44 protein-coding genes and 1 tRNA gene (2 of these 45 only partly in view) are annotated in these 57,671 nt (G+C 31.5%); 21 read left to right on the forward strand and 24 right to left on the reverse strand.

Annotated elements, in window-relative coordinates:
* The 3 genes from K8354_RS04705 to K8354_RS04715 all read right to left on the reverse strand — a co-directional run.
* Positions 1–71, reverse strand: partial view of an IS5 family transposase gene (locus K8354_RS04705; protein ID WP_223445793.1) — the beginning only. 1,435 nt of this gene lie to the left of the window's left edge; 71 of the gene's 1,506 nt are visible here — the first part of the coding sequence; it begins with the start codon at positions 69–71; its stop codon lies off the left edge, out of view.
* A gap of 117 nt (positions 72–188) precedes the next feature.
* Positions 189–1,472, reverse strand: a complete 1,284-nt coding sequence (locus K8354_RS04710; protein WP_223445795.1) for a tyrosine-type recombinase/integrase — start codon at positions 1,470–1,472, stop codon at positions 189–191.
* Between the two features lie 231 nt (positions 1,473–1,703).
* Positions 1,704–1,777, reverse strand: a tRNA-Met gene (locus tag K8354_RS04715).
* A gap of 110 nt (positions 1,778–1,887) precedes the next feature.
* Between K8354_RS04715 and K8354_RS04720 the strand changes: the two genes are divergently transcribed.
* Entirely contained in the window at positions 1,888–2,271 is a 384-nt protein-coding gene (locus tag K8354_RS04720) for an START-like domain-containing protein (RefSeq protein ID WP_223445797.1), read from the forward strand.
* Positions 2,272–2,374: 103 nt separating this feature from the next.
* Complete coding sequence (locus tag K8354_RS04725; RefSeq protein WP_223445799.1) at positions 2,375–3,208, forward strand: aminotransferase class IV; 834 nt, start codon at positions 2,375–2,377, stop codon at positions 3,206–3,208.
* Here K8354_RS04725 and K8354_RS04730 read toward each other — a convergent pair.
* The 5 genes from K8354_RS04730 to K8354_RS04750 all read right to left on the reverse strand — a co-directional run bounded on the left by K8354_RS04730 (position 3,205) and on the right by K8354_RS04750 (position 7,677).
* The gene (locus tag K8354_RS04730; RefSeq protein ID WP_223445801.1) at positions 3,205–3,762 is read right to left on the reverse strand and encodes a YqgE/AlgH family protein; all 558 of its coding nucleotides are present in this window, start codon (positions 3,760–3,762) and stop codon (positions 3,205–3,207) included. The two genes, K8354_RS04725 and K8354_RS04730, sit on opposite strands and share 4 nt — an antisense overlap.
* A 79-nt stretch (positions 3,763–3,841) precedes the next feature.
* A complete protein-coding gene (locus tag K8354_RS04735; protein WP_223445803.1) occupies positions 3,842–4,114 on the reverse strand; it encodes an HU family DNA-binding protein in 273 nt (90 codons plus the stop codon).
* A gap of 175 nt (positions 4,115–4,289) precedes the next feature.
* Entirely contained in the window at positions 4,290–5,234 is a 945-nt protein-coding gene (gene fmt, locus K8354_RS04740) for a methionyl-tRNA formyltransferase (protein WP_223445805.1), read from the reverse strand.
* On the reverse strand, positions 5,231–7,129 hold the full coding sequence (locus K8354_RS04745; protein WP_223445808.1) for a RecQ family ATP-dependent DNA helicase: 1,899 nt from the start codon (positions 7,127–7,129) through the stop codon (positions 5,231–5,233). Before K8354_RS04745 ends, fmt begins: the two co-directional genes overlap by 4 nt.
* Complete coding sequence (locus K8354_RS04750; RefSeq protein ID WP_223445810.1) at positions 7,126–7,677, reverse strand: AAA family ATPase; 552 nt, start codon at positions 7,675–7,677, stop codon at positions 7,126–7,128. The genes K8354_RS04745 and K8354_RS04750 overlap by 4 nt, the downstream gene beginning before the upstream one ends.
* A 139-nt stretch (positions 7,678–7,816) precedes the next feature.
* On the opposite strand from K8354_RS04750, the gene K8354_RS04755 reads away from it, so the two are divergent.
* The 5 genes from K8354_RS04755 to K8354_RS04775 are packed head-to-tail and all read left to right on the forward strand — an operon-like array spanning position 7,817 to position 12,883.
* Positions 7,817–8,098: a DUF493 family protein gene (locus K8354_RS04755; protein ID WP_223445812.1), complete on the forward strand. Its 282-nt coding sequence runs from the start codon at positions 7,817–7,819 to the stop codon at positions 8,096–8,098.
* Between the two features lie 4 nt (positions 8,099–8,102).
* Positions 8,103–9,734 (forward strand): peptidylprolyl isomerase, encoded by a 1,632-nt coding sequence (locus tag K8354_RS04760; RefSeq protein WP_223445814.1) that lies wholly within the window; start codon positions 8,103–8,105, stop codon positions 9,732–9,734.
* On the forward strand, positions 9,734–10,582 hold the full coding sequence (locus K8354_RS04765; protein WP_223445816.1) for a hypothetical protein: 849 nt from the start codon (positions 9,734–9,736) through the stop codon (positions 10,580–10,582). The genes K8354_RS04760 and K8354_RS04765 overlap by 1 nt, the downstream gene beginning before the upstream one ends.
* Positions 10,548–11,930 carry a peptidylprolyl isomerase gene (locus K8354_RS04770; RefSeq protein ID WP_223445818.1) on the forward strand — a complete coding sequence of 461 codons (1,383 nt, stop codon included), beginning with the start codon at positions 10,548–10,550 and terminating at the stop codon, positions 11,928–11,930. The genes K8354_RS04765 and K8354_RS04770 overlap by 35 nt, the downstream gene beginning before the upstream one ends.
* Positions 11,930–12,883, forward strand: coding sequence for an AAA family ATPase (locus tag K8354_RS04775; protein WP_223445820.1), 954 nt, complete (start codon positions 11,930–11,932; stop codon positions 12,881–12,883). Before K8354_RS04770 ends, K8354_RS04775 begins: the two co-directional genes overlap by 1 nt.
* Here the strand turns inward: K8354_RS04775 and K8354_RS04780 are convergent.
* The 3 genes from K8354_RS04780 to K8354_RS04790 are packed head-to-tail and all read right to left on the reverse strand — an operon-like array spanning position 12,880 to position 14,970.
* Complete coding sequence (locus tag K8354_RS04780) at positions 12,880–13,434, reverse strand: RsmD family RNA methyltransferase (RefSeq protein WP_223445822.1); 555 nt, start codon at positions 13,432–13,434, stop codon at positions 12,880–12,882. The genes K8354_RS04775 and K8354_RS04780 overlap by 4 nt on opposite strands.
* Positions 13,431–14,267 carry a DUF3822 family protein gene (locus K8354_RS04785; protein WP_223445824.1) on the reverse strand — a complete coding sequence of 279 codons (837 nt, stop codon included), beginning with the start codon at positions 14,265–14,267 and terminating at the stop codon, positions 13,431–13,433. Before K8354_RS04785 ends, K8354_RS04780 begins: the two co-directional genes overlap by 4 nt.
* Positions 14,236–14,970 (reverse strand): DUF1275 domain-containing protein, encoded by a 735-nt coding sequence (locus K8354_RS04790; protein WP_223445826.1) that lies wholly within the window; start codon positions 14,968–14,970, stop codon positions 14,236–14,238. Before K8354_RS04790 ends, K8354_RS04785 begins: the two co-directional genes overlap by 32 nt.
* Positions 14,971–15,075: 105 nt before the next feature.
* On the opposite strand from K8354_RS04790, the gene K8354_RS04795 reads away from it, so the two are divergent.
* On the forward strand, positions 15,076–16,500 hold the full coding sequence (locus K8354_RS04795; protein ID WP_223445828.1) for an ATP-dependent DNA helicase: 1,425 nt from the start codon (positions 15,076–15,078) through the stop codon (positions 16,498–16,500).
* 2 nt (positions 16,501–16,502) lie between these two features.
* On the opposite strand, the gene K8354_RS04800 is transcribed toward K8354_RS04795, so the two are convergent.
* From K8354_RS04800 to K8354_RS04830, 7 genes are all read right to left on the reverse strand, one after another.
* On the reverse strand, positions 16,503–17,990 hold the full coding sequence (locus K8354_RS04800) for a carboxypeptidase regulatory-like domain-containing protein (RefSeq protein WP_223445829.1): 1,488 nt from the start codon (positions 17,988–17,990) through the stop codon (positions 16,503–16,505).
* 41 nt (positions 17,991–18,031) lie between these two features.
* Positions 18,032–19,399 carry a CsgG/HfaB family protein gene (locus K8354_RS04805; RefSeq protein ID WP_223445832.1) on the reverse strand — a complete coding sequence of 456 codons (1,368 nt, stop codon included), beginning with the start codon at positions 19,397–19,399 and terminating at the stop codon, positions 18,032–18,034.
* 12 nt (positions 19,400–19,411) lie between these two features.
* Positions 19,412–19,813: a curli production assembly/transport component CsgF gene (locus K8354_RS04810; RefSeq protein ID WP_223445834.1), complete on the reverse strand. Its 402-nt coding sequence runs from the start codon at positions 19,811–19,813 to the stop codon at positions 19,412–19,414.
* A gap of 21 nt (positions 19,814–19,834) precedes the next feature.
* Entirely contained in the window at positions 19,835–20,593 is a 759-nt protein-coding gene (locus K8354_RS04815; RefSeq protein ID WP_223445836.1) for a CsgE family curli-type amyloid fiber assembly protein, read from the reverse strand.
* A gap of 6 nt (positions 20,594–20,599) precedes the next feature.
* Positions 20,600–21,091 carry a hypothetical protein gene (locus K8354_RS04820; RefSeq protein ID WP_223445838.1) on the reverse strand — a complete coding sequence of 164 codons (492 nt, stop codon included), beginning with the start codon at positions 21,089–21,091 and terminating at the stop codon, positions 20,600–20,602.
* Positions 21,092–21,197: 106 nt separating this feature from the next.
* Complete coding sequence (locus K8354_RS04825) at positions 21,198–22,283, reverse strand: hypothetical protein (protein WP_223445840.1); 1,086 nt, start codon at positions 22,281–22,283, stop codon at positions 21,198–21,200.
* 313 nt (positions 22,284–22,596) lie between these two features.
* Positions 22,597–23,547 carry a lipid A deacylase LpxR family protein gene (locus K8354_RS04830; RefSeq protein WP_223445842.1) on the reverse strand — a complete coding sequence of 317 codons (951 nt, stop codon included), beginning with the start codon at positions 23,545–23,547 and terminating at the stop codon, positions 22,597–22,599.
* Positions 23,548–23,640: 93 nt separating this feature from the next.
* Between K8354_RS04830 and ppk2 (K8354_RS04835) the strand changes: the two genes are divergently transcribed.
* From ppk2 (K8354_RS04835) to K8354_RS04860, 6 genes are all read left to right on the forward strand, one after another.
* Positions 23,641–24,501: a polyphosphate kinase 2 gene (ppk2, locus tag K8354_RS04835; RefSeq protein ID WP_223445844.1), complete on the forward strand. Its 861-nt coding sequence runs from the start codon at positions 23,641–23,643 to the stop codon at positions 24,499–24,501.
* Between the two features lie 4 nt (positions 24,502–24,505).
* The gene (gene ppk2 / locus K8354_RS04840; RefSeq protein ID WP_223445846.1) at positions 24,506–25,291 is read left to right on the forward strand and encodes a polyphosphate kinase 2; all 786 of its coding nucleotides are present in this window, start codon (positions 24,506–24,508) and stop codon (positions 25,289–25,291) included.
* A 24-nt stretch (positions 25,292–25,315) separates the two neighbouring features.
* Positions 25,316–29,722, forward strand: a complete 4,407-nt coding sequence (locus K8354_RS04845) for a cadherin-like domain-containing protein (protein WP_223445848.1) — start codon at positions 25,316–25,318, stop codon at positions 29,720–29,722.
* Positions 29,723–29,727: 5 nt separating this feature from the next.
* On the forward strand, positions 29,728–30,681 hold the full coding sequence (locus K8354_RS04850) for a PorP/SprF family type IX secretion system membrane protein (RefSeq protein ID WP_223445850.1): 954 nt from the start codon (positions 29,728–29,730) through the stop codon (positions 30,679–30,681).
* A 416-nt stretch (positions 30,682–31,097) separates the two neighbouring features.
* The gene (locus K8354_RS04855; RefSeq protein WP_223445852.1) at positions 31,098–36,122 is read left to right on the forward strand and encodes a cadherin-like domain-containing protein; all 5,025 of its coding nucleotides are present in this window, start codon (positions 31,098–31,100) and stop codon (positions 36,120–36,122) included.
* A gap of 5 nt (positions 36,123–36,127) precedes the next feature.
* Entirely contained in the window at positions 36,128–37,081 is a 954-nt protein-coding gene (locus tag K8354_RS04860) for a PorP/SprF family type IX secretion system membrane protein (RefSeq protein WP_223445854.1), read from the forward strand.
* A gap of 52 nt (positions 37,082–37,133) precedes the next feature.
* On the opposite strand, the gene K8354_RS04865 is transcribed toward K8354_RS04860, so the two are convergent.
* Positions 37,134–37,769 carry a low molecular weight phosphatase family protein gene (locus K8354_RS04865; protein WP_223445856.1) on the reverse strand — a complete coding sequence of 212 codons (636 nt, stop codon included), beginning with the start codon at positions 37,767–37,769 and terminating at the stop codon, positions 37,134–37,136.
* 63 nt (positions 37,770–37,832) lie between these two features.
* Here K8354_RS04865 and K8354_RS04870 point away from each other — a divergent pair, with 63 nt between their 5' ends.
* Positions 37,833–38,384: a DUF8465 domain-containing protein gene (locus K8354_RS04870; RefSeq protein ID WP_223445858.1), complete on the forward strand. Its 552-nt coding sequence runs from the start codon at positions 37,833–37,835 to the stop codon at positions 38,382–38,384.
* 206 nt (positions 38,385–38,590) lie between these two features.
* Entirely contained in the window at positions 38,591–39,724 is a 1,134-nt protein-coding gene (locus tag K8354_RS04875; RefSeq protein ID WP_223445860.1) for a cysteine desulfurase family protein, read from the forward strand.
* Between the two features lie 210 nt (positions 39,725–39,934).
* On the opposite strand, the gene K8354_RS04880 is transcribed toward K8354_RS04875, so the two are convergent.
* The 5 genes from K8354_RS04880 to K8354_RS04900 form a co-directional block, all read right to left on the reverse strand.
* Entirely contained in the window at positions 39,935–42,838 is a 2,904-nt protein-coding gene (locus K8354_RS04880) for an alpha-amylase family glycosyl hydrolase (RefSeq protein ID WP_223445862.1), read from the reverse strand.
* Positions 42,839–42,902: 64 nt separating this feature from the next.
* A complete protein-coding gene (locus K8354_RS04885; protein WP_223445864.1) occupies positions 42,903–44,735 on the reverse strand; it encodes a SusE domain-containing protein in 1,833 nt (610 codons plus the stop codon).
* Positions 44,736–44,763: 28 nt separating this feature from the next.
* On the reverse strand, positions 44,764–45,861 hold the full coding sequence (locus K8354_RS04890; protein ID WP_223445866.1) for a SusE domain-containing protein: 1,098 nt from the start codon (positions 45,859–45,861) through the stop codon (positions 44,764–44,766).
* Between the two features lie 19 nt (positions 45,862–45,880).
* Positions 45,881–47,491 carry a RagB/SusD family nutrient uptake outer membrane protein gene (locus K8354_RS04895; protein WP_223445868.1) on the reverse strand — a complete coding sequence of 537 codons (1,611 nt, stop codon included), beginning with the start codon at positions 47,489–47,491 and terminating at the stop codon, positions 45,881–45,883.
* 17 nt (positions 47,492–47,508) lie between these two features.
* Positions 47,509–50,430: a SusC/RagA family TonB-linked outer membrane protein gene (locus tag K8354_RS04900; protein WP_223445870.1), complete on the reverse strand. Its 2,922-nt coding sequence runs from the start codon at positions 50,428–50,430 to the stop codon at positions 47,509–47,511.
* 198 nt (positions 50,431–50,628) lie between these two features.
* Here K8354_RS04900 and K8354_RS04905 point away from each other — a divergent pair, with 198 nt between their 5' ends.
* The 5 genes from K8354_RS04905 to K8354_RS04925 form a co-directional block, all read left to right on the forward strand.
* A complete protein-coding gene (locus K8354_RS04905) occupies positions 50,629–51,651 on the forward strand; it encodes a LacI family DNA-binding transcriptional regulator (RefSeq protein WP_223445872.1) in 1,023 nt (340 codons plus the stop codon).
* 186 nt (positions 51,652–51,837) lie between these two features.
* Complete coding sequence (locus K8354_RS04910) at positions 51,838–53,187, forward strand: MFS transporter (RefSeq protein WP_223445874.1); 1,350 nt, start codon at positions 51,838–51,840, stop codon at positions 53,185–53,187.
* 47 nt (positions 53,188–53,234) lie between these two features.
* A complete protein-coding gene (pgmB, locus tag K8354_RS04915; protein WP_223445876.1) occupies positions 53,235–53,900 on the forward strand; it encodes a beta-phosphoglucomutase in 666 nt (221 codons plus the stop codon).
* Positions 53,901–53,907: 7 nt separating this feature from the next.
* Positions 53,908–56,214 (forward strand): glycoside hydrolase family 65 protein, encoded by a 2,307-nt coding sequence (locus K8354_RS04920; RefSeq protein ID WP_223445878.1) that lies wholly within the window; start codon positions 53,908–53,910, stop codon positions 56,212–56,214.
* A 4-nt stretch (positions 56,215–56,218) separates the two neighbouring features.
* Positions 56,219–57,671: the 5' portion of a glycoside hydrolase family 13 protein gene (locus tag K8354_RS04925; RefSeq protein WP_223445881.1), read on the forward strand. Its footprint extends 419 nt past the window's final position; 1,453 of the gene's 1,872 nt are visible here — the first part of the coding sequence; the start codon lies at positions 56,219–56,221; its stop codon lies beyond the right edge, outside the window.

The following is a 57,671-nucleotide window of genomic DNA, read 5'->3' on the forward strand; positions in this document are numbered from 1 at the left end:
AGAAGCGACGTCTCAAATGGTGTTGCAAAACCTTCAATGCTTAACTGGTGTTCTGAAATATAATTTATCATAATGCAGAGATATTTAACGTAAGTTAATAAAATCTTTGTATTTTAACAAGGATTTTAATGAAAAATAAGAACCTACTTAACTGATTGTAAGAATATTAAATAGATGTAAGGTGTTTTTCAGCAAGCCCTAAATAATTTTGAATAATCTTGTGGTAACTCAGCATCAATTTCTCTTAAATACTTTTCTAAAGCACTCATGGATTTATGACCTGTAATCAGCATTAAATTGCTTTTCGCTTCGTAAGGAGAAGCTTTTTCTCTCAGTTTTCTGTATAGCTTCGAGATAAAAGTATGTCTAAAGCTATAAATTCCATAATCCTCATTTAATTTAAAATGGTCTTTTACAACGCTTCTAAACCTTTTAGAAAAATGATCTCTTCTATTCGTCTCGTTTGCATGCCAGAAAGCTCCAATTTTGTCTGGAGTAAATAAAAAGGATTCTTTATCTAACATCGATAAGTCAGGTAACTCATCAAATAAAATACTAGGAATAATCTTTGTTTTTAAAGCGCTATTCTTTGCTTTAAACTGAACAGTTTTGGTTTCTAAATTAATGTCTTTAACTCTTAATCTACAAACCTCAATAGGCCTAATAAAACTATAGGAAACGAACTTTATGAATAGTAATAAAAGTTGATCTTGTTTTTCTAAATATTCAAATATATTTTGTTGTTCTTTTAATGTGTACACCTTATTTCTTTCTGTTTTGGATTTTAAAACAGGAATCGATTGAATATAGTTTTCAGCAACCAATTCATTATTTTTTAATACTTGGAAGATACTTCCTAACTCTGTTCTGTAATTGTTACGATTTCTTGCACTTGTTTTCAGAACAATTCCGTTAAAATAATCTAATAAGTCTTTTCTAGAAATTTCTCCTATGTTTTTCTTTGTTGGATGTGTTTCTTCCATCCATGAAATGAATAGTTTTACCTTTCTTCTATAATCTTTTATGGTTGCAGTGCTTACTGCCTTTTCTTTTAAGCGTAATGCAAAGTCAAAAGCTTTTACAAAAGACATTTCTTCTTGATTTTTATTCCCAGTATTTTGTTCTTTTATAGGTCTCGTTTTTTTGGTGCTTTCTCTAGCTTTCATAGTTGATTCACCCTTTATGAGCTCATTTTTCAATAGAGAAGTCATTGTCTTTTCATTGATGGCCTCCTTAATAGCAATCTTTATGGCATCGTTTATTGTTGATACCATTTCTTCTTTTTTCGACGTTTCTTTAATCTTTTTTTCAGGAATAGGAGTTTCAAATTCCTTATTCAATTCTGTGTTCTCTATAAAAGGATTAAAGCCTTGTTTTAATAAAAGTAACAGTTTCTTTCTGTAAGATGACAAGAGACTCAACCTAGCTTCCTTGGTTTTGTAATGGTTTACTTTTCCATATACATTTGCCATTCGTTCGAGTTTTCCTGTTTTTGGATTTCTGAAGGAATAATAGACATACCAACGCTTGGATAAGTCCTATTTTGCGGTGTAAATTTTGGGGGTTGAAAATAGGGGTAAAACATTCAAATCGTTTTCAGAATCGTGTTCAATTTCCGTTGTAAGGGTAAGGTGTTCGTGAATTGATAGCATAAAAAAACAGTTTAGAGACCTAAACTGTTGTTTTATAATGATTTAAAATAGTAGCGAGAACGGGATTTGAACCCGTGACCTCAGGGTTATGAATCCTGCGCTCTAACCAACTGAGCTACCTCGCCATGGTTTTTGCGAGTGCAAATATAATTACTTTTTATAGATTAGCAACAAGCCTTTTTAATTTTTTTTAAATAGAATTATTACCTATATTGCTCATCTAACAAATCAAACAATGGAAAAAGTACAATTTGAATTAGAAATCCCTATTCATGCATCACCAAATATGCTGTATTCGTATATTTCTTCGCCATCTAATTTGCAAGAATGGTTTGCAGACAAAGTAAACGCAAGGGGTAAAATTTTTAGTTTTGTTTGGGAGGGAACCGAAGAGTTAGCTGAATTAATTACAAAAAAAACAGGAGAAAGAATTCGATGGAAATGGCTCGAAAGCGAAGGCGATGATAGTTTTTTTGAAATTAAAATTCAAGTAGATGCACTTACAAAAGATGTTTCTTTAATTGTTACGGATTTTGCAGATGATGAGGATGAAGTAGAGGAATCTAAGCAACTTTGGGAGAACCAAATAGACGAATTAAGGCATACTATTGGAGCTTAAAACCAAGATTGTAAACAATATAAAGGACCAGTATAATTGCTGGTTTTTTTGTGCTTAAAATCTATGGATTTATAGTAATTTTGCAATTCTTAAAAACAAAGAAATGGTTAATTTTAATGGTGATTTAATTTCAGAAAAAAAAGTACAACTTTCTTCAGAAAATAGGGGTTTTAAATATGGAGATGCAATTTTTGAAACCATCAAAGTACACCATCATAAAATTATTTTCTGGGAAGATCACTATTTTAGATTAATGGCTTCTATGAGAATGTTGCGTATGAAAATACCCATGCAATTTACATTAGAGTTTTTAGAGCAAGAAATTTTAAAAACAGTAGCGGTGCAAAACGCATCTCCTTCTTTTAGAGTGCGACTCAATGTTTTTAGAAAAGATGGAGGTTTATACACACCAAAAACGAATAAAATAGACTATTTAATTGATGTAAAAGCCAATACATACCAAACCAAAGAAAGTTATTCGGTAGATGTTTATAAAGATTTTTACAGTTATTCAGGTTTACTATCAACCATTAAAACCAATAATAGAATGATTAATACATTGGCAAGTATTTATGCTCAAGAGAATGATTTGGATAATTGTGTTTTAATCAATGAGAAAAAAGGGGTTGTAGAGGTAACCAATGCGAATATATTTATTTTAAAAGGATCTGTTGTAAAAACACCAGCGTTAACAGAGGGGTGTATAAAGGGAGTGGTCAGAAAAAAAGTTATTGAAATGATTGCTAAAAACCCGGCATATACCTTAGAGGAAACTACAATTTCTCCGTTTGAAATTCAAAAAGCAGATGAAGTCTTTGTAACCAATGCCATTATGGGCGTGCAACCTATTACCAATTATAAAAAGAAAACATTTAAGTCAGATTTTTCAAAAAAAATAAGTAAAAGCCTACAGGTTTTAGAAGTTACTTCTGTTTAATTTAAATTGACGTCATTGGGTGCATTTGCCCAAATTTTATAATCACCACCTTTTTGTAGTATTTTATTTCTCCAAAGAGAAGTATCATCTTCGGCAAATATGTTTTTGAGGTCGTTTTCTGAGATAAACCAAGAATTAAGATTAAGTTCATCGTTAAGTTGGTTTTGACCCCACCCAGAATATCCTAGAAAAAAGCGAATATCATGTTTAGTTAATTTATTCGTATTTAATAATTTTTTTAAAGCTTCAAAATTACCTCCCCAGAAAACTCCTTTGTCAACTTCAATACTTTCCGGAATTAATTCGGGTACTTTATGCACAAAATAGAGATTGTCTTGCTCTACGGGGCCTCCTTGGTAAATGGTAAACGCTGAATGAATATCGGGTAATAAATCTTGTAATGTATACTCTAAAGGTCTATTTAAGATAAAGCCAACGGAGTTCTGTTCGGTATGTTCTGTAATTAAAATAATAGATCTGTTAAAAGAACTATCGTTTAAAATAGAAGGTTCAGCAATTAATAATCTACCTTTTAATGGTTTTAAATAGGACATAGGTAAATATATAGAAAATATAGGAATAAAAAAAACTCTCTTAAAAAAGAGAGTTTAATTATAAAATGTTAAATAAAGACTAGTTTACAGCTTCGCTTAAACCAGCTCCAGCTTTAAATTTAGCTACATTTTTAGCAGCAATTTGAATTGTTTTTCCTGTTTGTGGGTTTCTACCACTTCTTGCAGCTCTGTTAGAAACTGAGAAAGTTCCAAAACCAACTAATGCAACTTTACCACCACCTTTTAATGCAGAAGTTACGTTATCTGTAAAAGATTCTAAAGCTGCTTTTGCTGCTACTTTAGATATTCCTGCATCAGCAGCCATTGCATCTATTAAATCAGACTTGTTCATAATAAATAAATTTTTAAATTAAATGTAAATTTTTGCGCTCTATAGCTTAACAAATATAGACGTATTAAGGGTTTGCGCAAATTTGGAGCTCTAAAAAGCCGTGTTTTGTTAATAAGTAAACGTAAATTGTTAATAAATGTAATTATAAAACTCAAAACCTTATAAATAAAAGGAATTAAAGCATTTTTGCATTTTCTGAAAATGCATAACCATTTAATAAACTTTGTATATTCATTTTCTTTTTTCCTGCCAATTTTATTTCAAGTACACGAATAAATCCATCATTTACAGCAATTTTCATTTCTTTTTTTGAGGTAATAATTTTTCCTGGTGTATATTGATGAGTTTCTTTTTCTTTTAAAACCTCGTAGATTTTTGCAGAAACTTCTTTACCATCATTTAAAATGGTTGTCCAAGCTAAAGGGAAAGGATTTAGGCCTCTAATTTTATTATAGATGCTATCTACAGAATTACACCAATTTATTTTTGTGTTTTCGGAATGTAATTTTGGAGCAGATTTTTCTTCTAGTTCGGGTTGTTTGTGGGTAGTTAAATTTCCTTGAGCAATTAAATTTACTGTTTCTGCTACCAAATTAGCACCTAAAACCATTAATTTATCATGCAAAGAACCAAAAGTTTCATCATCAGCAATGGCAATTTCTTTTTGCAAAATAATTTCACCGGTATCAATTTTATCATCAATAAAAAAAGTAGTAACCCCTGTTTTAGACTCTCCATTTATAATGGCCCAATGAATAGGAGCAGCGCCTCTATAAGCAGGTAATAAAGAAGCATGCAAATTAAAAGTACCAAACTTTGGCATTTGCCAAACTATTTTAGGTAACATTCTAAAAGCAACTACAATTTGTAAATCTGCTTTTAAGGATTTTAATTCTTGATTAAATTCTTCATTTTTTAAATTTGCAGGTTGTAAGACTTTTAAGTCTTGAGAAATTGCATATTTTTTTACGGCAGATTCATTAAGTTTTCTGCCTCGCCCTGCAGGTTTGTCAGGGGCAGTAATAACACCAACAATTGTATAGGTTTGTTCTACTAAATGTTTTAAAATTGTTACAGCAAAATCTGGGGTTCCCATAAAAACGATACGCATATTTTTCATAATTCTTGTTTTATTTGGTATTTATTTTGATGATTTAGTTGTATTTTATTTTCAGATAATAGGGCACGCAAATGTATTAAAATGTCTTGTTCGTTCGCGTTTAAAATTTGATAAATTTCTTGTGACGATTGCGTTCCTTTTGCCTGTAAAACTTCTAGAATTTTCGAAGAAATATTTACAGATTTTTTTCTTTTTTCTGACAAACAAACATCACAAATACCACATTTTTTTGTAGATGTTTCATCGAAATATGCTAAAATTTGAATGTTTCTACAGGTAATGTTATTTTGAATGTACATTAAAAAATCTGCTGATTTTTTCTCTTTTTGCTTTAGAAATTGTACAATCTCTTTAGAACATCTATTGATCGTACGATCATCTTCTCGAGGCACTAAAAACCGAATTTCTGTAGCTGTTTTTACACGATGATATAGTAGTATTTTGTCTTCATGTAAACGCTCTAAATGGGCAATTATTCGTCTAGAAGTGCTGTTGTTTTTTTTTGCTAATAGAAATTCATCTATTTTAACTTCTTGTTGAAATAGACCAGTGTAAGTTCTTAATAATGAGTTTATAAAATTAGTAGTATCAATATTATTGATAGCATAAGAAATTACGTTTTTACTACTTTGGTTAAAAATTATGGATGATTTTTGATTGAAGGTATCTGCTGTTTCTAAGATACCATTATTTACTAAAATAGTGCATACAGTTGTTACTTTTTTTTGTGAGAATTGATATGTTTTACAGAATTCAGAAATCTGAAATTGATACATTTCTTCTGAAATCTCACCATTCGGAATTCTAAAATATTGATATAGTTTTCGGTGAATTTCTTTTACTTCAGAAATTGATGGCAAACTTTTTTTTACTTGTTCTTTGTAAATTGCAATATCATTTTCATTTTTTAATAAGACAGCAAAAGATTTTTTTTCATTTCTACCGGCTCTTCCAGATTCTTGAATGTAATTTTCTAAAGAAAAAGGCAAATCAAAATGAATTACAACACCCACATTTGGTTTATCAATTCCCATTCCGAATGCATTTGTTGCCACCATAATTGGGGTGCTTTCTGTCATCCAATTTTTAAAAGCATTTTGTTTTTCTGATTGCTTTAATCCGCCGTGATAAAAACTACTTTTAAAATTGTTGGCATTTAAAAATCGAGCAATCTCTGCTGTTTTTTTTCTTGAACTTACATAGACAATGGCAGGCGATTTTGTCTTAATGAAAATTTGTTTTAAACGCAATAATTTATCTTCGATTGTGAAAATTTGGTACGCTAAATTTTGTCTGTAAAAAGATTTTCTAAAAATTTTAGGGTTTTCCAATGCAAGATTCACCCTAATATCATCTAACACTCTTTTATTGGCAGTTGCAGTAAGTGCAATAAAATGTACTTCAGGAATTAGCTCTTTTAGAATTTTAATCGTTCTGTAGGAAGGTCTAAAATCATGGCCCCATTCAGAAATACAATGTGCCTCATCAATAGCCACAAAACTAATAGTTAATTCTTTTAATTTTTGCTGAATAAATACAGATTGTAGTCTTTCTGGCGAAATGTATAAAAACTTATAATTTCCGAATTTAATGGTATCAAAAAGTGCAATCATTTCATCTTGAGAAGAACCTGATACAATTGTTGTCGCTTTTATATTTTTACTTTTTAAATTTTCGACTTGATCTTGCATCAAGGCAATCAATGGAGAAATTACCAAGCAAACTCCTTCTTTTATCAGGGCAGGTACTTGAAAACAAATCGACTTTCCGCCTCCTGTTGGCAACAAGGCAATTACATCTTTTTGCTCTAAAACCGCATTTATAATGTCTTCTTGAGGCGTTCTAAATGCAGTGTGATTCCAGTATTTTTTTAATATGTCTTTTGATGAAATCATAAATCGCAAGAAAGCGAGTGGATAATAAAATTAGTTCTAGCAGCAACACTTCCAAAAGGAACATTAATAATTTTATAACCTAAATCAATATATGCTTTGGTGAGATGAATATCAATTTCAGTAGCTTCTTTAAAAGATTCATAGCGCTCATTATCAGTTATATGTATCTCTTTCCAAGGCGAAAAATGAAAAATATGGTCGTAGGTGTGTTCTTTGCTTTTTTCTAAAAATAGTGTAGGGAAATCAGTTTTAAAGTAGTTCATATAAGTATGTACATCTGGTATTCCTCTATCAAAAAAAACAATTTCTTCCGCACTTTTATGAGCTTTTAGATATTGTTCCTCTCTTCCTTGCAGTAACATTTCGCTAAATAAAAGTGGTTCTGTTAAAAACAATTGTTCGATGCCTTGTTTTTGTGCTTTTAAGATTACAGCTCTAGATACTTCATCATAACAGCAATAATCCTTTGCTTTTAACGCATTTAAAACAGTTGTTTTTCCTGTTCCTGGTCCACCAATTAAAACTATTTTTTGTTGAATTTTTTGCAAGTATTTTGTGTTAGCTTGATTAATTTTAATTATCTCTTTTTAGGGAGTATCACAAAAATAAATCATTCGTTTTATAAAACTAATTTTTAATGTAATTTTGTGACTTCTTATTTGTAAATAGTTTAACAAATTTTCAATTATGAGTGATAAAAATGCTTTTTATTCCAAGTTAAAAGGTCAGTTAGAGGATACCACTAAGTTTCCTGCAGATTATATGTATAAATTTATTGTACCTACTGATGAAAATCAGTTAGAAGAAGTACAAAATGTTTTTGATAATACAGGAGCAGTTATTACAACGAAAAATTCTAAAACGGGCAAATATATTAGCATTACTAGCGTTTTAAAGCTACAGAGTGCAGATGGTGTTATTATGTATTATAAAAAGGTCGAAAAAATTAAAGGAATTATATCACTATAAGTTTATGAAAAAAATTGTTTTAGCAGTAATTTTAGGTTTTTCGAGTATTGTTTTTGCTCAACAGAAAGATAGAGTTTTAGTAACCATAGATGGTGAGAAAACAATGGTTTCAGATTTTAAAAGAGTTTATGAAAAAAATCTAGACGCCATAGATAATGAAGAAGCAAAAGATGTTAAGAAAAATTTAAAGTTATTTATCGACTATACCCTAAAAGTTAAGGAAGCATATGCCATTAAGTTAGATACATTATCTTCTTATGTAAAAGAAATGGAAGGCTATAAAAATCAACTTTCTGCACCTTACATGCAAGATACTGCCTACATTAACAAATTGGTGAAAGATGCTTATTTTCGCACTAAATATGAAGTGAAAGCAAAACATATTTTAATAAGAACACCAAAAATTCCTACGCCCAAAGACACGCTTTTGTCTTATCAAAAAATTACAAAAATAAGAGATAGAATTATAAACGGAGATGATTTTGAAAAAGTAGCCGAAGAAACTTCTGAGGACGATTCAGCAAGAGATGATGTTAGGAGTGGAAGAAAAGGCAATAAAGGTAATTTAGGATATTTTTCTGCTTTTAAAATGGTGTACCCGTTTGAAGAAGCTGCTTATACTACAAAAGTAGGTGAGGTTTCCATGCCTTTTAAAACACGATTTGGTTACCATATTTTAAAGGTAGATAGCACAAGGGTTTCTAAAGGAGAGTTGGAAGTTGCCCACATTTTATTAAATGATCCGAGTGAAAAAAACGAAGAATTGATAAACTCAATTTATGATAAATTAGAGAATGATGAGCAATTTAAAGCCTTAGCCAGAAAGTATTCTAACGATTCAGGCTCCAAATCTAAAGGAGGCAAATTAAGGAAATTCGGAACAGGAATGATGGTAAAACCTTTTGAAGATGTTGCTTATAGTTTGCAAAAAGAAGGCGAGTATTCAAAGCCTTTTAAGACGCGTTTTGGATGGCATATTGTTCAGTTAATTAAGAAATATCCGGTGGGATCTTTCGATGAAATGAAAGACGATTTAAAAAGTAAAATAAAATCTAGCTCCAGAGCCCAGCTATCGGCAAAAGCAGTGGTCGATAAATTAAAGAAAAAATATACGATTTCGGAAAATGAAAAAGCCAAAGAAATTTTTGATAACAAGAATATAAGATCCATTTCGAAAGATTCTTTACAACAGGTAATTTTATCAGTTAACGAAAAAGAATTTAAACAAGAAGCATTTATTGAGTTCATTCAGAATAGAAAAAATATGCCAATATTTCAATTGTTTGAAGAGTTTAAAGACAAAGAAATTTTAGCATACTACAAAGATAATTTAGAAAAAACGGAACCTGAATTTGCTTATGTTTTAAAGGAATACAAAGATGGTTTGTTGTTGTTTGAGTTAATGCAAGAAAAAATTTGGAACAAATCTTCTAAAGATACGTTAGGTCTTAAAAATTATTATACTGCAAATAAGACTAAGTATAAGATGGACTTTGAAAAAATTAAAGGCGAGGTAATGAATGATTATCAAACCTATTTAGATGAAAAATGGGTTGCAGATTTAAGAAATAAGAGCGCGATAGAAGTAAATAAAAAACAACTTAAAAAATTAATTAAATTCTATAGAAAGCAGTAATGAGAAAATTTACAATGTTTTTTTTATTATTTGCAACACTTACTTCTTGTAACTATTTTCAGTTGGAAGAGAAAGAGAGCGTGGCATCAGAAATTATAGCGATTGTAAATACAGAAAAACTTTTTAGAACCGATTTAAAAGACGTTTTACCCAATAATATTAGCAAAGAAGATAGCATTGTTTTGGTAAAAGGATATATAAATGATTGGGCAATTAAACAGTTATTATTAAAAAAAGCTGAAGCAAATAGTTCTTTAGAAGATGTAGATGAAATTAATACACTGGTAAAAGATTATAAAGAGAGTTTATTAATTAATAGTTATAAAGAAAGACTTATAAAACAACAGTTAGATACCGTTATAAACGAAGATGAAATTGAAACTTTCTATACTGAAAATAGAGAAAATTTTAAGTTGAATACAGAGTTGTTAAAAATAAAATACTTGCATTTTGATAATAATATTATCAATAAAAAAGAATTTATAAGTTTATTTAAATCGGATGACATTGAAGATATAGAAGCTTTAGAAAAACAACAACTAAGTTTTAAATATTACCAGTTTAACGATTCAATTTGGACACAGGTAGATAAGGTTTTGTTAAAACTACCCTTTTCGAAAGAAAATTTGTTAAAAAAAACAAAATTCATTCAAAAACAAGATTCATTAGGTTTATATTTGGTGGCTATTAAAGACGTTTTAGTTCGGAATGATATAGCCCCATTAAGCTATATAAAACCTACTATTAAACAAATGATTTTGCACAAACGTAAAATTGAATTCATAAGAGAAATTGAAAAAATATTAGTAAAGGATGCAACAAAAAATAACAATTTTAAAGAATATTAAAATTACACTGTTAACAGCTTTTTTAGGCTTGATAAGTATGGCTAGTTTTAGTCAAAAAATTAAAATAGATGGTGTTGCCGTGGTTATTGGTAAAAATATTGTTTTAGATTCTGATATTGAAAAGTTTAAGCAAGAAGTTGAGGTAAGGTCTGAAGGTAAAATTAAGATTTCTGATTGCGAAATGTTAGAGGAATTAATGCAACAAAAATTATTAGCGCACCATGCTATTATTGACAGTGTGCTTGTTGTAGACGCAGAAATAGAATCTAGAGTAGAGCAAAGTGTGCAGTATTTTACGCAACAATATGGTTCTGTAGATAAGGTGATTAAAGCGTATGGTTTTAATGATTTAGATGATCTAAAAAAGGAACTCTTCACAGTACAAACAGAAAATGCTTTAATTGAAAAAGAGCAACAAAAAATTACAGAAAAAGTAGACGTTACTCCAGAAGAAGTTCGGCTGTATTTTAATAGTTTAAAAGAGAAAGAAGAATTACCAGAATTTTCTGCGGAGATAGAATTGGCTCAAATCGTTATCAACGCAAAACCAACAAAAGAGGAAACAGAAAGAATTATTAATAAACTGAATGAAATTAAGAAAGAAGTAGAAGACGGTGCCAGCTTTAAAATGAAAGCTATTATCAATTCTAATGATCCTGGCGTAACTCAAAATGGAGGTAGATATGAAGTTACCAAAGAATCTCAGTTTATAAAGGAATTCAAGGAAACTGCTTTTAGTTTGGATGTAGGGCAAATATCAAAACCTTTTAAATCAGATTTTGGGTATCATTTAATGCAACTTCATGAAGTAAAAGGAAATATGCGAATTGCTTCCCATATTTTAATGCAACCAGAAATACCTGGAGCTAAATTAATCGAAACAAGAGAAAAAGCAGAAAAGATAGTAAAAGATATCAATTCAGGGATCATTACTTTCGAAGAGGCGGTAGAAAAATATTCTGATGATAAAGAAACCAAAAATAATGGCGGTTTAATTTTGAACCCTTATACAGGTGAGTCTACATTCGATTTAATTGGCATGGATCCTGCTTTGTATGCTAGAGTTGCAGAGTTAAAAAAAGGCGAACTTACGGAAGTATTTTACGATCAAAATAGGAGTGGAGAGAAAATGTATAAGTTTATGATCATGAGAGATAGAACCGATACACATACTGCAGATTTAATAGATGATTATGTAAAGATTCAAGGATTGGCTTTGGCAAAAAAGAAAGAAGAAACGATAACCAAATGGTCTAAAGAAAAAATTAAGGATACCTATATTAAAATGTCTGATGCGTTCAGCAAGTGTACTTTTGAAAAAAATTGGAAAAAAGAAACTGGTAAATAATGTCAGATGTAAAAGCAGTAGATGAGTTAGTAATAAAATACAATTCATTAAAAACTGAAATTGGTAAAATAATAATTGGTCAAGAAGAAGCTGTAAATTTTACACTTTTATCGATTTTTTGTGGTGGTCATTCTTTATTAATAGGGGTGCCAGGTTTGGCAAAAACATTATTGGTAAATACAGTTTCTAGTGTTTTAGGTTTAAAATTTAATCGTATTCAATTTACGCCAGATTTAATGCCTTCGGATATTTTAGGAAGTGAAATTTTAGACGAAAACAGACATTTTAAATTTATAAAAGGTCCTATTTTTTCAAATATTATTTTAGCAGATGAAATTAATAGAACTCCACCAAAAACACAAGCAGCTTTATTAGAAGCAATGCAAGAGCGTTCTGTAACGGTTTCTGGAAATCATTATAAGTTAGCATTGCCATTTTTTGTATTGGCAACACAAAATCCTATTGAGCAAGAAGGAACCTACCCTTTGCCCGAAGCGCAGTTAGATCGATTTATGTTTTCTATTAATTTACAATATCCTACTTTTAAAGAAGAAGTAGAAGTTGTAAAAAGCACTACAAGTTCTTTGCAACAAAAGATAAATGCTATCTTTTCTGGTGATGATATTATTACAATTCAAAAATTAATTCGTAAAATTCCTGTTACAGATAACGTAATCGAATATGCAGTTGGTTTGGTGGGTAAAACAAGGCCAAAATCTGATGCTGCAACACCTATGGTAAAAAGTTATTTAGATTGGGGAGCAGGGCCTAGAGCTTCACAAAACTTAATTTTAGCGGCAAAAGCGCATGCAGCTGTAAATGGAAAATATTCTCCTGATATAGAAGATGTAAAAGCGGTTGCCCTTCCTATTTTATCGCATAGAATTGTAAAGAATTATAAAGCAGAAGCAGAAGGTATTTCAATTTCTGATATTATAAACTCGTTGCTTTAGGCATCTTCTTGAGAGATTTCTTCAAAAAAACTAAATACATTTCCACCATAACGTTTGTCATAACGATGATTTTTATGCCCAGATAAATCTGTATATTTAGCGTGTTCTACAATGAGGACCCCTTCTTCTTTTAAAAGATTTTTATCAAAAACAGTATCTACAATTTCTAAAAATTTTTCAACCTCAAAATCATAAGGTGGATCCGCAAAAATAATATCAGCCTGCAAAGAAGTAGTTTCTAGAAACTTGTAAACATCTGTTTTGTAGGTGTTAATGTTTAATTCTAATTCTTTTGCAGTATTGGTAATGTATTTAATACAATTATAGTTCGCATCAATGGCATAAATACTTTTACAGCCTCTAGAAGCAAATTCGTAACTAATGTTTCCTGTGCCCGAAAATAAATCGATTACAGAAATGCTGTCAAAATAATAAAGGTTATTTAGAATGTTAAATAATCCTTCTTTCGCCATGTCTGTTGTAGGGCGAACAGGTAGGTTTTTAGGGGCTCTTAAACGTCTTCCTTTTAATTTTCCTGATATTATTCTCATGCGCCTAATAGTATGTAGTTTGAGTGTTTAGAAATGTCTAATTCTTTAAATATCGCATTTTTGCTTTCTAAGAATAAAACATTTTTTATGTAGTTGTAAGTAATTGTATATAGTTCATCATCCAAATGAATTTTCCCCATAAAATAAAGGTTAAATTCTTCTGTGTTGAGTTGTAATTGTTCTGCAGTAAAAAGGATATAGTACATAAAATCTTCTTTTGAATCATAAGAAAAAGAGTTACAGAAAATTATAGTACTGTTTTTTAAAACAATGATATCAATACTATTTTTAGCTACGTTTACATACATATTACTTTCGTTAGAATTGGCTGTTTTTAAGAGCTTTTCTATTAAAATAGTATGGTGATGTTTGTAATCGAATTCTCCAAAATTTTGAAATAAATAGTTGTTGATGTTTACATAAGGTACATATACATTTTTTGCGTCTATACCCGTAAGTTCATCAAAAGCTACAAAATCTGTCTTTAAAGTTTTAATATTAAAATTAAGATACTCTGTTAAAACATCTTCATCAAAATATTTTGAAGGAACAAGTGTCGATAATTTATTTTGATGAATTACATTGACATGATTGAATTCAAGTTGTAAATTAAGATCAGCCTTAAAAATAGTTTCAATTTGTTGGCATAATTCTTCAGGAGAATTCTGTGTAGTATCGAATATATATTCTGTAAAAAAAATATCTTTTTTAGTTAAAATGTCTGAAACACAAAAAGAAAATCCATCCAAACTAAATTGGATGGATAAGGCTATATCTTTTGTTTTCTTTAATAAATTTTTGCTACTCTTCTTCTGCACCGCTTTTTCTATCATATTGTGGTGGCCAGTTTCCACCCGTACTAATTTCTTCTAAAGAACCTACAGAAACATAATCACCCTTAATTTGGTTAGATTCTTTCACTTCTAATTCTTGCTTTATCAAAGATGGATTCATCCCTTTTAAGATGCCTGCTTTTTCAGTTCTTACTCTAAAAGTTGATACGACTAAGCCAGGTATTTTCTCTAAAGAACCTACTTCTATTTCAAATTCTTTACCTTCAACTCCAGGAACTTTAAACATTGTTTTATAGGGTCTGTTTTTAAAGTATTTGATAACAGGTTCATAACCAGTAGTGTCTGTAACTCTTTTTTCTTCATCAACAATAATACCACCACCTTTATTAATTTGTTCTACAATAGTTCTAGTTTCTGTTAATGCAATAGAATCATTACTTACAAAGTTAATCAAACTATCTTTGTTAGCTGTATAAACACCATTTACCTCGTAGTATTTTACCTCTGCATCTCTAATAATTTTTAAACTTTTTATAACAGGAGCATATTTTTCTACTTTTTCTTTCGCAAATTGAATTGGCTCCATAATACCATCATAAATTTTAATACTTAAATATACGGCCAAAACCAATAATAAAATTGACGGAATCCATCGTAGTTTTAACGGTAAAAATTTAACTATAACAAAAGCTACTAGAACGGCACCTATCGCAGCTCCTAAAATCATTAATATTAACTCCATTTTTAATTTTGTTTTTTAATAGTGTTCCGACAAATCTACAATTTTTTTTTAATGATAAAAATTTTTCTTTACAAAGAAATGTATCTTTGACGTTTTATATCCTTTATGATAAAAATACCTACTGATTTTTATAGAGAACTCTTAAAAAAGTTTCCTCATTTACCAACAAAAAAACAAAGTCAATTATTAAATTTATTAAGTATTTATATTTTTAATGAGGATAAAGACGCTTTATTTTTGTTAAAAGGATATGCAGGTACAGGTAAAACTACGATAATTAGTTCGTTTGTAAATACACTTTCGTTAGCAGGAAAAAAAGCAGTTTTACTAGCACCAACAGGAAGAGCAGCCAAAGTAATTGCAATTTATTCTAAAAGACCTTCGTTTACAATCCATAAAAAAATATATTTTCCTAAAAAACAATCTAATGGTTCTGTAGATTTTGTTTTACAAACAAATAAGCATAGAAATACAATATTTATTGTTGATGAAGCTTCTATGATATCAGATAGTAGCCAAAATCAAAAATTGTTTGAATCGGGTTCTTTGTTAGATGATTTAATTTCTTATGTGTACTCCGGGCATCAATGTAAATTAATTTTTATTGGTGATACGGCGCAACTTCCGCCAGTTAAATTAGAGATTAGTCCTGCTTTAGAGGAAGATACGTTACGATATGACTATCATAAAAATGTAACAGAAATTGAATTGGATGAAGTGATGCGGCAACATGAAAATTCTGGAATTTTAGCAAATGCAACAGAATTAAGGTTATTGCTGCAGAACGAAGGAGAAAATTTTCAGTTTAATATTGATTTTCCTGATATTATTAGATTGGTGGATGGTTATGATATTGAAGACGCTTTGGTAACTGCTTATGAAAAAGATGGTGTAGAAGATACTGCTTTTATTGTTAGATCTAATAAAAGAGCCAATCAATACAATGAACAAATACGAATTAAAATTCGCGGACAAGAAAATGAAATTTCTGCGGGAGATTATGTGATGATTGTTAAAAATAATTATTTTTGGTTAAAAGAATCTTCGGATGCAGGTTTTATTGCTAATGGCGATATATGTCAGGTTTTAAATATATTTTCGATTAAAGAATTATACGGATTTAAATTTGCTGAGGTTACGCTAAAAATGATCGATTATCCAGAGATGCAACCGTTTGAAACTGTTTTGTTATTAGATACTTTAACCAGCGAAAGTCCGTCTTTAACCTACCAAGAATCTAATAAATTATACCAGGCTGTAAAAGAAGATTATGCCGATGAGAAATCGAAATACAAACAATTTATGGCCATTAAAAAGAACAAGTATTTTAATTCTTTACAAGTAAAATTTTCTTATGCCATGACGTGCCACAAATCTCAAGGGGGGCAATGGAAAACCGTTTTTATAGAACAACCTTATTTACCAGATGGTGTTTCTAAAGCATATTTTAGATGGTTATATACTGCCATTACCAGAGCACAAGAAAAGTTATATTTAATTGGTTTTAAAGATGATTTTTTTATAGAGTAAATTTAATTCCAGTCTATCATTTTTGCATGGGTTGTATAGATTTTTCTCCCATTATTTAGACCTATGTCTAGAATTTGTAAATCTTTTTGAGAAACATTATCATTGGATGTGTTTACAAATATAATTTGGGCTTCATTTGGCGAAAAACGAGGATCTAAGTCGTTCGTTCCAGCTTTTTTATCTGTGGATACATTTGTAGCGGTACTACTTGTAAAGTTATAAATGAATATGTTGGTATCTAATTGTCTGTAGGTAGCGTTTTCATTACTCGATACATCGTGAGTATAGAGAAGAGAATCTCCGGAGAATGAGAAATTGAGCCCGCCAAAAGCACCAGACTTGCCTTGGGTTACCAAATGTTGAATAGCACCAGATGTATTAATCGTAAAAATTTCTACATTATATCCATTGGCGTCATTTGTTTTTAGCGCAATTTGCTGCGTACTTTGATTCCAGTCTATTTCTGAAATAAAATTACCATTCGTTGTTTGATACAATTGAGCCAATGAAGAACCATTAGATCCTATTTCATATAATTTATCAAAGTTAGGAAATAGTATTTTTGAGTCATTGTCTTTCCAAGCAAAATCTAGCTCTTCTAAATTAAACCCATTAACGGTAATATTATTTGTTACTTGTTGTTCATTAGATCCGTCTGTATCCATTATAAAAACATGGGTTTGATTGCCAACGGTTCTATAAAATGCTATTTTATTAATAGACTTGCCTTTTCGAGGTCTCCAGCTATTAACATCTGTGCTGGTTAATTGTATTTCATTCCCGTTTTCATCCGCAGAAAAAATAACATTATTACCATTTATAACCCTCGTATATAAAAATCGATTATTAGGAAAAGGTTTGGTTGTAAAATTAAATACTTCGCTTAAAACCGGCTCGTTAATTTGATCTGTTGCCTTTATTTGCCAAAAATATTTGGTATTAAATTTTAGGTTAGGAATTGTATATAAGGTATCTAAAACATTTTCGATCATTAAAACATCTGAATTTTGGTTGTTAAATACTTCGATGCTATAGGTTATAATATCTTCATCTACATCTGCAGCACTCCATGATAATTCTACTTCTAATTCAGTATTTAAAGAATTATTTGCAGGCTCAATTAACTGCACATCATTCGGGGGTTTATTATTACTTGTATCTGCATCTAACTCAAAAATTACGTTAATAACTTCTGAATTTATTAATGAAATTCCTTCAAACTTAGTTAAAAAAAGATCTTTTTCGGCTTTTACAGAGTAGCTTGCTGAAATGATATCAGAAATTAGAAATTCACCATTTTCATCGGTAAAGACAGTACTAGTTTCTGGACTTGTACTTATTTTTACATTTTCAATAGGCACGTTATCGCCTTTGGTAACTACTTTGCCTGTAATGTTTCCTGTATTAAATATTTCAATTTTATCATCACCACAACTGGTGCATAGCAATAACGTTAAAGCAATTAAGATATTTGTTAATTTTGATTTCATAATAGCTAAATTTTTAAACTTTTTAATTAATTAGATACCGCTTATAATTTATTTTTACTTTTACCTAAATAAATATTTAAACCGATTCCTGCTCGGTAAAATAAATCTGAATGTGAACCTGCTTCCACAAGATCTAAGTTGTCTGTAAAAGTAGCGTTGTGCTCTATATATAAATGAATACCAACCTTTTTATAAATTAAATACTCGATACCGAGTCCGAATTGTAATTTAACATAGTCTTGTTCTGAAAAATTTACGGTAGTTATTCCAATACCACCAAATACATAGGGCGATAATTTATCAAGAGGTAGAAAACTATACTCAAGATTTAAATCTGAAGAGACAAAATTTTCTTTAAATAAGTTGTTGTTTGATAAGTTAAATACATTATAACTAAGGTTTAAGTTAAGGTGATTGCTTAGATAGAATTTATAGCCTAATTTACTATTTAAACTAACTTCTGCGTTCGGTAAATCTCCATCAATATAAGAAGCACCAAGAGCGGTCGTAAAGGCGTGTTTAGTTCTTCTATTGGTTAATAATCTGCCATAGATTTCTGTAGAGAGTGCTTCATCTTTTTCTTGGGCATAGTTGTTAACTAATATAGCGACGTCTTTTTTAGCTGCTTTAGAAGCCCATAACCCATCATTAATTCCCTCTATAATTAAGCTTTCTACAGCCTTTTCTATAGCCTCTGTTACGGCTATTTGGCTGGGTTCGTTTTTAGTAAACCCTGTTTCTACTTCGAGTAATCTTTTAAAACTTACGTACCTAAAAAGACTTGCATCTACGGCTTGAGACAATAAGGTTTTAGAAACATAAATGGTTTTTAGAATTTTACCATTAGAGGTAGACACCGCTCTTAAGTACACGGTTATTCTATCTTGCCTGTATTGCGTTGACCCACCAGCACCAAAATAACGAGCACCGGCACCACCAGTGATAATATTAGAGTCGTAAGAAACCACACCGCCTTCTAGTAAAATACCAGCATACAATAAAGGAGGCAAGCTAGGTTGATTGGTGCCAGATGCTGTGCTATATTGTTTGCGAGTAGATCTAATAATGTTACGCTCATTCGTTAGGTTTGAGAAATTTTCTCTTTCTATAGGTGTAAACCATCTAGAATCTTCTAGTGCTTTAATTAAAATGGTAGTTGCGCCTTGTGTTACGGCTGTGCTAAATGTACTACCATTATCGCTTGGCTTATATTGCCCAGTTTGATCTCTAAATTTATAGACACCTACTACTATGGGTTTTTCTGGCAATGGTAGAGATTTTAATTTTTTGATAGTGTTTGTAGCTTCTCCAAGTCTTGCTTTTTCAGTTTTGTAAGGTTGATTAAAGTACGCTCCGCAGCTTTGTAGGATAAAAATTAGAATTAGTAACCAGAAATATTTTTTATTCATAGTTTGCCGCCTTTAGTTCGGAATTAATATTTGAGTTTGATCTCCAGTGGTGGTATCTAAAATTTCAATAACCAAACCGTTCTCTGAATTAAAAATCTCTATAGACAGCGTTCCAAAAGAAAATGTTCCTTCTCTTAAACCACTTTCGCCAAATTGATTGTTAAATAAAGTTCTAGATAATTGATTAAATAATTGACTGTTTAAGTTTTCTGTAAACCTTTCTAAATCAGATCTTTCATTTCCTAAGTCTATATTAGTCTCTTTAAACTTATTTTGAGATTCTGCAGAACTTAATAGCCAACTATAGTTAAAAGTATCGCCACCAAAGGCTGGGTTTTTAGGTTTGTAAACTAATGATTGCCCAAAAGAGCAAAAACTTAAGAAACCTATACATAAAATACATAGTTTTTTCATGGTGTTTGTGTTATAGCTTAATTAATATTGTTGCATATTATTTTTATTTTTTTTCTTTCTTTCAAAATGATTTTGAACAAGAATTAAAACATGGTCAGACATATTTGTGAGGTACTCTAAATCTGGTTGCACAAAAAATCGATAGATGGTTACATTTTCTATTTTTACATCAATAAGAGTTCTTAAGCCAATGCCTATAAACTTCTCTTCAATAGAGATTACCCCGTTGCCCATAAGATTACTTTGCCTATAAGTATTAGAAAAAGCTTCATAAAATTCATGACCAAATTTTGTTTTTGTCAAGTCTGTAACAATCCCCTTAAATTCTACATCATGCTTAGACTCATTATTAGAATTTTCCTTCTTTTTTCCTTTTGCTATTTTAGAGGTATCGACTCCAATAACGACTCTGCTTTTACCTAACAATTCGTCTTTATCATAGATAAGTAGTAATATAATTATAGAGTCATCTTTGTTTATTTTTATAGCAGTTTGAGACAGCATTTTAATTTCACCTGGTTCTAAAGTAAAATTACCAGATTGATTATTATGGAGTATGTTTTTAGTCTTTATGTTTTTTCTTATAATTGTGAACTTGTATTTCAATAATTTACTTTCGTTTAACTTGTTATTTGCTAAACTTTTTATGATATAAGTTTCATTTGTAGGAATGGTGTCTATAATGGCTTCAATCTTAGTGTTTGTTTTTCTTTGAGAAAATGCAACAGCACTAAAAAATAGAGCAAAAATGGATAACAATATTATTTTAAGATGAAACATTAATTTTTATTTATAACTTCTTATCAAAACAGTACGGTTGTTTCCTTTAAGATTAATGGTTATTGCATCGGTTAAAGAATTAGAACCAAATTTTTCTATCGTAAGGTTATTCCCCATTTGCGAATATTTAGAATCTATAAATTCTGATCTCACATAGTTGTAATCTGTAATTTTATTATAATTACCTTTTTGTAAGATGTTTCCAGAAATTTTATTTGCCTTTAAGTTTATATCAATATTATTTTTGTTTCCCTCTTGCAAAATATTTAACGTTGATTCTGAAGAATTAATAGTGGTATAAGCTTCATTCATATTGCCAATTTGTGTTAGAAATATATTATTGGCGCTTTTTTGATTTAAAAATAAATCATCATTTTTATGCTCTTCAATGATAAGTCTTCTTATTTCACTATTTTTAATAGGTGACTTAAGGATGTCGTTTTGAGAATAAAAGTTAAACGAAATCATAAAAATTAGAAATACAGTGGTTTTTTTCATGACGTTTTTATTTATTTTTTAAAAAGAGTAGACGTTATTAAACAATATGTGTTGTATCAATAACATCTACTCCAAATTAAAGTTTGGTTGTAACTAAAAGATTGTATTAGTTTCCTTGCGTAACATTAGAAATATTACCGTTACCCATCTGAGTGGTTACATCAATATGACCTAAACCTGTTTGACTAGTAAAAGCATTATTATTATTTCCATTTTGTGAAACACTAGAAAAATTATTGAATCCTGTTTGCATTTGATTAGATAAATTGTTGTTTCCTAATTGAAAACCAGTTGCATTGTTATCGCCTCCCATTTGAGTTTGATACGATGTATTGCTATCTCCTTCTTGAAAAATAAAAGCATCATTATCATTACCAACTTGATTCTGCATTGCGCTTGAATTACTAGAATTAAAACTTTGATCTACAAAAGCACTGTTGATGTTACCTGTTTGTGTTTGAAGAGAGTAATTACCGCCTCCAGTACCTAAAACATTTTGAAATGATGTTGCGCTATTCTTATTACCAATTTGAGTTTGAGTGGCTTCATTTCTGTTGTCACCTTGTCTAGTATAAGCACTGTTATCATTACCAGTTTGATCCATATCTGATCCATTGTGGTTTCCAACTTGGTACGCATAAGCACCGTTTCTGTTACCTACTTGCATCTGGTCAATTAAGTTATGCTTACCTGTTTGCTTTGCATAAGCTTCATTTCCTGCTGATTGATTTGGTCCAGAAGACTGGCTTTGGTATGCTTCGTTTCTATTACCTCGTTGGTCAACATCCGCCAAGTTAAAGTCATAACGTTGCTTTTGAGAAGCCGTGTTATGCATACCATCTTGATAAGTAATGGCTTCGTTTTCTTGAGCATTACCTACACCTTGGTCTATATGCGCATCATTATGGTTCCCAGTTTGATCTACAGTACCCAAATTAAAATCACCCGCTTGTTTTACTAAAGAGGTGTTTTTATGACCAATTTGTTCAACAATGGCCTCATTTCCTTGACCAGTTAAAGGATTCCCAACAACCTTACCAGATTGAATAACTTTAGAACCGTTTTCTACTCCAACTTGTAAAACTTGAGCATCATTTGCTGTTCCTGTTTGGTCTACAGCACTATTGTTGTTTTGTGCAAAGACACATACCGCACTAAAAACAAGTGCAATACTTAAAATTACTTTTTTCATAATATTAAAAATTTAAGTTAATAATACTGTAAAATTACAAAGTATGTAAGGCTGTGCACATGACCTGAATCAGGTTGAATTTATTTTTTTAAAAAAACATAGCGAGAACCATGTTGTAAAGAAGAATTTAAAAGAATATTTTATTCAAAAAGAAAAGCTGCTATTTAATCAATAAAAATTCAAGAATAATTTGCTTAGGTGATTAAGAGGAAAGTTAGAGAATCTAGATTTTTATCAAACTAAACATAAGGTTTTTTTTATGTTTGATACCTCGCTGTTTCTGGCTAGAGGTAGTTAAATTGTAAAAAATATTTTATTTTAACAAGTAGTTTATGGCAATAGTTCCGTATTTGTTACCATACGTATACTTTAAGTTTTTAGATTTACTGGTATTGTAATTAAAAATATAGCCAAAATTAAATCTGTTTACTGTAAATTTAAATCCTATTGCTACATGAAAAACAAATGGAATGATTTCTTTGGTTACTTCGCTATTAGTATTTAAAAAACTTCCTTGAATTGTAGCGTCATATAAAGCATATCTTAAAGTTGGCTTTATAAAAAAGAACGATTCTTTTTCTCTTTTATAGTTTGTACTATTATTATTTAAATGAGTATTAAAAGCAATGGAGTTTATCATTTTTTGAAGCTTTATGAATCCAAACCTCATATGTAAGCCAGAACTAAAATTGGTATAAACCGTTCCTAATCTTGCGGAATTTACCCAAAATACATCTAAATTTTGCGCCTTATTTTGAGTTAAGAAGCTTATGTGTTCTGCATCGAAATTTAGAGCAAAAGCATTTTGTATTTGATATTGCCAACCTATAGCTTCGTCAAAATTGTATATATCATGAATAAAACTTTGCAACTCTTCGCCAAAAGCACTGGGGCCAACAACACCAACTTGCACGGTTGTATTTAAAATTCTATTTTTTTTGTATACCCTTTTTATATTAAAACTACCATATAAATAACCCGCAAAAGGTCTGTCGTGTAAAGTTATATCTTGCACAATAGCTTTGTTTGGCGTATACATTTCCTGACCAATTTGCAATTCTATAATTTTCTTTTCTAGATTTTCGTTTTTATTTTTAGCCAAGTATCTATAGTTCATAAAGGTTCCGTTTGTATAATAACGATCTCTATCCACAGAAACATATAAGTCGTTGTCAGTTACAAGACTAATTTCTTTAGAGAATTTTTGTTGGGAGTTTAAACAAAAGGGAATAAAAATTAAAATAAAGTAAAGATAGTTTTTCATCGAAGGCAAATATAAAAGAACCAATTTAAAATGATAAATTTTTAACAGAATAATAAAAAAAAGGTTTTATTTTAGGCGGATTAAACAAAATATATGAATTCGAAGGGAACTTTAAGTGCAAAAGATTTTAAACATTTAACCAATAATGACGAATTATTATCGCTTATAAAAGAGAAACATGGTTCGTATGCTAATGTAAAAAATACGCTTTCTTATAATAATGAATTGCGAATGCTACAAATAGAGTTGGTAAAATTACAACGCTATATTTCTGCTGAAAACAAAAGAGTTGCCATTGTTTTTGAAGGGAGAGATGCTGCCGGAAAGGGCGGTAATATTCGTAGGTTTATGGAGCACTTAAATCCGCGTTCTAGCAGGTTAGTTGCTTTAAACAAACCTACCGAAGTAGAAAAAGGACAGTGGTATTTTCAGCGATACATTAAAGAATTACCAAACCCTGGAGAAATCGTTTTTTTTGATAGAAGTTGGTATAATCGGGCAGTTGTAGAACCTGTTATGGGCTTTTGTTCTGACAAACAATACAAAGAATTTTTGTTACAAGTACCAGAATTCGAGCATATGATGTATGAAGATGGTGTAATTATTATTAAATTCTGGTTATCGATTACCAAAGAAGAGCAAGCAAAACGTTTTGAAGGGAGAAAAGAAAACCCATTAAAAAGATGGAAATTTAGTCCAGTAGATAAACAAGGACAAATTTTATGGGATAAATACACCTATTACAAGTCTGAGATGTTTTCAAAAACACATACAACCTACAGTCCTTGGATGATTATTAAAACCAATGAAAAAGAAATAGCAAGATTAGAAGCCATAAGGCATGTTTTATCGCAGTTTGATTACGAAGGAAAATTGGAAGCAGGCACGGTTTTAAATCCAGATCCAAATGTTGTAATGCGTTATTATCGCTCAAATATTCATCAAATAGATTAAGTTTATGAGTCAAGAATTAACAGATTTAGATTTAAAAAAATTAAATTCAAAAAAAGGTTTAATAGCATTATTATCTAAAGAACCTTTAAGTATAGAAAAAGCACTACGGTATGTAGATTATCAAAAGAAATTAAAGAAATTACAAATTGAATTGATAAGAATGCAAACTTGGGCCATAAAAAATAATGAACGAATTATTGTTGTTTTTCAAGGGAGAGATGCCGCAGGAAAAGGAGGCGCTATTCGGCGAGTTACAGAACGCATTAATCCACGACATATGCGCATAGTTGCTTTACCAAAACCCACAGAAGACGAAAACTCTCAATGGTATTTTCAACGTTATATAGAACAATTACCCAAAGCCGGAGAAATGGTTTTTTTTGATAGAAGTTGGTATAATAGAGCTGTTGTAGAGCCTGTTAACAATTTTTGTACGCAAGAAGAATATAAGGTTTTTATGAACCAAGTAAATGATTTTGAAAGAATGATTTTAGAATCTGGAATTCATTTGGTTAAAATATACATGTCTATCTCTAAAAAGGAACAAGCCAAACGTTTTGCAGATATTAAAAGTGATCCTCTAAAACAATGGAAAATGACCAAGTTAGATGAAAGGGCGCAAGATTTATGGGATCAATACACGGAATATAAAAATGCGATGTTCGAAAAAACGAATACTAAAAATTCTCCTTGGAAAATTATTCGTGCAAACAGAAAAACAGAAGCACGTGCCGAGGTTATTACTCATATTTTAAAAAGTATTCCTTATGATAAAAATTTAGAGATTTAATCTTACTTAATCTATTTTCAATTTATGATAAAAAAATTCCCCAAACTAATAATATTCATATTTTTATTTTTTACGCAGTTTTTAGTTGCTCTCGATCCACCAATTGCAAACGATGATGTAAAAACAACTCTACTTAATACACCTTTATCTGAAAATACACCTGGGCTTTTAACAAATGATACAGACCCAGATGGAGATGCACTTTTCATTACCGAATTTATAATTAACGAAATTACTTTTCCTGCTGGTGAAAATGCAAGTTTCTCAGAAGGTTCTATTGTAATTTTAGCAGATGGAAGTTTTAATTTTATACCAAATCCAGTTTTTTTTGGAACAGTATCTGAAATAACCTATACGATTACAGATGGGACTTCTACAAGTAGTGCAAATTTAAATATTACTGTTACGGTATCCCCAAATACGCCAATTGCTATAGATGATTATGACACTGCAGAAATAAATACTACTTTGAATGTTGCTGCTCCTGGAGTTTTAGAAAACGATATAGAGTCCAGTGGCACCGATTTAAGGGTTACTCAATTTTCTGTAAACGGAGATGTTTTTAATGCAGGAGAAACAGCAAACACTCCTCAAGGAAGTATCACCATTGCGACAAATGGTCGCTATAGATTTATACCCAATACAGGTTATACAGGTAATGTAGATACCATTACATACACCATTACAAATGGTACAGTTACAAGTTCTGCAAATTTATTGCTGACGGTTGAATTTATAGATAATTTACTTGAAATAGATGATTTAGATAGTTGTAATCAAGGTTTTAATGCTAATGGAGCGTATAGAATTGATTATAGGTTCACATTAAGAAATAAATCAACAGCAAGAGATGGTCACGCAAATAGCCTAATAAGAAATATAGATTTAATCAACAATCTTGAAACTACTTTTGGAATTGGTTGTGTAATTAATGTAGAGAGCATAATAATTTCTGCTTTTAATAGTCCTGACGTATATGATTATGTAAATAACGTTGAATATCCAAAAGATTTTGGTAACTCAGGAGCAGCAACAGCAATAAATTCTGATTTTGGAAATGTAACATCTACTTCAATATTTAATAAGAATGCAATAGATAATTTTGTCTTATATCCAGGGCAAAGGATAAGGGTAAATTTTTGTGTTACAGTAGACCCTGATTGTGATGGTAGGCCATTTCCAACACGTTCTGGTTCTGACATCGATTTTACAAATACGGTAAGTGTAACCTCAAATAAAGGAGGTGGTTCTGACACCGTAATATTAAAAGATTTTCATACTACAGAAGCCGTGGTTGCTGCGGGTTTATATATACCTGCGCCTTTAGGTAATATAAATGCTGATGGAACCTACGACTTTACAAATCGGGTTGTTATTACCAATGAAGGACCAGCAACAGCTCAAAATATCAACTTTAATATGGGGTTGGGAGATTTTAGAACTAAAGGAGTCACTTTTAATCAAATTAGAGTTACACAGTTTTTAGGACCGACTGTGAATGTTAATCCAGATTTTAATGGCGATAATCAAACTACATTATTGTTGCCCAACAATGTATTACCTGCAGGAGAATCTATTGTTTTAGAAATATTTTATGTAATTGAGCCTGTTAGTAGTGACAACTCCAATATCTTTTTTCAAACAGATCGGTCTCAAACACAAGGACCAGCAGACGGTTTTGATAGTTTTTTACCAGAGAATAAAAAAAAATATTCATTTGTAACGTGGTCAGATAATTTAGGCAATCATTTAGATAAATATGATGATTTAAAGGATCCAGTAACTTCTGTTTCTACAGGTTGTAATTGTAATTCAATAGGAGCAGGTATGCGGTTTTTATTCAATGCTACTTCTAATACAAATAAAGTTGTATCAGAAACTAAACCAGCGCCTAAGGAAATTTTAGAACATGAAGAAGTTACCTTTCAAATCGAAATAGAAAATACAAGTCTAGGAGTACAAATAGATAATTTACAATTAACAGATAACCTAAATAATGTTTGTAATGGCAATGTTATATCAGTAACTACGCCTACTATTAGTTCATCAGCTACTGCAAATCCAGTTTTAAATCCTTCGTTTAATGGCACAACTGATACAAATATTTTTGATGGTACTTCCGGAATATTAGAAGTCAACCAAAAAATAACAGTTGAATTTACAGTTGTTTTCAGCGAAGTTTGTATTGGACAAAATACGGCTATCTTTTCTGCAACAGATCCTTTAAGTAGGTTGGTTACTTCTTCTTCTAATTCAGTAAGTATGAATGCCTCATCAGATTCAGATAACGATGGCATTACCAACGATATTGATATAGATGATGATAATGATACTATACCCGATATTTTAGAATATAATGGTTTAAATCCTTTAGACGATGATGATAGTGATTTTATACCAAATTATAGAGATACAGATTCTGGATTAGATGCAAATAACGATGGTATTGTAGATGTTTTTGATTTTGATAATGATGGAGTTCCTAATCATTTTGATTTAGATAGCGATAATGACGGAATTCTAGACATCGTAGAAGCAGGAAATGCAACTGATGATACCAACAATGATGGCAGCACAAATAATACTGTTGGCGCAAATGGTTTAGACAATTCTAAAGAAAATAATGATAGTTTAACCACAACAGTTAATTATACGTTGCCAGATACAGATGCTAGTGGAAATGCAAATTTTATGGATATCGATTCAGATGGCGATGGAATTGTAGACAATATAGAAGCGCAACCAACGAATAATTACATCACCTTAAGTACAACAGTTTCTTTATCTGGCATTAATACGGCATATCCAAATGGAATTAATCCTGTTGATACAGAAAATGATGGAATTCCAGATTATATAGATATAAACTCTGATAACGATATTCGAGATGATGTCATTGAAGGTTGGGATGCTAATAATGACGGAATTCCAGAAACTGTACCACGAAGTTCTGATATAGATAATGATGGTTTAGATGACGCTTTTGATTTAGATAATACTGCAATAAATCCTTCAAATGGACAAACACCTTTAAGTTTCCCAAATGTTGATAATACAGATACTCCAGAAAGAGATTGGAGAGAAATAATCGGCATTTTTGTTTTAATTGACAATATTTCACAACCAGAAGGAACAGATTTTGTATTTACAATTCAATTAGTTACAAAAAATGATAATTCTATTTTAATAGAAAGTTCATCACCCATCGATTTTAATTTTTCAACTTCAGATGGCACAACTACAACTAGCGTCTTTGATGTTGCAATTTCACCTTTCGATTACGTTGGTCTGCCAAGTACAACGTTTACAATTGCTCCATTTACAACTACAGCAACATTTGTAGTAACTTCTTTGGAAGATACTATTTTTGAGTTTACAGAACTTTTTACATTAAACGGAACCATTACCTCTAACAATACTTTAAATAAAGATGTTATTGGGATTGGATCAATTTTAGATAATGATGCAGCTCCTTCAATCACTATGAACAATTCGCGTGAATTAGAAGGCATAGATTTATTGCATACAATTACCATTAGCAATCCTGCATCTACGCCTATTTCTGTTGAAATTGTAACCACAGATAGAACAGCTATAAGTCCCGAGGATTATAATCCTGTTTTTGATAATTTTACGATTGAAGGCACTACAGATCCAAACAATGCAAATACCCAAGTTTCATTCAAGATTACCTCTCTTTTAGACAATTTAAATGAGCCAGATGAAGAAATTATTAACGTTGTTGGCGTTGGGCTAACAAGCAATCTTGGTGCTCAAGATTTAGCAAAAACGGCCACAATTTTAGATGTTGATCCAAATCCGATTGTAGAAATTAACAATGCAGAAGCAGAAGAAGGCAGTGATTTAGAATTTACAATCAGTCTAGTAAATGCAAACGGAGAATTGATACAGAATTACATTCCAATCAATATAAATTTAGAAACCATAGACGATACAACAACGGCAAACCAAGATTACCAGTCTTTATCTACACAAATTGTAATTCCTGCTTTTACATCAACCATAAATCAATCAGTTATAACGATTGATGATGCATTAAATGAAGAGATAGAAACATTATTTTTACAGTTAAATTTAGATTTTACGACCGTTTCAAATATAACTGCACCTTTCGGAATTGGTACAATCTTCAGTGATGATTACCCAAATTTATTTTCACCAAATAATGATGGTAGGAGTGATGTTTTTAAAATGTTAGGCTTACAGCAGTATCCAAATTTTGTCTTGGTAATTTTTAATCGACAAGGAAATGAAGTGTATAATTATAGCAATAATGGCAATTTAAATCCTATTTGGTGGGATGGAACTTATAACAATAAGCCCGCACCAACAGGCGTTTATTTTTACATATTAGATTATAATGACGGTGTAAAAAAGCCAATAAAGAATTTTATACAATTAATTAGATAATGAATATGAAGGCTAAAATTGTATCAAAAATAAATAAGAGCAACGCATATTTTTTGCTATTTGGGTTGATGATTTTTTTATCAACTGTAAAAATTAACGCACAACAATTACCAAATTATACACAATATTTGTACAATATGCAGACTATAAATCCTGCATTTGTTGGGTATAGAGCAGATTTAAGCATGTCTGTTTTATCTAGAGATCAATGGGTTGGTTTAGAAGGTGCACCAACTACTAGAACTTTTTCCATTAATGGAAGAACAAAAAGAGGTTTAGGAATTGGAGCCACAATTGTAAATGATAAAATTGGTTTAACAGAAACTAGAAACGTAAATTTCGATGCTTCTTATACTTTGGTGATTTCTGATGCTAGCAGATTATCTTTCGGTTTAAAAGGAGGAATGACCTTTTTTAACAATAATTTATTCGACGGAATTACGATAGATAATGAAAGTTACGCTTCTACAAGTGGCATTTTCCCTAATGTTGGTTTTGGAGCTTTATATTACAATCAAGATTTTTACGTGGGTTTATCTGTACCTTATTTGTTAGAAACACCACAATTTTATATAGAAGATCGTTTTAAACAAACAAGTTTAGCAACAAATCCAAATGTATTTTTATCTACAGGCGCCTTGTTTCGATTATCACAAAGTATACTATTTAAGCCGTCAACCATGGTAAGATATACAACCAATCAGCCAGTTTCTATGGATGTAAATGCAAATTTTTTATACAATGAAGTTATCGAAGCAGGACTTTCTTATCGTCATCAAAGTTCTATAAGTGCTTTGTTTAGTTTGGTGATACATGAAAAATATAGAATTGGTTATGCGTATGATTATAAGACGCTTAATATTTCTGGTAATTTAAATACACACGAATTTATTTTACATGTAGATTTAGATTTTGGACAAAATTCAAGATGGTTAATGCGTAACAAATGCTATTTTTGATGTTGAAATAATTCATAAAAAAAAGTATTTTATTTTCTTCGGATAAAAAAAATTAAGCAAGTAGTTTCTTTACAGTATCAAAAATAATATAGACTTCTGCTACAATTTGCTGGTTTGTTTTTAAATCAGCAAGCCCAAATATAGATGAGTAAGTACAAGATGTTTGGAATCAATACACGGAATATAAAAATGCAATGTTCGAAAAAAACGAATACTAAAAATTCTCCTTAGAGAATTATTCGTGAAAACAGAGAAACAACGCCATGTGCAGCGGTTATTCCTTATGTTTTAAAGAGTACCTTATCATAAGAATCTCGAAATTTAGTGTTATCTTTACAGTACCATATTTTTATTCACTCCCCATGATAAAAATCCATAGAATAATAGTTTTTTTTATAATATTTGCCTCTCAGTTTTTGATTTCTCAGACAGTTCCAGTTGCAAATAACGATACCTATACTACATTTGTAAATACCTCTTTAAATGTATCTGCATCAGGTATTTTAGAAAATGACACGGATGCAGATGAAGATGTATTAAAAGTTATACAATTTTTAATAAATGGAGTGTCTTATACTGTTCATCAAACAGCTGTTTTTGATCATGGAACTATAAATATTTTAGAAGATGGTAGTTTTACTTTTATACCATTACCAAATTACAAAGGAGATATAGAAACCATTACTTATCTCGTTACAGATGGCAAATTTACAAGCTATGCCAAAATAAATATTTCTGTAACGGTTCCTCCATCACCACCTAGAGCAATTAATGATCGTTATACCACATTTGTAAACACAACGATAAATCAAGCCGCCCCCGGAATTTTAGATAACGATACGGATGTAAATGAAGATATTTTAAAAGTAACTCAATTTTTAATAAATGGAGTACCTCATGGTGTTGGCGAAACTTCAAATTTAGCACAAGGTAGCATTACTATTTTAGAAGATGGTAGTTTTACCTTTACTCCTTCACTTCATTTTGTAGGAAATATAGATACGATTACCTACACAATTACTGACGGCACATTTGAACGTTCTGCTAATTTAGATATTACAGTTATTTTTCCACCATCTCCACCTATAGCAAGTAACGATAGTTATACAGCATTTATAAATGAACCTTTTCTTAGAACAGCGCCAGGAATTTTAGATAATGATACAGATATAAATGCAGATATATTGAAAGTAACAGAATTTTCTATAAATGGAGCTACCTTAACTGCCGGACAAAAAGCTACTTTTGCTCAAGGAAGTCTTATTATTTTTGAAAATGGTAGATTTACTTATACTCCTTTAGTTGACTTTGTGGGGGATACAGATACTGTTACGTATACCATTACAGATGGTGTGTTTACAAGTTCAGCCAGTATAACGATTTCTGTAATTATACCTCCAACACCCGCTATTGCAAAGGATGATTACAATACAGCAGACGAGAATAAGACTTTAATCGGTCCTATTCCTGGAGTATTAGTAAACGATACAGATATTAATGAAGATGTCTTAACCACTACTGAATTTCAAATAAATGGAACAACTTATACTTCTGGTCAAACCGCCAAATTAGCTGAAGGAGATTTTACATTATTTCAAAACGGAAGTTATAAATTAGTTCCTACGCCAAATTATATAGGTGCAGTTCCAGTTATAAAGTATACAATTACAGATGGTACATTTACAAGTTCTGCCAATTTGTTTTTAACTGTTGAACCGACTAAAAATTTAATAGAAATTAGATCTATAACTAGCTGTAATCAAGGTTTTACGAGTAGTGGAAATTATAAAATTAGTTATAATGCCACTTTAGTAAATAGAAGTAATGCACAAGATTATCATGCTGCAAGTCTGGTTAAAAATATTGATTTAGCCAATGATTTGCAAGCTGTTTTTGGCACAGGGTGTTTAGTAGAAGTAAGTCAAGTAAGGATTAGAAATAGTAATACTCCAAAAGATTACTTAGGGCAGCCATATCCAAAAGAATTTACAAATGGCGCTGTAAATCCTAATTTTTTAGATGGCACATCCACTAATTTTTTTAGTGACGATGCGGTAAATAATTTAACGCTTTATCCGAGACAATCTATTTCCATAAGTTATTGTGTAACGGTAAGTGCTTTTTGTAATGGGAGACCAAATCCAACTCCTTCTGGCTCCTCAGGAGTCGATTTTACAAACATATTAAACATTACTGATAGCAGTGGTACTGCAACAAATTCCCTAACACTCAATGATTTTCATACAACAGAAGCTGTTGTAAGCGCAGGGCTTTATGTACCCGAATTTAATAATACGCGAAATTCTCCTGGAATTGTAAATTCTAACGGAACTTATGAGTATGTAAACACAGTAATTATTACCAACGAAGGTTCTGTGGATGCAAATAATGTAAACTTTAACATGGGACTTAGTGAGTTTATTTCTAAAGGGATAATTTTTGAAGATATTATAATAACGCAAGTTTCAGGTGGTCCAAGCGTAAGTATCAATCCAGATTTTGACGGTATAACAAACACCAATTTATTAACAGCAAACAACGTTTTGCCAGCGGGAGAAACAATTAGATTAGAGGTATATTATTTAATTGGTCCTTTTAACAATTCTTCTTATAGTTATTTTAGGCAAATGGACATTTCACAAACTCAAGGACCTTTAGATGGTTTTGATGAATCATCAACTAATAATAAAGGGCGTTACTCATTTGTCACTTGGTCAGATGCTTTAGGAGATCATGTGGATCGATATTATTATGTAAATTCTGCTGTCGCAAATATTTCTGCAGAATCTCAATGCAGTTGCAGAACAACCGGAATGCGTTTTTATTTTAATTCGTCCTCTAGCACAGATGAAATAGTTTCCACAGTGCATACTGCGCCAAATGGCATTTTAGAACATGAAGAAAATACTTTTCAAATTACGATAAAAAATACAAGTGAAGCTGTAGAGATTATAAACTTACAATTACAAGATAATCTGAATAGCGTTTGTGGCGGTAATATTATATTAGTAAGTAATCCTATCATTAAAAATTCAACTGCAACTACAGACCCCGTTTTGAATACGAATTTCGATGGAATTTCAGATGTAAATTTATTTGATGGCAATTCAGGCCTACTTCAAGCAAATCAAAGTATTACAATTGAATTTAGCGTTCTTTTTTCTGAAATGTGTAAAGGTACAAATACAGTTGTTTTTACAGCCTCAAATCCTTTAAGTACAATCGTGCAATCTTCAAGAACAATTACCGTTTCAGCATTTACAGATACAGATAATGATGGAATCCCTAACGGAATTGATTTAGATGATGATAATGATACCATACCTGATATTTTAGAATATAATGGTATAAATCCTTTAGACGATGATGATGGTGATTTTATACCAAATTATAGAGATACAGATTTTGGAGCAGATGCAAATAACGATGGTATTGTAGATGTTTTTGACTTTGATAATGATGGAGTTCCTAATCATTTTGATTTAGATAGTGATAATGATGGAATTTTAGATATTGTTGAAGCTGGAAATATTAGTTTAGATACAAATAGAAATGGAACTACAAATGGGGCTATTGGTGCAAATGGTTTAGATAATTCTAAAGAAAATAATGATAGTTTAACCACAACAATTAATTATATAATTCCAAATACAGATGCTAATGGAAATGCAAACTTTATTGATATTGATGCAGATGATGATGGAATTGTCGATAATATTGAGGCGCAACTAACGAATAATTACACCACATTAAATGCAACAGTTTCTTTAGCGGGTATTAATACTGCATATCCAAATGGGATTAATCCTGTTGATACAGAAAATGATAAGATTCCAGACTACATAGATATGAACTCTGATAACGATGTTCGAGATGATATTATTGAAGGTTGGGATGCTAATAGTGATGGAATACCAGAAACTGTGCCACTAAATTCCGATGTAGATAATGATGGTTTAGATGATGCTTTTGATACCAATGATAATTTGGTAAATCCTTCAAATAATCAAACTCCACTTAGTTTTTCAAATGTTGATAATGCAGAAACTCCAGAAAGAGATTGGAGAGAAATTATTGCCATTTTTGTACAAATAGTTACAGATGCCAAAACGATAGAAGGAAATAATTTAGATTTTACAATTTCTTTGGTTACAAAAAATAATAAGAACATATTAGTTGAAAGTGCAACACCTGTAACCATCGATTTTACGACCAAAAATGGCACAGAAAAAACAGCTATGTATGATGTAGCAACTGCGTCTTTTGATTATATTGAAAATTTAAATAACACGTTTACAATTCCACCATTCACAAATACAATTAGTTTTTCTGTTGCTATTTTAGATGATCCTATTTCTGAAATTGATGAGCTATTTACTTTAGTAGGAATCATCACATCAGAAAATACAATGAATAATTCTTTAGAAACTTTAGAATCTATAGGTACTATTCTAGATAATGAATTACTACCTTCTGTTTCCATAAGCAATGCTCGAGCAAATGAAGGAGATGATTTAGTACATACACTAAGCCTTTCTCATCCTAGTTCTAGGAATATTGTAGTGGAGGTATTTTCAAAAGAAAACCAAGCAGTGAGTCCTGATGATTTTTTACCATTTAGAGAAGAATTCACTTTTAATGGGATAGAAAACTCTATGAATACTGCTTTAGAAATTTCATTTAATATCGAAACATTCCAAGATAATTTAAATGAATTTGATGAAGAAATTTTAGAGGTCATAGGCATCTTAAAAACACCTGATGTAGCTTCACAAGATGTATCAATAACGGGAACAGGAACAATTCTAGATATAGACCCAAATCCATTAGTTCAAATTACAAGTTTAAATTCAACGGTGGAAGAAGGAGAAGTTTTATCATTTGAAATAGGTCTTTTTAATACAGATTTAGAGCCTATGCAAAATCATTTACCTATTAATTTTACTTTAGAAACCATCGATAACACTACCTTTATGAATGAAGATTATACTTTTATATCAGAAAATATAAATATTCCTGCGTATTCATTTTCAATAAAAAAAGAGGTACAAACTATCAATGATAAATTGCAAGAAGGTACAGAATCTTTTTTCTTACAAGCAACTTTAACTTCTTTAGACGTTTCAAATACGTTTTTTCCAAGGGGCGAAGGATTTATAACAGATAACGATTATCCAAATTTATTTTCACCAAATAATGATGGTAAGAGTGATGTTTTTGAAATTTCTATCTTAAAAGAGTACCCAAATTTTATATTAATAATTTTTAATCGACAAGGAAATGAAGTGTATAATTATAGCAATAATGGCAATTTAAATCCTATTTGGTGGGATGGAACTTATAACAATAAGCCCGTACCAACAGGCGTTTATTTTTACATATTAGATTATAATGACGGTGTAAAAAAGCCAATAAAGAATTTTATACAATTAATTAGATAATGAATATGAAGGCTAAAATTGTATCAAAAATAAATAAGAGCAACGCATATTTTTTGCTATTTGGGTTGATGATTTCTTTATCAACTTTAAAAATAAACGCACAACAATTACCAAATTATACACAATATTTGTACAATATGCAGATTATAAATCCGGCATTTGTTGGGTATAGAGCAGATTTAAGCATGTCTGTTTTATCTCGAGATCAATGGGTTGGTTTAGAAGGTGCGCCAACTACTAGAACTTTTTCCATTAATGGAAGAACAAAAAGAGGTTTAGGAATTGGAGCCACAATTGTAAATGATAAAATTGGTTTAACAGAAACTAGAAACGTAAATTTCGATGCTTCTTATACTTTAGTAATTTCTGATGCTAGCAGATTATCTTTCGGTTTAAAAGGAGGAATGACCTTTTTTAACAATAATTTATTCGACGGAATTACGATAGATAACGAAAGTTACGCTTCTACAAGTGGCATTTTCCCTAATGTTGGTTTTGGAGCTTTATATTACAATCAAGATTTTTACGTGGGTTTATCTGTACCTTATTTGTTAGAAACACCACAATTTTATATAGAAGATCGTTTTAAACAAACAAGTTTAGCAACAAATCCAAATGTATTTTTATCTACAGGCGCCTTGTTTCGATTATCACAAAGTATACTATTTAAGCCGTCAACCATGGTAAGATATACAACCAATCAGCCAGTTTCTATGGATGTAAATGCAAATTTTTTATACAATGAAGTTATCGAAGCAGGACTTTCTTATCGTCATCAAAGTTCTGTAAGTGCCTTGTTTACTTTGGTGATACATGAAAAATATAGAATTGGTTATGCGTATGATTATAAGACGCTTAATGTTTCTGGTAATTTAAACACACACGAATTTATTTTACATGTAGATTTAGATTTTGGACAAAATTCAAGATGGTTAATGCGTAACAAATGCTATTTTTGATGTTGAAATAATTCATAAAAAAAAGCTTTTTATTTTCTTCGGATAAAAAAAATTAAGCAAGTAGTTTCTTTACAGTATCAAAAATAAAATAGACTTCTGCTGCAATTTGCTGATTTGTTTTTAAATATGTTTCGTCTCGTTTATCGGTTGCATCACTAGCTTTTGGATCTACAAAAGGTAAGTGAAAACGATGAATGGCTTTTTTAATAAATGGGCAGTTTTTATCCGCATTATTACAAGTTGTAATGGCTATAAAAGGTGTTGTATTTATTGGATCACTATATAATTTAGAAAAGCCTAAAACTGTTTTTCTTGCACCATCAAAAGAAATATTATAGCTAGGATTTTGATGACAAAAATTTTCTAATTGAAAATGAAAACCTGCTTTTTGTAATGTTTTTATTGTATTTCTATGAAAAGCAGTTAATTCTGTTCCGCCAGAAAAAGCATCAATATTTAGATTAAAATAATGTGCTGCATAAAAGCTCCAAACTTGTCCTAATTGACTTCTTCTAGCGTTATGTGTGCAAATAAAATTTAGGTGTACAACTTCGTTTTTGCCATATTCTAAGGCAACAGCTTCCGCAATTTTAAGCAACAATAATTTTCGATCAGCAGAAAGAGAATTTTTTTTTGATGCGCTTAAAAAAAAGTTTTTTGTAGAAACATTAGAAGCCTTCAATATCATTATATATTTTTACCACAAAAGTAAGATAATAGCAATCTATTATAAATTAAAATAAAGTTAAGAATGCGTTTAGAAATTGGAAATAAAGTGGCCGTTTTAGATGATGTTTTAAAAGGGATTATTATCGATATTAAAGAGCATGTTATTTCTGTAAAAACGGATGATGGGATGATTTTTAATTTTAATGCTTCAGAGCTAGTAAAAATCGAAAGAGAACAACATGAACTTTCTAAATTTTCTGATATTAACAATCCGTTTTTAAAAGAGAAAATATCAGCGCAGAAACCAAAGAAAACCGCTTTTATAAAGGATAAAAAAGAGATACTTTTAGAAGTAGATTTACATATTAATCAGTTAGTAAAATCGGTAAGAGGTTTAGATAATTACGATATGTTAAACTTGCAATTAGATACAGCTAAAAATAAAATTGAATTTGCAATTCAAAAAAGAATCTCGAAAATTGTTTTTATTCATGGAGTGGGAGAGGGCGTTTTAAAATCTGAGTTGAATAGATTATTAAATAAATATCCTGTAAAATATTATGATGCTTCTTACAAGAAATATGGTTTAGGAGCCACAGAAGTTTACATTTATCAGAATGTTATGGAATCCTAAAGGTTCATTTAGGTTGATGAAAAACATACAAAAAAGATAAAAAAAGGCTGGCATACAAAAGGCAAGTTTCATTGATAAGCATTAATTTTCTTCATTATTTTTTAGGGGAAATTCTTGAGATTCCTGTTAAAAAAGAAAGATAAATTTATCTTACGCAAAAGGTTTTAGTACTCAGAATTTTGCAGATAAAAACGTATTTTTGTGGCATGAAAGCTATTTATTTAGACAATGCCGCAACGACCAAAATTGATGCAGAGGTTTTAGAATTGATGCATACTTCTATGCAAGAAAATTTTGGAAATCCATCTTCGACACATCAATTTGGGAGAAAAGCAAAGTCTGCCGTCGAAACCGCTAGAAAAAATATTGCCAAACAATTTAATGTTACTGCTAGCGAAATTGTATTTACAGCAGGAGGAACCGAAGCCGATAATTTAATTCTAAACAATGCCGTTTTAAATTTAAGGATACAAAGAATTATCACCTCTAAAATTGAACATCATGCCGTTTTGCATACTTGTGAATTTCTCAAAAAAACATATCATATTAGTTTAGATTTTATCAATGTTGATGCATTTGGCAATATAGATCAGCTTCATTTAGAGGAACTATTATCAACTTCAGATGATACCACTTTAGTGAGTTTAATGCACATCAATAATGAAATTGGTAACCTTTTAAAGGTTGATGAAATTAGCGCTATTTGTAAAAGATACGATGCTTTATTTCATTCAGATACTGTGCAGGTAATCGGTCATTATCCTTTAGATTTAAAAAAGACTCCGATTGATTTTATTGTGGCTAGCGCTCACAAATTTCATGGACCAAAAGGGGTTGGTTTTGCTTATTTTAAAAAAGGATTCGGGATTTTACCCATGTTTCATGGAGGAGATCAAGAAAGAGGGGCTAGGTCTAGTACCGAAAATGTACATAGTATTTTAGGCATGGAAAAGGCGTTGTCCATAGCAATTTCTAATATGGAAAAAGACAGACATAAAATAGAATCTTTAAAATTATATTTTATTTCTAAATTAAAAAATATATCCGAAGCTATTGAATTTAACGGACATTCATCCGACATACATAAAAGTAGTTATACCATTTTAAATGTGCGTTTTCCAGTAGCAAATGAGATGCTTTTATTTAGTTTAGATATGGCAGGAATCGCTGTTTCTGGAGGTTCAGCTTGCCAGAGTGGCAGTAATAAGGGGTCTCATGTTTTAGACGAAATTTTAAATAAGGATGCAGCTGATAAAACAGCGGTTCGTTTTTCTTTTTCTAAATTCACTACAAAAGAAGAAATTGATTTTACCATTACTAAAATTAGAGAACTATTGTAAAATAGTAGCAGTGAATAGGATTGGTATTTTTAAATGATATACTACCAATTTAACCCTATAATGCAGTAATAAATCGTTTCTTTTTTACTTAATTTTTATAAAAAAATAGAACCATAAGAAAGTCCATAATCTTTATATAAAGTTACTTAAAAAATCATCAATTGTGTACATTTCATTATAAAATTAAATTGGTATTTGTATCTTTTTAGTTTAATTGATCATTAATTTTCGTGTACTTGTTGTATTGTTTTTTTCTTTTATTTTGATAAAATATACACCTGTATTTAAGCCTGTTACTGAAAAAATATTGCTTTTAAGATCATTTTCAGTAAACTGTTTTACTCGTTTTCCTGTTACATCAAAAACGCTAACTGCTACTGCATCTTTTGATAATGAAAAATTAGAAGAAGTAGGATTTGGATATACTTTTAAAAGATCATTTATCATCGTAACATCATCCGTAGAAAGCGTTGCAACTTGATTTCCGAAAAGTTTAAATTCGCCAGGTTGTAAATTTATGGTGCTCGCGGAATATGTTGTATTACCGCTTGGATCCATTAAATCTACCCAAGCCCCAGCGGTTGGGAAATTAGTATTCACATTTTTTGCGACCACATCAAAATTTGCCAAAACAATAACGTTTCTCAATTTAGTTTCTGGAATATTCGTATTAAAAATATCGATTCTAGGTGTTAAAGAGCCAGAGTTAATATTGTAATCGCCTTCAAAAACAGCTTCATTTATTTTTAAGGCATTTATTCGAGACCAATCATCATAAATTTTTCTTCTATTTGCATTAGACATCCAATTATCTGTCCATTGTGGTTGCTGTTTTGTAGCTAATTTACAATCACCATCAGTTCCACCTGGTTCGTTTACAGTACCATTATCACAGGTAAAAATAGAATTTTGCATACCAAGTGCTGCAAAATGCCAAATCATTTTTGGGCCAGGAATTGTTAAACTTACTGCACCAATGGCAGACATTCTTGATAAGGCTGTGCTTAAGTCTTTTACATTGTGACCAGAAATGGCGTCATTTCCATAGGCAACAGCTCTGTACATGATTCTTTCTTCATCATGACTTTCAGGATATCCTACAACTCTAGCACCACTAAAAGATCCACGAGATTTGTGTCCAATATTATTGATGTTCGAATTTGAAGCATATCCCATCATTAATTGGCTGTAAGGTCCATTTACATTTCCCCACATCATTACGCCTTTTCCTTCATTATAACGATAATTTGCCCATTCTTTTTCTTCATTTTGTTCACCTAAATGCTCAAAAATCACATAATGTTCTGCGTCTAAAGACCAAGAATAATCAGCATATTGTTTTAAAATATCAACTCTATCTTGTTGGTAACCGTTTGTACATCCATCATCACTACCAGAACAATTTTGAGTAAATCCTTTCGTTAAATCCCATCTAAAACCATCAATTTTAAAATTTTCAATCCAATGGTTAACTACTCTTTTTGTATATTGTTGCGTTAAACTACTTTGATGATTAAAATCGCTACCAACATTATAACTATGTCTAGCAGTTTGATTAAAATAAGGATTCTCGCTACTTGGATCTCCCCATCCGTCATTATCTGGATCATTCATCCACATGCGAACCATTGGATTTCTGCCAAAAGCATGGTTTAAAGCAACATCTAAAATAACTGCAATTCCATTTTGATGACAAACATCAATGAACTCTTTGAATTTTTCTTCTGTTCCATAAAATTTATCCAAAGCCATATGAAATGAAGTGTTATAACCCCAACTTTCATTTCCTTCATATTCCATTACAGGCATTAACTGAATGGCATTGATATTTAAATTTTTAAAATAATCTATTTTGTCGATTAAATCTTGATAATTTCTGTTAGCATCAAAATCTCTAATCAATACTTCATAAACAATTAAATCTTCTTTCTTTGGTTTTTCGAAATTTGTAACCGTCCAGTTATAAGGAGTTTGTGCAGTTTGTAAAACGGTAACTTCTCTATCTTGCCCTTCTGGATACGTCGGTAAATTAGGATAGGTAGTTTCAGCAATCCAAGGATCATCAAAAGGAGATAATACTAATGTAGAAAAAGGATCTGCAGTTTTTACCAAACTAGGAGAGTTCGTTGCCGGAGATTGATCAAATACCCAATATTGGTATGTTTCTATCTGATTGGATGTTAAACCTGAAATTTCTAACCAAAATTTTCCTGAATCCGCATCTTTTTTCATGATGTAATCATCCGTAGGGGTATAATTATTAAAACTTCCCGCCACTTGCACAAAATCTTTACCCGGAGCGTTTAAAACTAAAACTGCTTTTGTGGCATCAGTAACATAATTAATTCCGTCAACCATACCTGCTGGCATTGTCTCATTGACAACTGTTGGTATTACGGTAACATTAAATTTTATTTCTCCAGTTTCTGAAGATTCTGGAGGCGTGCCTACTACTTTTACTTCTCCGTTTTCTGTAATATTTGTAATCGTAGCATTGCAAGATGGGAAACCACAATTACTAGTGGTTACCGATACATCATTGTAAAAAACTTCGATAGAACCTTGTACAGTTGTACTTCCTTGAAATATAATTTCTACACTTAAGTCTAGATCATCACCAGAGTTTACAAGGACAAAATTACTTGTTGGTTTTGTTAATTCGAGTTGAACAGAGCCGATAGGAAAAATAAAATCTTGACAAGAACCATTTTCACTTAATTTTAATTCTTGTGTTCCGTCTGCATTTCTAAATACCATTCCTATTTGAGAAGCAGTATCTATTTGAGTTTGTGTTAAGTTGAAATAAGTTTGAGGAATTAGGGTAATACTATAGGTGCCGTTTCCGTTATTGGTCATTTCGCCAACGCCATCATCTTGCCCCCAATTGCCAATCACATTAAAACCAAAAGCATTGGCTTTATCTCCTATACCGGCGTGCATGTAAACTTTTGTAGGTTCAGACAATCCATTACAACTATTTTCATCGGAATTAATATCGACCGTAAAAGTTACAGGTTCGTCAATTTCTATTGAGTTTTTATTAAAAGTTACTTGTGCGTTAATTTTTATAGATGCTATGAAGAGTAGCATCAGAATAAGTAGCGTTTTCTTCATGAAGTTTTTTTTGGGTATAATAAAAGGCTATGTTTTTGAAAACATAGCCTTTTTGATTTGTAGTTTAATTTAGAGTAATGGTTTTATTAACCGTATCTATGGTTAAAGTATAGGTCCCTGGAGTGCCTACAAAACTGAAGTTTTGATCACCATCAGCAGCATTTTGAAAATTAGCATCTATGGTATAACCTTCCCCTTCATAATAAGGATAATTATAACTTGGCGATCCCCATTCTAAAGTTCTGTCTGTAAAAAATCTGAATGCATCATTGGCAAAAGTTACATCTCCAGAGTATACTCCAGCTCCTGTACAAGGCAAAGCTACTGGAGAATCCCAACCCCAACCGGCATCGGGAACTCCTCCGCCAACTAACCAAAGTTGGTCAAATTCACAAAGTGATTGTTCTGGACCTAAAGTAATCGTTTTGTTAATATCATCAATGCTTAAGAAATAAGTTCCAGGAGTACCCACAAATCTAAAGTTTTGGTCTCCATCGGCAGCATTTTCAAAATTTGCATCTATGGTATAACCAGCATCTGCATAATAAGGATAATTAAAACTTGGTGATCCCCATTCTAATGCTCTATCAGAGAAAAATCTGAAAGCATCATTTGTTAAGTTGATATTTCCTTGATATACTCCAGTTCCTGTACAACTAATTTCAACAGGAGATGCCCATCCCCAACCAGCGTCTACGGCACCTGCGCCAACAACCCAAAGTTGATCAAAGTTACAACTTGGTCCAACTACGGCGGGGCCTAAAGTAATCGTTTCTGCTTCTGTATCGATTTCAATAAAATAGCTACCGGCAGCTCCTGTAAACAAGAAGTTATTATCACCATCATTGGCATCTTCAAAATTTGCATCTATGGTATAACCTCTGTCTTTAAAGTAAGGAAAGTTATAGCTAGGAGAACCCCATTCTAAAGATTTATCTGTGAAAAATCTAAAGTTTCCGCCATTATCTGGAGATAGGTTAATGTTTCCTGACCATTTTTTTCCTTGTAATAAAAGCTCAACAGGAGAATCCCATCCCCATCCAGCATCTACAGCACCAGCACCTACAACATACAAAGCAGGAGGTAAGGCAACATCATAAGGTGTGATAGAAAGTGTTATTCCGTCTGAACTTCTAAATAAATCGCCAGCAGCAGTTTTTGCAATGGCTTTAATTCTAAAATCAAAATTTATTGCAGTTCCGGCAACGCCACTATTATCTAGAGCATATGAATTTAATTGACCATGTGTTAGATCTATAGAGTTTTCTTGAGTTTCTCCCAACGAAAATGCATTGGCAAAATTAGTACCTGCTTCAGCAGCTTCTAGCTCATAACTTACCTCAACCGTTGAAGTTGCAGTAATTTCTGGATCTTCCCATGTAATTGTTGCGATAACTAAATCTGGATCAACATCTGAAAGTACAAAAGCATCTGCCGTATTTGGACTTGTGATGATTGGCACTTCTACAGCAAATTTAGAAACCTGAAATAAGATGGTATTAGACAATACACTACCCGTATTTATTCTCATATATACGGCAGTTGCTGAAAACGATTTGACATCAGCAGCGTTTAAAACATCATTAAATGCCGCAACAGTCATCGAAAAATTATCTCTATCGGTAGTCCCTAATGAAATAGGATTTGTAAATGCTGCATCTGTAGACATTTCTACATTATAAGTTGCAGTAGCATTCACTTCATCAACCCAATTGATGGTAAAAGCAGGGTTTTCTGGCACTTCAAAATTTAAAAATATAGTACTAATACCAGGCGTATTTAAAACAAATTCAGGTGCTGGATTTGTTATTGTTAAGCTTTCTTCTGCATCACACGCACCTAGCAATAAGGTAAGTGATAAAAGCAAATAGCTTAATTTTTTTAAATAAATTTTCATTTTTTATCTTTTTAAAATTAAATTGATTTTATAAGTTTAATGGAATTAAGACATAACGACCTGTTAAATCATTAAACCACACATCGTAATCATCTTCAACAATTACAGGAATTGCGCCTCCACCATCAGTTGCTACACCAGAAAAAGAAGTAGAACTTCCCCAATTGGCACCAGCACCTGTTACAAATTCAAAATTACCTGGAATTAATCTTACATTATTTGCGTACCAGATATGACCATCAAAACCTAAAGCATTCATCGTAATATTTGCTGCACTTGAACCTTGAATGGTTAAGGAAGCCGGACTTGTGATTCCTGTTGCATCAAAAGGTTGAAAATCAAAAGTATTGGTAGCAAAGTCTATTGAAAACTGGTAATAACCTGGCGTTGAAATAGCAGTGTTATTATTAGGGAAAGTTCCAGGATCTGAGCCATCTCCAGGATTCACATCAATACTTGAAGCATCATTAGTACCCCATTGTGGCTGCCATAGGCCTTTAGTTTCTAAAATTTTAAACTCTCCTTCGCCAAAATAGCCTGTATAATAGAATCTATTGCTATCATTAGCGTCTCTAAATAAAGCCGGATTGTTATTGTTATTATTCCAGTCTGGTGCTGTTGCATTTCCAACTAAATAATAATCATTAAAAACATAATTAAAGTATGGATATACATTAAAAGTTAAGGTATTAGAAGCCGATTCAATTTGATTTTGGGTACCTAAAGAAGAAACGATTCGTACATATAAAGGTTTCCATTCAAAAGGGTTTAAGCCAGCATTACCAGCAGAAGCATTTACTTCATTAATTGATAAAGTAATGGTTGTTCTACCGGTAGTTGTTGCAGCGATCACGGGGTCTGTAAATTCTGCATCTTTAGAGAATTCTATGGCATAGTTTATAGAGGTTTGTTGTCCATAATCCGCATCATCCCAATTTAAGGTGATTGCAGGATTGCTTGTATTTATGGGGTCTAATTCTAAATCAGTAAAGTCTAATGCTGCTAAAACAGGAGCATCTGGCTGCACTACAGTAAATAGATCAGAACTATCATCACATGCATGGAATAGTACCATGAATACACCGATGATTGTTATTGCTGAAAATCTTTTAATATTTTTCATCATTTTTAAATTATTTTTAAAATTAGTACCCTTCATTTTGAGTTAAATTTGGGTTAGAAGCTATACTTGCAGCAGGTATTGGATATAGTTTTAGATTGGCTGGTAATGCAATACCGTTTGTACCATTTCCTTTCCAAGCCCAATTGTAAGCGCCACCAGTAAATTTTCCATATCGGATTAAATCTTGTCTTCTATGTGCTTCCCAATGTAATTCTCTAGCTCTTTCATCCAAAATAAAGTCTAAGGTAATATCTGAAACCGATAAATTATTTTGAGGGTTGTTAGCTCTTGATCTTAAAGAATTTATATATAAAGTAAGATCTGCAGGATTTGCACCTGAACCGCCTCTTAAATGTGCTTCTGCATACATTAAATATACATCTGCTAATCTAAATAAAGGGAAATCAGTATCTACAAAAGTTGGATCTACACCTAAATCTCCAGTAGATCTTGCATTTGAATATTTTCTTAAAATATAACCTTGATCTTGATCAGAAATATCAGTGATTTCAATATTTCTACCTTCAGAAATAATTGTATTTCTACTATCATTATTAAAAATGCTAGCGTCAAATAATTGCACAAATTGTTTTCTTAATCTTATGGCGCCTCCCCAGCCACCAGCACTTACTCCTAAAGCAGCTCCGTTGGCTTCGATACTTCCAACAGAACCATTAATCATAACGGTGGTTGGCCCATAGTTTTGGGTAGCTGCACCATCTGAAATTAAAGGGAAAATAATTTCACTTGCCGCAGAGTTAACGTCATTATCTGCCATAAAATTATGCAAATAGTTGGTAGCCAAACTATATCCGCCAGCAATTATTTTCTTTGTATATTCTAAACATTCGGTATATTTAGGTTCTCCTATATATACTACTGCATTTAAATATATTTTAGATAAAATCATCCAAGCCACACCTTTGTCAGCTCTACCATGTTCATTAGCCATAGGGTCTTTTAAATCAGCCTCAATTTCTAATAATTCAGTTTCCACAAAATCAAATAATTGTGTTCTGTTATAGACAGGGGCTTCTGCATTGATAGCGTCATTTTCAGTGGTAAAATTAGCCTGTCCAAACAAGTCCATCATATAATAATAAGACATTGCTCTTAATAATCTTGCTTCTGCTCTATAGGTTACAATTTCTGTTCTCATGGCATCAGAAACATTTCTTTCCGCTAACTTAGCAGCCGTTGTTTCTCTTAAGAAATTGTTAGCAAAAGCAATAGTTACATGCGTTCTACCGAACATTCCTAATATAATAGGATCATCAGCATTCCATATATTACGTTGAATTTCACGTGTGCCAGGGTCATTTTCATACGACCAAATCATTTGATCTGCAGATAAAGTTTGTAAGTATAATAATACTCTACCAAACTGACTAGTTCCTGCATCTAAACCATCAATATTAGAAGAACCCGGTCCGTCTACTCCTGTTAAAGATAAATTGCCATAAACGCCTGCTAATAATTCTTTATAAGCAGTTTCATTTGCAAAGAATTCATCACCTAACAAATCTTGATCATCTTGAGGCGTAATATCTAAATCTTTTGTACAAGACGATATTGCTATAGCCAATACAAAAAGCAAGGTTGCTATTCTGTTTGTTTTTAATATTTTTTTCATCATTAATTCTTTAAAGATTAAAATTTAATGTTTGCGCCAACTAAAAGTGTTCTTGGCCTTGGGTAAATAGTATTATCGATACCATTAAAAACCTCAGGATCTAAACCAGAGTATTTTGTAAGTATAAATACGTTTTGCATACCCGCCCATAAACGAATACTACTAGATGCTAATTTTTTGAAAGGTTTATTGAAAGTGTACCCTAATGTAATGTTATCCATTCTTAAAAACGATGCATTTTCTAAATATAAGTCAGATAAAATTACATCTGAAGTTCTTTGAAAATTAGTCTCTAAAACACTTCTTGGGATATTTCCTAGAACGGCATTATCTTGCAGTAAATCATACTGTGCTAAAGAAGAGTTTACATTATTATAAACATAGTTTCCTATTTGAGCTCTTAGGTTAAATGCTAAATCAAAATTCTTATAATTAAAGCTAGATTGAAAACCAAGGCTTACATCTGCTTGAGGGTTTTCTTTTAAGTATCGATCTTGTGTATTGATAATTCCATCACCATTTAAATCGGTATAGGCACCTTCAATTGGGTTACCAGTAGTATCGTATAGTTGTTTGTAAACAAAAAATGAATTGGGAGCAAAACCTTCTCTAAACAATTGGATAAAGTTTCCTGTACCTCCGGCAATTCCTCCAGTGGTTATATCTTGCCCTAATGCTAGTTCTTTAATTTCTCTATCTAAATAGGTTGCGTTAAAGTTAATATTCCAGTCGATATCTTCCGTTTTAAGGATATCAGCATTTACAGTAAATTCGATACCATTTACCTGTAAATCTCCAATATTTTGTAAAACTCTATTGGTAAAGTTGGTGCCGTCTGCAACGGGCGCATCAGATAACAAGTCTGTGGAGTTTTTTTGGAATGCATTTATAGAACCCGTAATTTTATTATCGAATAAACCATAATCTACACCAACTTCAATAGTTGCTGTGTTTTCCCATTTTAAATTACTTCTTTCAGAAGGAATTGTAGATTGAATTGGCACACCACCAAACATATACGTTGAACCTTGGTTTCCAAAACGATATCTATCTAAATACAAATCTCCTGCAATACCATCTTGCTGACCGTTAATTCCGTAAGATGCACGCAGTTTTAATTCAGAGATTACTTTACTATCTTTTAAGAAATCTTCATCGCTAATTCTCCATCCTAAGGCAGCTCCACCAAAATTACCCCATCTATTTTCTGGACCAAATCTTGAGGTTCCGTCTCGTCTGTAATTTAAAGTTAGTAAGTATTTTTCATTAAAAGTTATGTTTGTTCTTGCTAAAAAACCAACCAAAACAACGGGCGTATTTACATAGCTGGTTGCACCCTGATCATTTGGGTTTCTAATGTTTCCGGTATCATTTCCAAACCCATCAAATGTTTGGTAAGAATAACCGGCCATTGCATCTAATTTTGTTTTTCCGAATGTATTTTTATAATTTAAATAGCCATCCAAAGATTCATTGAGAACTTCGTTTCTGTACGCGCTATCATTACCCACAAAAATATCGGTATAACTTGCGGGGCTATCTAAAGGACTAAAAGTAGTTCCTTCACCGATAGACTTATCAAAACCAACATTTACGGTAGCGGTTAATTCTGGTAAAAAATGAAACTTATAATCAATATTTAAATTTCCATAATGTCTAAAAACTTCCGATTCATTTCTGTTTTGTAATAAAGAAGCTACTGGGTTTCGTGTTCCGTTTTGAACAATAATTCCATTAGCATCTGTTAAAAGGTGTTGATAAAAGCCACCAAAAGGAGAGGTGCTATCAAAAACAGGTTGTGTAGGATCATAGCGCAAAGCTGCCCCTATTTGACCTGCATCTGCAAATCTATTATCTTCCGAAGCTCTATTATAATTTAAGTTTACTTTTAAATGGTCATTAAAAAAGCTAGGATTCATAGATAATGAAACTGTAGCTCTATCATATTGAGAGGTTAAAATATTTCCTTCAATATTAGCAATACCAACAGATAACCTAGTTGGGATGGCACCAAAAATTTGACCTCTTGCCGTTACATTATGTTGGGTAGAAACCGATTTTTGAAAAATTTCATTTTGCCAGTTTGTGTTTTCGGTTCCTAATAAACCAAGATCACTTGGTCTTCTTGCTGTCACAAGATCTCTAAAATCATCACCATTAAAAACATTTACTCGGTCTCTAATTTCTCCAAATCCCATTTGATAATCATAATCTAAAGAATACTTAGTTCTACCTTTTTTAGTAGTAATAATAATCACACCGTTTGCACCTCTAGAACCATAAATAGAAGTTGCAGAAGCATCTTTTAAGACAGAGAAAGATTCGATATCATTTGGGTTTATACTTGCTAAAACACCTCTAGAGCCGCCGGCAGTTCCTGCCATAGGTAAACCATCTATTACAATCAAAGGATTGTTTGATGCATTTAAAGAAGAGCCTCCACGAATTCTAATTTCTGAACCTGAACCAGGAGCACCGCTGGTTGTAATATTTACCCCAGCAACACGACCACTTAATAAGTTTTCAGGCGTTACAATATTACCTTTTGTAAATTCTTTGGCAGTAATTGCTTCTACAGAACCTGTTGCATCTTTAACGGTTGTAGTACCATACCCAACAACTACAATTTCTTGCAATTGTTCTGCGGATTCCTCTAAAGTAATGACTAAATTGAAATTGTCTGTTATAACAACTTCCTTGCTAGCATAACCTAAATACATCAAAACGAGCGTGTCACCAGTTTTAACTTTTTCAAGTATAAAGTTTCCATCAAAATCTGTTTCTGTACCTCTTTGGGTACCTTTAAGAACTACACTAACACCTGGTAAAACTGCGCCAGATGATTTTTCTTTAACCACACCTTTTAGTGTTTGTTGTGCAAACATGGTAAATGATGAGGACAAAAGAATTCCAATTAATAATAATTTAAATTTTTTCATGTATAATTTGTTAAATAATAACTGTAAATTTGATTTTGATTTTACAATAAGTTTACATTCCACTTTGTAAAGATAGAAACTAATCCTTTGTTTGAAACATGACAAAAGTCACGAAAACGGTTTCGTGTTGACAACTTTATTTCTTAAAAATCATTAAATAACTAAAATAATGCAATTAAATTCGTTATTTCTTATAAAATGAAGCAAAAAATTACTATTAAAACAATTGCCAAAGAATTAGGCGTTTCAACATCAACGGTTTCAAAAGCACTAAAAGACAGCCATGAAATTAGTACTGGAACAAAAGAAAAAATTCAAGCGTATGCTAATTATTATAATTATAAACCCAATAATTTAGCCTTACAACTCCGTAATCAAAAGACAAAAGTAATTGGTGTTATTTTACCTAAAATAGTACACCATTTTTTTTCTACGGTGATTAGTGGTATTGAAGAAGGAGCCAATAAAAAAGGCTATAATATTATGGTCTGTTTTTCTAATGAATCTTACAAAAAAGAAGTAGAGACTTTAAAGGTTTTATCTAACGGAAGTGTCGATGGTTTAATTGTATCTATTGCTAATGAAACCCTTAAAAATAAGGATTTTAAACATTTTGTAGATTTGGTTACAGAAGAAATTCCGTTAGTTTTATTTGATCGAGTTGTTGATGAAATTCTATGTGATAAAGTAGTGGTAGATGATGTGGGTGCAGGCTACAAAGCTACGAGACATTTGTTAAAGAATGGCAGAAAAAAAATAGCTTTAATTACCACTCCAAATCATGTAAATGTAGGTGCTTTAAGAAGGCAAGGTTATGAAAAAGCGCTCATTGAATCTTATATTAAAACAGATAAAAACTTGATTGTAGAAATTGATGAAAATCAAGATATCAAAAAACAGATAGAAAAAGTCTTTGAAGAGGACATTGATGGGGTTTTTGCGGTGAACGAAATTTATGCTGCAAACTCAATGAGAATAGCTAAAGAGAAAGGATTTAGCATCCCCGAAGAGATGTCTATTATAGGTTTTACAGATGGTTTAATCTCCGAATATTCTTCTCCATCTATTACAACAATAGCGCAGCATGGTTTTACCATGGGGCAACAAGCAGTAGCGGTTTTAATTGAAAGAATTGAAAATGAATCGGAAGTTTACAGCCCTAAAAAAATTGTTATCTCGAGTGATTTAAAATTGCGAGAATCTACGAAACCGTCGTCGTAAGTTTTTTATATTTTATCCATTTTAACGAAACCGTCGTCGTAAATTATTTTGTTAATTTTTATCAAAATTACAAAAAATACATATCTTTGTTCCCATATTAGGATTTATCAATAAATTATATTCCACAATTTATAATAAAAGATAAGTCTAATACACTTATCGTATATTCATTAATTATATTCGATAATGGAAAAGCGTAAATTAAGCTTCTGGCAAATTTGGAACATGAGTTTCGGGTTTCTAGGAATACAAATGGGCTTTGCTCTTCAAAATGCAAACGCAAGTAGAATCTTACAAATCTTTGGAGCAGATGTTCATGAACTTTCATGGTTCTGGATCATAGCTCCCTTAATGGGCCTAATCGTCCAACCCATAATAGGGTATTATAGCGATAAAACTTGGGGTAAATTTGGTCGAAGAAAACCTTATTTTTTAGTAGGTGCTATTTTAGCCTCTATTGGTTTAGTTTTAATGCCACAAGCAGATATTTTTATTGCTTTTTTACCAGCACTTTGGGTAGGAGCAGGTTTTTTAATGATTATGGATGCTTCTTTTAATATTGCCATGGAGCCTTTTAGGGCTTTAGTAGGCGATAATTTAAGAACCGATCAAAGAACAGCGGGTTTTAGTATTCAAACAGCTTTAATTGGTTTTGGAGCCGTAATGGGTTCTTGGCTTCCTTACGCATTAACAAATTGGTTTGGTGTTTCTAATGAAACGTCAGCGGGTGTTGTTCCTTCAAATTTAATTTGGTCTTTTATTATAGGAGCCATCATTTTAATTATTTCAATTTTAATTACGGTTACCACCACCAAAGAATACTCACCAGAAGAATTAGCAAGTTTTGATAATGAATCCTTAGAAAGCGAAGAAGAAAAAGAAAGTTCTAGCTTATGGGATATTGTTGACGATTTTAAAAAAATGCCAGTAACAATGCGCCAACTAAGTTGGGTGCAGTTTTTTTCATGGTTCGGTCTTTTTGGAATGTGGGTTTTTGCAACACCAGCCATAGCCCAGCACATTTATGGTTTACCGCATACGGATAGTGCTAGTAAGGGGTATCAAAATGCGGGAGATTGGGTCGGAATTTTATTTGGAATTTACAATTTAGTATCCGCTTTCTATGCTTTTGCATTGCCTTATATTGCAATGAAACTAGGTCGAAAACGAACACACGCAATTTCTTTAATTATTGGTGGACTAGGATTGTTATCAATTTATATTATGCCAAATGAAAATTGGTTAATTGTATCGATGATAGGAGTCGGAATTGCATGGGCAAGTATTTTAGCCATGCCTTACGCAATTTTAGCGGGTTCAATTTCTGCTAAAAAAATGGGGGTTTACATGGGGATTTTTAATTTCTTTATTGTAATTCCACAGATTATCAATGCACTAATTGGTGGTCCATTAGTAAAATACGCATACAATAATGAAGCAATTTTTGCTTTGATGATTAGCGGAATCAGTTTCTTAATTGCTGCTGTGCTAGTTTACAAAGTAAAAGATGTAGATGATGTTGTTCAGGCTGTTTAAGTATTTTAAAATCAACTAAAAATAACATTTTATTCATTTTAGTAAAAATGAAAAATTATAAGTACATGAAAAAAGCATTTATATTCGATTTGGATGGTGTGATTGTAGACACTGCCAAGTATCACTATTTAGCTTGGAAAAAATTAGCAAATCAATTAGGGTTTGAATTTACAAAAGAGCAAAACGAGCTTTTTAAAGGTGTTAGTAGAAAACGATGTTTAGAAATTTTACTAGACATTGCTAAGATTGAAGCAACACAAGAAGATTTTAATCGATGGATGATTGAAAAAAATGTAGATTATCTCAAATTTATCGAAAATATGGATGCCTCTGAAATTTTAGCAGATGTTCCAAGAGTTTTACAGTTTTTAAAAGATCATAAGATTCCGATTGGGCTAGGTTCTGCAAGTAAAAATGCAAAACCAATTTTAGAAAAAGTTGGGTTATTATCCTATTTTGATGCCATTGTAGATGGTAATAATGTAACAAAAGCAAAACCAGATCCAGAAGTTTTTCTTTTGGCAGCCAATCATTTAGGTGTTAAAGCGCAAGATTGTGTGGTTTTTGAAGATGCTGTTGCAGGTATTGAAGCTGCCAATGCAGCGAACATGACAAGTATAGGTATTGGAGATGCAAATGTGCTTTCTAAAGCACAATTTAATTTCACAGATTTCACAGAAATCAGTACCGATTTTATGAATGATTTAATATAGAATTAAAATGAATCAAGATTATATAAAGCCAGATACGTGGTCTCTTATTGAAGAAGGTTTTAACGCAGATAAAGTAAAATCTTCAGAAAGTTTATTTAGCATTGGGAATGGTGCTATGGGACAAAGAGCAAATTTTGAAGAACAATATACAGGGGATACGTTTCAAGGAAGTTATATTGCCGGAGTTTATTACCCAGATAAAACTCGCGTGGGTTGGTGGAAAAATGGCTATCCAGAATATTTTGCAAAAGTTTTAAATGCACCCAATTGGATAGGAATTAACGTTGTTATAAACGACGAAAAATTAGACTTATTTACCTGTAAAAAAGTATCAAAATTTAGAAGAGAACTCAACATGAAAGAAGGTTGGTTGTCTAGAAGTTTTGAAGCTGTTTTACAAAATGGAGTTAAAATTAAAGTGGATGCAAAACGTTTTTTAAGTTTAGAAATTGATGCGTTAGGAGCTATCGAATATCAGGTAACTCCTTTAAATTCAGACGCAAAAATTACGTATAAACCCTATTTAGATGCGGGGATTACCAATGAAGATACCAACTGGGATGACCAATTTTGGGATATTTTAAACCTTACTCAACATAAAAAGCAATCCTATATTGAAGCAAGAACCATGAAAACACATTTTTATACGTGTACTTTTATGGAGTCTCGTTTGTTTTTAAATGATGCTGTAATAGAAATAGAGGGCGCTTATCAACAAACAAAAGATTTAATTTCTTGCACGTATCAACAAGAAATCAATAAAAAAGACACGTTTACCATCCATAAATTTGGAGGTTATGTTGTTGATAGAAATCATAAAAAAGAAGAATTAGTCACAGCTGCTAAAGATATTTTAGACCAAGCGTTAAATGTTGGTTTTAAGGCATTGTTAGAAATGCAAAAGGAATCTTGGGCGCAAATCTGGAAAATGTCAGATATTACCATTGAAGGTGATGTAAAAGCGCAACAAGGAATCCGTTTTAATATTTTTCAGCTCAACCAAACCTATTTGGGTACAGACGCTTCTCTAAATATCGGTCCGAAAGGATTTACAGGGGAAAAATATGGAGGAAGCACGTATTGGGATACAGAAGCGTATTGTATTCCTTTTTATATGGCTACCAAAAATCAATCTGTAGCAAGAACTTTACTAGAGTATAGATACAATCATCTAGGTAAAGCCATTGAAAATGCCGAGAAACTTGGCTTTAAAAACGGCGCTGCCTTATACCCAATGGTAACTATGAATGGCGAAGAGTGCCATAATGAGTGGGAAATTACTTTTGAAGAAATTCATAGAAATGGAGCCATCGCTTTTGCAATATTTAACTACCATCGTTTTACAGATGATTATGCTTACATTCCTGAAAAAGGATTGGAAGTTTTAATTGGTATTGCACGTTTTTGGCAGCAAAGAGCAACATTTTCATCCGATAAAAATAAATTTATGATTTTGGGGGTTACAGGTCCCAATGAATATGAAAATAATATCAATAATAATTGGTACACAAACTATATTGCAAAGTGGTGTATTAACTATGCTTTAGAAAATATAGATCTTGTACAAGTGGATCATATTTCTGATTATCTAAGGATTAAAGAAAAAACTAATTTTACGGATAACGAGTTAAAAGATTGGAAAAAAGTTGCTGATAATATGTACTTCCCGTATTCAGAAAAACACAATATTTTCTTGCAGCAAGATGGCTTTTTAGACAAGGAATTAATTACAGTTAAAAATTTAGATGAGAGCCAAAGACCGATTAACCAAAAATGGAGTTGGGATCGTATTTTACGTTCGCCATATATAAAACAGGCAGATACTTTACAAGGTTTCTATATGTTTGAAAGTGATTTTTCTACAGAAGAATTAGAACGTCATTTCGATTTTTATGAGCCATTTACGGTTCATGAAAGTTCACTTTCTCCATGTGTGCACAGTATTCAGGCAGCAAAATTAAATAGAATGGAACAAGCTTATCAATTCTATTTAAGAACTTCTCGTTTAGATCTAGATGATTACAATCATGAGGTAGAAGAAGGTTTGCACATTACTTCTATGGCAGGAACTTGGATGAGTATTGTAGAGGGGTTTGGAGGTATGAGAATTGTAAATAATGCACTTTCGTTTTCGCCTAAAATTCCGAAAGAATGGAAATCATATTCTTTTAAAGTTAATTTTAGACATCAAATGATCACTATAAACGTGACCCAAAAAGGAGCTTATTTTGAATTAGACGGAAAGCAAGACATTCGTATTTTGGTAGATGGAGAATTGGTAACGGTTTCTCCAAATAAATTGTTAACGGTTTAAAATAATGAATACTAATTTGTTAAAAAGAACAATTTTTTACAAGCTCTTACTTGCGTTTTTTCTACTTACAATAAGTTGTAATCAAGATAAAGAAAAGATTAAACAAGTAGTTCAAAATGAAGAATTTGTGCCAGAATGGGCTAAAAAGGTTGTTTGGTATCAAATTTTTCCAGAGCGTTTTAGAGATGGTGATATAAGCAACAACCCAAAAGTTAGCGACTTAAAAGGAGCTGATCCTAAGGAGGTGCCAAAATCATGGAAAATTCATCCATGGGAAAGTGATTGGTATCAACTTCAAGAGTACGAGAAGACTAACGGAGAACCAGAAAAGTGGAAGCATATTTTAAGAAGACGATATGGAGGAGATCTTCAAGGGGTGATTAATAAATTAGATTATTTACAAGATTTAGGAATTACGGCAATTTATTTAAATCCAATTTTTCAAGCACCATCATTGCATAAATACGATGGGGAAAGCTATCATCATATTGACCCAAATTTTGGACCAGATCCAGAGGGAGATCGAAAATTAATAGCTACTGAAAATCCGATACAGCCAGCTACTTGGGTCTGGACAAGTGCTGATGAATTAGCCTTGGAACTAATCGATAAAGCTCATAAAAAAGGAATTAAAATTATCTTCGATGGTGTATTTAATCATCTAGGATATAATAGTTTTGCTTTTCAAGATGTATTAAAAAATCAACAAAAATCAGCATATAAAGATTGGTTTATTGTCAACTCTTGGAATAATCCAGAAACGGGTTCTAAATTTGATTATGAAGGCTGGTTTGGTGTAAAGTCTCTGCCTGAATTAAGGGAAGATAGTACAGGTATCGTTTCTGGTCCGAAACAGTATATTTTTAATGCTACTAAAAGATGGATGAACCCTAAAAATAAAGGAACAGCATTCGGAATTGATGGATGGAGATTAGACGTAGCTTTTTGTATCGCACATCCATTTTGGAAAAAATGGAGAAAACATGTTAGATCAATTAATCCTGAAGCCTATTTGACCGCGGAAATTGTTGATACTCCTGAGAAAGTAAAACCATATATGCAAGGCGATGAATTTGATGGAGAAATGAATTACAATTTTGCTTTTGCATCGGCAGAATTCTTTTTTAATCCAGATGCTACCAATATTTCAGCAAGTATGTATGATCAAAATTTAAAAGAACTTAGAAATTTATATCCTAAAGGGGTTGCCTATGTGTCACAAAACCTTTTTGGCAGTCATGATTCTAATAGAATTGGTTCGCATATTGTAAATCGAGGTATTGGTAATTTTAGAAATTGGGGAGCTTATTTTAACATTTCAAATGCACTCAATAATCTAGATTATTCTACTAGAAAACCACAAGACAAAGATATTCAGTTGCAGAAATTATTTGTCATTATGCAAATGACCTATGTTGGTGCACCTATGATTTATTATGGCGATGAGGTAGGTATGT

Source organism: Polaribacter litorisediminis (genome assembly GCF_019968605.1).
GTDB classification, from domain to species: Bacteria; Bacteroidota; Bacteroidia; order Flavobacteriales; family Flavobacteriaceae; genus Polaribacter; species Polaribacter litorisediminis.

What these genes read in the sequence shown, in the direction of transcription:
- K8354_RS04825 (WP_223445840.1), bottom strand. Translation starts at nt 22,283, where the DNA reads ATGAAAAAAGTAATTTTAAGTATTGCACTTGTTTTTAGTGCGGTATGT.
- K8354_RS04815 (WP_223445836.1), bottom strand. Translation starts at nt 20,593, where the DNA reads ATGTTTCATCTTAAAATAATATTGTTATCCATTTTTGCTCTATTTTTT.
- K8354_RS04755 (WP_223445812.1), top strand. Translation starts at nt 7,817, where the DNA reads ATGAGTGATAAAAATGCTTTTTATTCCAAGTTAAAAGGTCAGTTAGAG.
- K8354_RS04900 (WP_223445870.1), bottom strand. Translation starts at nt 50,430, where the DNA reads ATGAAAAAATTTAAATTATTATTAATTGGAATTCTTTTGTCCTCATCA.
- K8354_RS04765 (WP_223445816.1), top strand. Translation starts at nt 9,734, where the DNA reads ATGAGAAAATTTACAATGTTTTTTTTATTATTTGCAACACTTACTTCT.
- K8354_RS04910 (WP_223445874.1), top strand. Translation starts at nt 51,838, where the DNA reads ATGGAAAAGCGTAAATTAAGCTTCTGGCAAATTTGGAACATGAGTTTC.
- K8354_RS04850 (WP_223445850.1), top strand. Translation starts at nt 29,728, where the DNA reads ATGAAGGCTAAAATTGTATCAAAAATAAATAAGAGCAACGCATATTTT.
- K8354_RS04770 (WP_223445818.1), top strand. Translation starts at nt 10,548, where the DNA reads ATGCAACAAAAAATAACAATTTTAAAGAATATTAAAATTACACTGTTA.
- K8354_RS04865 (WP_223445856.1), bottom strand. Translation starts at nt 37,769, where the DNA reads ATGATATTGAAGGCTTCTAATGTTTCTACAAAAAACTTTTTTTTAAGC.
- K8354_RS04720 (WP_223445797.1), top strand. Translation starts at nt 1,888, where the DNA reads ATGGAAAAAGTACAATTTGAATTAGAAATCCCTATTCATGCATCACCA.
- K8354_RS04795 (WP_223445828.1), top strand. Translation starts at nt 15,076, where the DNA reads ATGATAAAAATACCTACTGATTTTTATAGAGAACTCTTAAAAAAGTTT.
- K8354_RS04905 (WP_223445872.1), top strand. Translation starts at nt 50,629, where the DNA reads ATGAAGCAAAAAATTACTATTAAAACAATTGCCAAAGAATTAGGCGTT.
- K8354_RS04885 (WP_223445864.1), bottom strand. Translation starts at nt 44,735, where the DNA reads ATGAAAATTTATTTAAAAAAATTAAGCTATTTGCTTTTATCACTTACC.
- K8354_RS04820 (WP_223445838.1), bottom strand. Translation starts at nt 21,091, where the DNA reads ATGAAAAAAACCACTGTATTTCTAATTTTTATGATTTCGTTTAACTTT.
- K8354_RS04785 (WP_223445824.1), bottom strand. Translation starts at nt 14,267, where the DNA reads ATGATAGAAAAAGCGGTGCAGAAGAAGAGTAGCAAAAATTTATTAAAG.
- K8354_RS04845 (WP_223445848.1), top strand. Translation starts at nt 25,316, where the DNA reads ATGATAAAAAAATTCCCCAAACTAATAATATTCATATTTTTATTTTTT.
- K8354_RS04875 (WP_223445860.1), top strand. Translation starts at nt 38,591, where the DNA reads ATGAAAGCTATTTATTTAGACAATGCCGCAACGACCAAAATTGATGCA.
- K8354_RS04880 (WP_223445862.1), bottom strand. Translation starts at nt 42,838, where the DNA reads ATGAAGAAAACGCTACTTATTCTGATGCTACTCTTCATAGCATCTATA.
- K8354_RS04780 (WP_223445822.1), bottom strand. Translation starts at nt 13,434, where the DNA reads ATGAGAATAATATCAGGAAAATTAAAAGGAAGACGTTTAAGAGCCCCT.
- K8354_RS04710 (WP_223445795.1), bottom strand. Translation starts at nt 1,472, where the DNA reads ATGGCAAATGTATATGGAAAAGTAAACCATTACAAAACCAAGGAAGCT.
- K8354_RS04810 (WP_223445834.1), bottom strand. Translation starts at nt 19,813, where the DNA reads ATGAAAAAACTATGTATTTTATGTATAGGTTTCTTAAGTTTTTGCTCT.
- K8354_RS04920 (WP_223445878.1), top strand. Translation starts at nt 53,908, where the DNA reads ATGAATCAAGATTATATAAAGCCAGATACGTGGTCTCTTATTGAAGAA.
- K8354_RS04895 (WP_223445868.1), bottom strand. Translation starts at nt 47,491, where the DNA reads ATGAAAAAAATATTAAAAACAAACAGAATAGCAACCTTGCTTTTTGTA.
- K8354_RS04775 (WP_223445820.1), top strand. Translation starts at nt 11,930, where the DNA reads ATGTCAGATGTAAAAGCAGTAGATGAGTTAGTAATAAAATACAATTCA.
- fmt (WP_223445805.1), bottom strand. Translation starts at nt 5,234, where the DNA reads ATGAAAAATATGCGTATCGTTTTTATGGGAACCCCAGATTTTGCTGTA.
- ppk2 (WP_223445844.1), top strand. Translation starts at nt 23,641, where the DNA reads ATGAATTCGAAGGGAACTTTAAGTGCAAAAGATTTTAAACATTTAACC.
- K8354_RS04805 (WP_223445832.1), bottom strand. Translation starts at nt 19,399, where the DNA reads ATGAATAAAAAATATTTCTGGTTACTAATTCTAATTTTTATCCTACAA.
- K8354_RS04860 (WP_223445854.1), top strand. Translation starts at nt 36,128, where the DNA reads ATGAAGGCTAAAATTGTATCAAAAATAAATAAGAGCAACGCATATTTT.
- K8354_RS04735 (WP_223445803.1), bottom strand. Translation starts at nt 4,114, where the DNA reads ATGAACAAGTCTGATTTAATAGATGCAATGGCTGCTGATGCAGGAATA.
- K8354_RS04800 (WP_223445829.1), bottom strand. Translation starts at nt 17,990, where the DNA reads ATGAAATCAAAATTAACAAATATCTTAATTGCTTTAACGTTATTGCTA.
- K8354_RS04725 (WP_223445799.1), top strand. Translation starts at nt 2,375, where the DNA reads ATGGTTAATTTTAATGGTGATTTAATTTCAGAAAAAAAAGTACAACTT.
- K8354_RS04745 (WP_223445808.1), bottom strand. Translation starts at nt 7,129, where the DNA reads ATGATTTCATCAAAAGACATATTAAAAAAATACTGGAATCACACTGCA.
- K8354_RS04790 (WP_223445826.1), bottom strand. Translation starts at nt 14,970, where the DNA reads ATGGAGTTAATATTAATGATTTTAGGAGCTGCGATAGGTGCCGTTCTA.
- ppk2 (WP_223445846.1), top strand. Translation starts at nt 24,506, where the DNA reads ATGAGTCAAGAATTAACAGATTTAGATTTAAAAAAATTAAATTCAAAA.
- K8354_RS04830 (WP_223445842.1), bottom strand. Translation starts at nt 23,547, where the DNA reads ATGAAAAACTATCTTTACTTTATTTTAATTTTTATTCCCTTTTGTTTA.
- K8354_RS04760 (WP_223445814.1), top strand. Translation starts at nt 8,103, where the DNA reads ATGAAAAAAATTGTTTTAGCAGTAATTTTAGGTTTTTCGAGTATTGTT.
- K8354_RS04870 (WP_223445858.1), top strand. Translation starts at nt 37,833, where the DNA reads ATGCGTTTAGAAATTGGAAATAAAGTGGCCGTTTTAGATGATGTTTTA.
- K8354_RS04890 (WP_223445866.1), bottom strand. Translation starts at nt 45,861, where the DNA reads ATGATGAAAAATATTAAAAGATTTTCAGCAATAACAATCATCGGTGTA.
- K8354_RS04730 (WP_223445801.1), bottom strand. Translation starts at nt 3,762, where the DNA reads ATGTCCTATTTAAAACCATTAAAAGGTAGATTATTAATTGCTGAACCT.
- pgmB (WP_223445876.1), top strand. Translation starts at nt 53,235, where the DNA reads ATGAAAAATTATAAGTACATGAAAAAAGCATTTATATTCGATTTGGAT.